We start from the raw sequence: 55874 nt of genomic DNA, 5'->3' as shown, positions 1-55874 counted from the left end.
CGCTGACCCTGGCGTGGCGTACCGGTACGTCATCGAGGCCTCATCCGACGGGCGCCGGTGGACCAAGATCGCCGACAGGTTCCGCAACCGAGCCGCGTCACGGGGAGCGGTGCACCTGTTCACCCGGCCGGGAACACGCTTCGTCCGGCTCACGGTCACCGGCGCGCCAGGCCACCCCAAGGTCGGGGTGAGCGAGATCCAGATCTTCAACTACCTGCGTGACGACCTCATCCTCGGCGCCGACCTGTCCTGGGTGGACGACGTCCAGACCCGGGAATACTGGGTCAACCCCCTGGCCGCCGACCGGGGCGCCGGACCGCACCTACTCGACGTGGCCAAGGACCGCGGCATGGAGTACGCCCGGCTGCGCATCTTCAACGAGCCGAGGGACGAAAGCACCGGCGAACCCACACCGATCCCACGCCAGGGGCCGGAACGCTCACTGCAGTCAGCACGATGGATCAAGGACCGGAGCATGGGCCTCGGCATCGACTTCCACTACGCGGACTCCTGGGCGGACCCGTCCAAGCAACCGAAACCGCGCGCCTGGGCCGAGTTGGAGTTCGACGATCTGACGCAGGCGGTGTACGACTTCACCGGCGACTACCTCCGCCGGCTGATCAAACAGGGCACCACGCCGGACAAAGTCGCCGTCGGAAATGAGATCATCAACGGCTTCATGTACGGCAGCGAGGCGGCCCTCATCGGCACGACCAACCCGCCATACTTCGCCAACCAGGCCGACATCTACCAGTCGAAGCCCGGCGGCGGCCTGCTGTGGCGCTACTGGCAGTCGACCGACCCGGTCGAGCAGCGGCTCTACAACGAGGCGTGGGACCGGTTCACCACGTTGGCCGCGGCCGGGATCAAGGCCGTCCGCGATACGTCGCCGAAGACCAAGGTGGAGATCCATGTGATCGTCGACGCCGGACGGCTCGCCAAGACCATGGAGTTCTGGAGCCAGTTCCTCACCCGGGTCAAGGCCAAAGGCCAGAACCCTGACGTGCTCGCGATCTCGTACTATCCGGAGTGGCACGGTTCGCCTGACGCACTGGATGTCAACCTGCACACAATCGCGACGACCTACCCCGACTATGAAATCGACATCGCCGAGACCGCCTACCCCGCGTCCGGCGGCGACGGCTCGCCATTGCCCAACTCGCCCTTCCCCCGCACCGTCCAGGGGCAGGCAGACGCTATCCAGCGGGTCTTCCAGGCCGCCAACGACGTGGTCGACAACCAGGGCACCGACGTGCTGGTCTGGGAGCCGGCGGGCTACCAGCCGATGTTCCGAGCCGTGCCCGAGTTGCCCAACACCTGGGAGCCGCACGCGTCGATCAACGTGTACAACGCGAGCCAGGCCAAGCACATCCTTGAAGACACCGTCTACGTCACCACCAGGGTAGGTAGGCCTCCGGCCCTCCCCTCCTCCATCCGCAAGCTCACCACCGCAAACAACACCATCACCACAATCCCCGTTCACTGGCAGGCGCTGCCGGACGGAGCAACCAACACGCCCGGTGAGGTCGTCATCCTCGGGACGACGGCGCTGGGCAAGGTCACCGCAGTCATCGACGTCATCTAGACACTCTCAAGAGGCCTGTCGAGGCGAGTCGAGACCCAGGCGACGGCTCGACGAGTCGGGAGGGAGCTACATACGCGTGTCGCATGTGGCCTTCCCGCCGAGGCAAAGCGAGCCAGTGCCTATCCCTACCGGTGAGGGCGCGACGAATAGCGCCGGTGCAACGCCGACGGCAGCGGAGTGCGCGCCTGGCAGCCGCGCCGGACCCGACGTGTCGGCGCGGGACGGGCTGCGTCCCGCATCTGGCCGACATGCCGGGATCGTCGCCCAGAACGCCCGGGAGCTGCTCGGCCGCTACCGTGAGCTGACGGCGCGCATCAACCAGTTGGAGAAGCATCTGAAGCTGCTCGTGCAGTCCATGGCCCCGCAGTTCCCAGCTCGGCCCCGGCATGCCGACCCCTTCACCGTCCCGCTCGCCAGCAGAGACCTTCCGTTCAGCGGACTGCGGCTGCGGGTGGTCGGTTCCACCCACAACGGCCACGACTCGGCGCCCCGCCACCCGCGAGTTGTTCGGTCACGCCCGTGAACGGGCCGTGAGGGTGCTGTCGTGCCAGCTCGTCTGCGGGGTGATGCAGCTCATCGTGGCCACGCTGGTGCTGACGGGGACAGCGTCGGTCTGGTCGCTTGTGGGCCTGGAGATGGCCGCCCTGGCGACCACCTGCCCGTCCACGCCACAGTGGAACAGGCCATCACCACCGTGCTGGCCACGGCTCGCACCAACTGAGCTGCACTTTCGGCACCGACCAGTACCCGCCTTCGCCTACTGATCACCAAGCGAAAGATCAAAAGCTTAGGAACAGGTACTTATCTTTACGCAGCCAGTGAGCTTGATCAGTCCGTGCCTTGGCGTCGGCGCAGCGTCGGCAGGCCCGCGAGGAAGGCGGTGAGGGCGCGCTTCAGTGTCGGGAGGAACGGCGGGCGGGCGGCGGCGATCCACGGCTCCTGCGCGTAGAGCTCGGCCAGTACCGGGGGCGGATGCGCTATCGGGTAGAGGAAAGCAGCCAGCGCGGTGGCCGTCCCGACCAGTTCCAGGCCTTCACCGTTGGTCAACCCGGTGGCCCGAGCGACCTCGGTCCCGATCTCGGCGCCCACGTCGAGGAGCGCCACCTTGAACGCGCGGGCCGCATCGAGCGACACGTTGTGCTCCAGGCTGGCCGCGGCGTAGCCGAGTAGGTCGCACAGGAGCGGCCGTGCCTCCAGCGTCTCGGCGAGCGCGTCGACCACGTCGCCCGGCCCATCGGCGGCGCGCAGCCGCTCGGTCACTGCTTGTTTCCAGTCTTGCCATTCTTCGGCGGCGAGTTCGAGATAGATCTCCTCGCGCGTGCCGAAATAGCGCACCACATTGGACTTCGCCAGCCCCGCGGCCGCCGCCACGGCGCGCAGACTGACCGTGCGCACGCCCGAGCGAAGGGCGAGCTCGCGCGCGGCGGCGAGGATCGCCGCGCGTCGCTGTTGCTTGTGCTCCGGCCGCCTGGCCCGCAGAAACTCCGACTCTCTCATTTTCCCAGACAGCATAACGGCACTCTTAACAGACCACTGTCCGCTTGTTAAGCGGACAGTGGTCTGTTAGCGTCATCGGGCACGCCATCTACGGAGGAACCATGCCGGCTGTACTGCTACGGGTTAACGGCACCACTTACGAACTCGACCTGGAACCGCAGGTCAGCCTGCTCGACGCGCTGCGCGAGCACCTCGGGCTGACCGGCACCAAGAAGGGCTGCGACCAGGGCGCGTGCGGAGCCTGCACCGTCCTGGCCGACGGCGTCCGCGTCAACGCCTGCCTGGCGCTCGCCGTCCAGTACGAGGGCCGCGAGATCACCACGATCGAGGGAGTCGCAAGCCCGCTCCAGGCGGCGTTCGTCGCCCACGACGGGTTCCAGTGCGGCTATTGCACCTCCGGCCAGATCTGCTCGGCGATCGGCATGCTGGCCGAGCACGGGGACGGCGTGCCGAGCGCGGTGACCGAGCACCTCGCCGCCGACGGCGTGGAGTTGACCGACGCCGAGATCAGGGAGCGGATGAGCGGCAACCTGTGCCGCTGCGGGGCCTACAACGGCATCGTCGCCGCGATCCAGGAGGTCGCCCGGGCGGACGCCGCGGCCCGGGTTCCGGCGGAGGCGGCGCGATGAGGTCGTTCGCGTACGTGCGCCCGCCCGACGTGGCCGCAGCCATCCGGGCAGTCGCGGCCGAGCCGGACGCGAAGTTCCTCGGCGGCGGCACCAACCTGGTCGACCTCATGCGCGAGGGGATCGAGCGGCCCGCCACCGTCGTCGACGTCACCGGACTGCCGCTGGACGAGATCGAGGAACTGCCCGGTGGAGGCGTGCGCATCGGCGCGCTGGTCCGCAACAGCCGTCTCGCCGCGCACCGGCTGATCCGCACCCGGTACCCGATGCTGGCCCAGGCGATCTTGTCGGGCGCGTCGGCGCAGCTCAGGAACATGGCGACGGTCGGAGGTAACCTGCTGCAGCGCACCCGCTGCCTGTACTTCTACGATGGCGCGGCCGCCTGCAACAAGCGCGAGCCGGGGGCCGGCTGCGCCGCGCGCGACGGGTTCAACCGGGGCGGCGCCATCCTCGGCGCGAGCCCGGCCTGCGTCGCCACTCATCCGTCCGACATGTGCGTCGCGCTCGCCGCGCTGGACGCCGTGGTCGAGGCGGAAAGCGTGCGCGGCGTCCGCCGTATCCCGCTGGCCGGCTTCCACCGGCTGCCCGGCGACACCCCGCACATCGAGACCGAGCTGGCCGCCGACGAGCTGATCACCGCCGTCGAGCTGCCCGCCCTGCCGGTCGCCGCGCACTCGCGCTACCGCAAGGTGCGCGACCGCGCCTCATACGCGTTCGCCCTGGTCTCGGTCGCCGCCGCGCTGGAGGTCCGGCACGGCGCGGTCACCGGCGTGCGGCTCGCGCTGGGCGGGGTCGCCGCCAAGCCGTGGCGGGCCTCGAAGGCCGAGCAGACCCTCCTCGGCGCGCCCGCCACCGAGGAGTCCTTCCAGCGCGCCGCCGAGATCGAGCTCGCGCCCGCTGAAGGGCTCCCGGGAAACGCATTCAAGATCGAACTCGCCCGGCACACGGTCGTCGCGACCCTGCGCCAGGTGCTCACGGAAGGAGGCGCGGCATGACGGGGCCGCGCGACGCCGCGAACCAGAACCAGCTCATGACCCAGATGGAGAGCCCGCCGAGGCCACAGACCGCGGCGGTGCCAGTGGTGGGCAAGCCGATCGACAGGGTGGACGGCCGGGCCAAGACGAGCGGGCAGGCGCGCTTCGCGGCCGAGTATCCGTACCCCCGTCTCGCCTACGCCGCGCTGGTGCACGCGACGATCGCGCGCGGCCGCGTCACCGGATTCGACGTGGCCGAGGCTGCCGCCGTGCCGGGTGTGCTGGCCGTCCTCACGCACGAGAACGCGCCCCGCATGAAGCCACCGCCCCGGGCGACCCTGACGAACGGAGGCATGATCGTCACCGGGACCACGGTCAACTACCTCAACACCGACGAGGTGCACTGGAACGGCCAGCCCGTCGCGGTCGTCGTCGCCGAGACCCTGGAGGCGGCGCGCGAGGCGGCGGGACTGGTCAGGGTCGCCTACCAGGACTTCCCGGCCACCGTCGACTTCGCCGCCGAGGAGGAGCACGCCGTCCCGCTGAAAGGCAACCCGCTCCAGCGCGGCACCGCGAAGAAGGGCGACGCCGAGGCGGCGTTCAGGGCCGCCCCTGTGTCGGTGGACCTGCGGTTCACCACCCCTCCGCTTAACCACAACGCGATCGAGCCGCACGCCACCACCGCCGTGTGGGACGGCGACCGGCTGACCGTGCATGAAGGGACGCAGGGCATCGCCTGGCTTCGTGCCCATCTCGCGGCCAGGTTCGGCGTGCCCGAGGCGTCCGTGCGGGTGATCTCGCCGTTCGTCGGCGGCGCGTTCGGCGGCAAGGGCCCGGTGTGGGCCGGCACGCTGCTCACCGTGCTGGCGGCCCGCGCGACCGGGCGGCCGGTGCGGATGATGCTCACCCGCGAGGGCGTCTACCGCACGGTCGGCGGGCGCTCGCCGTCCACCCAGCGAGTGGCGCTCGGCGCGACGGCGGACGGCGGGCTTACGGCGCTCATCCACACCGGCGTGACCGGTACCGGGCGGGTCGGCGGCCTGCCCGAAGCGGTCACCTCGCCGTCCGGGCACCTGTACGCCGCGCCGAACATCCTCCTCCGGCACAGCCTCGTCGAGCTCGACCTGCTCCCCAACACCTTCATGCGCGCCCCCGGCGAGGCGCCCGGCACGTTCGCCCTGGAGGCGGCGATGGACGAGCTCGCGTACGGGCTGGGCATGGACCCGATCGCGCTGCGGATGCGCAACGAGCCGGAGACCAACCCGATCGACGGCAAGCGCTTTTCTCACCGGCTGCTGCGCGAGGCGTACGCCTACGGCGCGCAGCGGTTCGGCTGGGCGGACCGCACTCCCGAGCCGGGCTCGATGCGGGACGGCCGGTGGCTGGTCGGCATGGGCGTCGCCACTGCCCACCACGGGACGATGCAGTTCACCGCCAACGTCACGGTGCGGCTGTCGGCGGACGGGAACGTGCTGGTGCGGTGCGGCCTGCAAGAGATGGGCATGGGCGCGGCGACCGCCCAGGCGCAGATCGCGGCCGACGCGCTCGGCGTGCCGTTCGAGGCGGTGCGGGTGGAGTACGGCGACTCCACGCTGCCCACCGGTCCAGGCGCGGGCGCCTCCGCCCAGACCGTGAGCGTCGCCGCGAGCCTGCTGGCCGCCTGCGACAAGCTAAGGCGCAAGGTGCGCGCACTGGGCGAGGGTGGATCGCACGCCGAGATCCTCGCACGGGCGGGACGAGACCACATCGAGGCGGCGGTCGGGTCCCAGACGCGGCTGGGCACGCTGGCAGGGCAGGCGAAGTTCATCGCGAAGTTCCTGCGCGACCACCGGCGCTGGGTGAAGGCGGGGTGCGGGGCGCAGTTCTGCGAGGTGCGGGTCGACCCCGACACCGGCGAGATACGGGTCTCGCGCTGGCTCGGCGTGTTCGATGTCGGCAAAGTGATCAACGCTAAGACCGCAGCCAGCCAGCTCCGCGGCGGCATCGTCATGGGCATCGGCATGGCGCTCTCAGAAGAGACTCTGGTGGATCCGCGCACCGGGCGGATCATGAACCCGAGCCTGGCCGAGTACCACGTCCCCGTGCACGCCGACATCCCGCCGATCGACATCCACTACCTGGATGAGCCCGACCCGACCATGCCGCTCGGGCTGCTGGGCCTGGGCGAGATCGGCGTCACCGGCGTGGCCGCCGCGATCGCCAACGCCGTCCACCACGCCACCGGCAAGCGCGTCTATGACCTGGCGATCACCCTGGACAAGCTGCTTTGACCGCACCATGTCCTCCAGAGGACGGAGCCAGCGACTGAAGGCGCCAGCATCGGCTTGGAGATCCTTACCGGGGGGACCCTCATGCCCGTGATTCTCACTGTCCCGTAGCGCCAAAATCCGGTCCGATCCTCCAGCCTGGGAGGCCAACCTGGTGGCGGGACGCGGCGTGGTGGACGACGTCTCGGGAACCCCGCAAGACTTCGGCCGCGATCGTCGTCCCGCCCGGCCCTGACGCCGAGGCGGGGTCGGTCGAGTCCGCCGTGCCGATCCCGCTGGATGCCTACACGCACATCGCCGCCACCTTCGACGGCAAGATCGCCACCTTGTACGTCAACGGCCGGCAACGCGGCAGCGCTCGGCCGGCCTACACGGGGATGTCGCTGGGCGGGCGCCGCCCGTTGTGACGTCACGCGCAGCGCCTGCGGCCCCGCCTACTTGATCGCGCCCGCGCCGATGCCCTTCACGATGTGACGCTGCGCCATCAGGTAGAAGATCACTACCGGCACGATCGAGATGGTGGTGGCGGCCAGGAGGATCTGCTGCTGTGGCGTCTCGGCAGAGGTGAAGGCGGTCAGACCGCGCTGGACGGGCATGAGCGAGTTGTCCTCGAACAGGACGAGCGCCATGAGGTACTCGTTCCACGCCCCCAGCCCCTGGATGACCGCCACGGCGGCCAGGCCCGGCCGGGCCAGCGGGAGGATCACGTTCCAGAAGATGCGCAGCGGACCGGCGCCGTCCAGCGCGGCCGCCTCCTCCAGAGCGCGGGGCTGGCTGACGAAGAAGCTGCGCATGATGAGCGTCGACATCGGGATGCCCGATGTGATCAGGATCAGCACGTAGCCCACGGGATTGTTCGTCAGGTTCAGCGAGATGAGCAGCTTGTACTGCGCGAGGAACATGGCGGGCGCGGGGATGATCATAACGGCGAGGATGACGAACGTGAACACGCCCTTGCCCGCGAAGTCGAGTCGCGCGAGGGCGTATCCGGCGAGGCTGGACACCAGCAGGATGCCGATGACGGCGGATCCCGTGTAGAGCACGCTGTTGCGCAGGTAGATGCCGAGTTCTCCCTGGACCCATGCGGTCACGTAGTTGTGCCACTGCGGGTCGGCGGGGAGAAATCTCTCGTTCGAGAGCAGCTCTGTGAGGCTTTGCAGAGATCCGGACAGCATCCACAGGAGCGGGAACAGCGCGGTCAGCGCGGCGACGCTCAGCAGTCCGTACAGGCCGACCTTGTCGAGGCGTACCCCCCGTCGAGGTGGCCGAGTCCCGCCTTCGGCCGTGCCGGCCGGTACTGATGTGACGGACATCTCGTCGGCCCTTCCTGTCGTCCGGCTGCTCATACGCGGGACCTCCGCCTGGTGATCGCGAGCTGCATCACGGATAGCAGCACGAGGGCGCCGCCGAAGATGACCGACATGGCTGCGGCACTGCCGTAACGCCAGTTGACGAACGCCTCGTTGTAGATCGCGAGGGTCGGCACCATCGTGTGGTGGCCAGGCCCGCCGTTGGTCAGCACCTGCACGGTCCCGAAGATCTGGAGCGCGGCGAGCAGCGTGAGCAGACTCACGATCGAGGTGACCGGGGCCAGCTGTGGCCAGGTGATGTACCGGAACTTCGACCAGCGGTTCGCACCGTCGAGCTCGGCGGCCTCGTACAGTTCCTTCGGCACGTCTTGCAGCCCCGCGAGGAAGAGCAGGAAGCCGAACCCCCAGTGGAACCACACGAACACCGCAGCCACGGCGGGCAGCGCGACGGCCGGCTCGCCGAGCCAGTTCTGCTGCAGCGTGCCCAGGCCCATCATGCCGAGCAGCCGGTTGAGGATGCCGGATCCAGGGGCCAGGATGAAGGAGAACAGCAGGCCGACGACGACGACCGACAACACGCCCGGCAGGTAGAAGACGGTGCGGAAGAACGTCCTGCCGCGGGTGACGCTGTTGACGGCCAGCGCCATGCCCAGGGCGACTCCGTTGCCGGCGACGAAACCGACGACGCCGAAGAAGACGACGTTGCGCATGGACGCCCAGAAGATCGGGTCGGATGCGACGAAGTCGTAGTTGGCGAGCCCCACCCATGGGGTGTCGGGGCTGACGCCGTCCCAGGACTGGAAGCTCAGCAGGATCGCCTGCGCGAAGGGTGTGATCGTGAAGATCCCGACGAGCGCGATGGCCGGCGCCAGGAACAACCAGCCGATCAGGTTGCGCCGGAGAGCGCGCCTCCCGCGCGGCGGCCGTGGCCGCCGCGCGGGAACCGCGAGGTGCTGCGTCGTCATGACGTGCGGTCCTGCGCCGCCTGGATGGTGGCGAGCACTTCGTCCACCGTCACCTCGCCCAGCACCAGACGCTGAGACTCCGCCTTGATCGCGGTGTTCACGTCAGGCGTGAAGGTTGTTGACATGACTTGCATGGTCTTCACACCGGCGGCGAAGCCCTCAAGCTGGCCGGGGATGTCCGCGCCGGCGAGGAGTTCCGGGTTGCTGGGCAGGATGCGAGCGGTCTTGGCGAACACCGCCTGCTGCTCGGGCTCGGTCAGCCACTTCACGAACGCGAGAGCCTCCTTGGGATGCTTGCCCCTCGGGTTGATCACCGCGCCCTTCCCGGGGATGCCCGGCGAGCGCGGCTCGTGGACGCTTCCGGGAGCCGTGGGAAGCCCGGCGGAGAAGTAGTCCTGGAACTCCGGGTTCGTCCTCAGGCCGACCGAGACGCCGGGGGCGGCGTCGAAGATGGCCCCCATCGACTTGGTGAAGAAGGACGACTCCACGTTCGGGTGGTCGTCCTGGCCGCCGGGAAGAGCGCCGTTTGCGAGGACGCCGGCCTTTTTCAGGTCGACCAGGAACTGGAAGGCGTTGCGCCAGCCGTCCTGTTTCCAGTTCGATTTCCCGTTGAGGGTCGCTTCGATCTCGGCGTCCGTCAGCCAGTTCGAGGCGAGGCCTTGGATGACGTTCGGCGTCTGCGAGGCCGCGATGGAGAATTTTGCTCCCTTCGCGGCGAGCGCGTCGATGAACTCGGCCGTCGTCGCGGGCGGCTTTTCCGCCGAAATTCCGGTCAGCGCCGGGTTGATGAGGAAGCCGTACGTCTGCGTCTCCCAGTGCACCGAGTAGATGCCGGGCTTGACCCCGAGGTTGTTGCCTTCCTGGAACGTCGACATCTTGAGCACCGCGGGGCTGAAATTCTTGCTCCATCCGGCGTTCAACTCGGCAGAAAGGTCCATCGCCCAGCCGGCCTTGTAGAACGGCGCCATCTGAGTCGCGTCGAATGACGAATAGACGTCGGGCATGGATCTGGACTGCGCCTTCGCCTGAAGCTTGGGCAGGTAGTCGGCCGGTCCAGGCGTCTCAATAGTGATCTTGACGCCGGTCTTCTTGGTGTACTGCTCCGCGAGTTTGGTGAGCGCGGCCTCTTGCCCGCGCGACTGGTTCATGAAAGTCAGTCCGACGTCCCCGGTGGCGGGTTCGCCGGACGACGAACAGCCTGCCAGAGCAAGCGCCCCGACGATCGCCAATGACCCTGCCGCGATGATGGTGCGGCGACGAGTGCCGCGTGCTGAAAGATTTGTACCCATGGTCCTCACCTTTGGAAGCCTTGGATGGGGAAGCGGCCACTTGTTCATGCCCGCCCGGCACTTTTCGGTGGACGCCGTACGATGCCATTGATGTGTTTCTTAATTACTTGTCGCCGACCATGTCACTGCTGCCAGTCGGCTGTCGGCTAACTATTTCCCTTCCGTAGCTACTCAGGTGTGGACAGGACGCGAGGGCGGGGAAGCGTGCCCAGCCCTTCTGACGTAATCAGCCAGCCGTCGGGGAGCTCTGCCCCCTGGTTCACCGCTGTGGCGATGTGTGCCATTGCGGCCAGCAGTCCTCCGTTTGCCGGTAGATAAATGGTGAGGAATCCCGGCATTTGCGGATTGTGTCCGTTGGGGAGGAATACGTTTTTGGGCGACGGGAGCAGGAGGGCGTCGATCGCGCGGCCGACGTCGCCGAGGCGGGCGGCGGTCATCGCCATGACGGGGTAATCCCAGCCCCAGCTGGTCTGTAGGTCCCAGTGCTCCCATACGGAATCGAGCGTTGCGGACATCTTGGCGGGGTCCACGAGGTTGGTATCCGGTAGCCACCCCAACGCCATGAGCATGGACGGGTGATCCTTTCGGATGAGCAGTGGGGGCGTCGCGATCGCGGCGTAGGTGCCGTCGGGCAGTACTGCGGGCCGGCGCATGTTCCGCGCTACCCGGTCCCACTCCTCGTTCGGTTCGAGACCGAGCCGGGTTCGCCACTCGTTCGCCACGCTGAGCGCCCATGACCAGTACGCCAGCTCGAAGGTCGGATCGCTGTTCGTCGTCCGGTCGGCGAGGTAGCTCTCCTGCGCGGGGATGAGCGGAGGCGGCAGCCAGAACGATCCGTCGCGTTCCTCGGCGAAGTCGGCCATGAAGTCGGCAGTCGCCTCGACGAGCGGGTAGTGGCGACGCAGGAACGACTCGTCGCGCCCCTCGCCACGCAGCAGCTCCAGCAGGTGGATCACGTGCGGCTGCTGCCACAGGAGGAAGACGCCGATGTTGCTCGGCGACTCGCGCGCGGACGGGTCGGTCTGCTTCGGCCAGCGGGCCCCGCGATACCCCTGCCGGCGGGCGGTCGCCTTCGCCGCCTCCAAGGCGCTGCGATACCAACGCATGCTGCGCTCCAGCAGCTGCCCCCGGCCCCACATCGGGAAATGCGCCGCATGCCACCAGTGCATCTCGAGGTGGAACTTGCCCGACCAGGTGTTGTACGTCAGACCGGACTCCGCGGGAGGCGTGACGCCGGCGCTGTTGACGGCCGTGAGGTACTGCGAGACGACGATGCGACGTTCGAGTTCCGGAGCGCGCGCGTCGGTGCTGCCGGCGAGGCTGATCGCGGCGCCGGTGCTCCAGTGCTCCGCCCACCATGTCTGCGCGGATTGGCTGACGGCGGAGAAGCTGTCCTTGCCCTGCGGCCGGCGATGATCCGGCGTCAGGGTCACCACGACCTCGAGAACGGGGGCGTCTGCGCGGGCGACGGCGGACTCCGCTTCCTCCCGCAGGCTGCCGGTGGTGCGGACGCCGGCGCCGTAGGTCAGCGCTTCCACTGTGCGTCGTGCGTTCCAGTGGCCCGCCGTGTGCTGGTTCCAGACCGTCTGTTGCGCGAGCGGGAGTTCGAAGGCGGCGAGGTCGTCCGGCTGTTCGTCGAACACCCATGCAACGCCCCATCCGCGGAGCAGAAGGCCGGACTCGACGCGCACGGCGAAGCGGTGATCTCGTGGATCGGCGACGGTGGTGACGTGGACGCGCTCGCCGTCGAGCACGTACGCGGCGTGGATCGTTCCCGTCCACAGGTCGAGCTCGGTGCGGACGTCGGTCAGCGCGGCCGGGTCGTCGGGCCCCGTCCCGTCGGGGCGGACCAGGGCGAGGCGGCCGAGGTGAGCGCGGCGGGGGTTGAAGTGGTACCACGCGCCAGGGACGAACTCCTCGGTGATCGGGTCGCCGGGCCGTTGGAGCCCCATGCGGTCGAGGTAGGGCACCGGGCCGCGGGACGTCTCGTACAGGGTGGTCGAGTCCTCGAGCCGGAGCTCCCGGTCGGTGCGTGTCTTGTACCAGCCCCAGGTCGACTGCGTGCGCAGAGGGATCTGGAAGTCGTCGGCGTCGAAGGCGCGCGGACGCTGCTCGGGTAAACCGGACAGCCCGTCGTGAACGACGCGGTGCGGGTCGGGGACAAGCTCGTGGAAGGACGGGAACGTCTGCAGTCCGGAGATGTCGACCGTGAGCGCGATGTCACCGTTGCCGACCGTGAGGACGTCAGCGGGGTGCGCAGACGTCAGCACGGGGTTGTGCCGTCGCACGAGTTGGCGCCGGTCGATTGCTTCGGGCATCTCGCCTTTCCTTAAATCTTGAATCTCGCCTGAAGTGATGCAGGGACCGCCGCAGGTCCGTCGTCTCAGAGCGCGTTGGCCTTGGCGATACCGCCCAGCCACGCGAGGCTCGGTTTGGGCCGGCGCTCGAACGTCTCCCGGTCGACGGCGACGAGGCCGAACGTCGGGTCCCAGTGCCCCCATTCGTAGTTGTCGAGCATGCTCCAGTGGATGTAGCCCCGCACGTCCACGCCGTCGTCCATCGCCTCGGACAGCGCGGACAGCGCGCCGGTGGTGTAGGCGATGCGCCGGGAGTCGTCGTCTGTCGCGATGCCGTTCTCGGTGACGACGATCGGCACGTCGGGCAGCACGTCGGCAGTGTGCCGGACGGCGATGCCGAGGGCGTCGGGGCGGTACGCCGTCCGCACGAGGGTGTTGTCCGGATGCACGGGGTGCGGTTCGATGCCCTCCAGCCCCACCCACTGTGCCGAGTAGGCCTGCACCCCGATGAAGTCGTCGCCGCGCGCCGCCTCCAGGTAGAGGTCCTCCCATACGTATTCCAGCTGCTGGCGTACCTTCTCCGCACCGGGGCGGGTTTCGAACGCGCGGTTCGCGACCGACCATCCCACCCGGGCGTCCGTGCGCTCCCGCAGCACGTCCCGGGCCGCGCGGTGCGCCTCGACGAGACGGCGTCCGATCTCCACCGGCGGAGCCGGCTTCACTGGTCGGGGCGTGTCCGCCTCCAGTGTGGGGCTGAGCCACGCCAGGCCCGTGTCGGGGTCGAGTGTCGCCTCCGCCTCGCGTACCATGATCGCGAGCATGTTGGGCTCGTTGATCGTGCAGACCCACTCGACGCCGTCGAGGATCGAGGTGGCCGTCTCGACGTAGGCGCGGAAGCGGTCCACGGCCCGTTCGCCGCGCCAGCCGCCCTCCTCGGCGAACCACCTCGGCGAGGTGAAGTGGTGGATCGTGACGAGCGGGGTGACGCCCGCGGCGAGACATTCGTCGATCATGCGCCGGTAGTGCGCGAGCACCGCGCGGGACACCCTTCCCGGGGCCGGTTCGATGCGTGCCCACTCGATGCCGAAGCGGTAGGTGTTCAGGCCCGACTCCGCGACGAGCCGGATGTCCTCGGTGTATCGGTGGTAGCTGTCGAGCGCGTCGCCGCTGCGATCCGCTCCTGGCATGCGCTCCTCCTGCGCCCAGAAGTCGCTGTTGACGTTGTTGCCCTCGACCTGGTGTGGTGCGGTCGCCGCGCCCCACAGGAAGCCGTCGGGGAAGGTGTGCATTCGTCTCTCGATCACGTGTCGGTGCCGCAGAAGAGGCTGGTAGAGGGGCCGGGTCGGGCCCGAGTGCGAGTTAACGTAGCCGTTACGCCGCGCGGAGGTCAAGGAAAAATGTGTACCGGTCTACGACGTCACTCGTAGCTAATGCGGCAAGTTTGTGGATCTTTCGTTATGCTTCATGGACCGGTCTACACATGTGACGGTCGCGGCATCGTAGGCTCGGAAGAACTCGGCTGGAGAAAGGGATGCCCATGGTCGCGCCTGAGCGGCGACGAAGAGTGACCATTTCTGACGTGGCGAAACACGCCGGGGTGTCCAAGGCGGCGGTGTCGAAGGTCATCCGGAACGACTACGGGGTCAGCCAGGCCATGCGTGACCGCGTCAAGCGGGCCATCGATGAGCTGGGCTACCGTCCCCAGGCCGCCGCGCGAGCGTTGCGCGGGCGGGCCTTCACCATCGGGGTGCTCATGCAGCACATCGGGATCCCGTTCTACGCCGAAATCGTGACTGGCTTGGTGGACGAGCTTGCCGAGTCGGAGTATCAGGCGATCATGATCCAGGGCGGCACGCGCGACAAGACCGAGAAGCGAGCCATCGACGCCCTCATCGACCGGCAGGTGGACGGCATCCTCATGATCGCCCCGCTCGCCGCTCGCACGCATCTGGAGCAGGTGGCCCGCGAGATCCCGACGCTGGTGCTCGGCAGGCACGACCGGTCCCCGGCCTACGACTCGATCGTCGATGACGACAGGGTCGGCTCGGAGCTCGTCATGGAACACCTGATCGGGCTCGGTCACCGGCGCATCGGGCACATCACCTTCCACAAGGAGCACGGGCAGGCCGCCGACCGCACGCCCCAGATCAGGGCCGAGACCTACGAGCGCGTGATGCGCGAGCACAACCTGGCCGGCGAGATCGCCGTTGCCACGACCTCGTATACCGAGGAGGGGGGCTACGATGGCGCCCGCGAGTTGCTGGGCCGCTCGCCACGCCCCACCGCGATCTTCGCCGGTTCCGACGAGGCGGCCCTCGGCGTCCTGGCCGCGCTGCACGAAGCCGGCCTGTCCGTCCCGGGCGACGTCTCCGTGGCCGGCTACGACAACACCAAGCTGGCCGCTCATCCCAACATCGCGCTGACCACCGTCAACCAGGACGGAGTCGTCATGGGCCGCACGGCCGGACGACTGCTGCTCGAACGCATCGAAGGCCGCACCTCCGCCGCGCACTTCTCGGTCATTCCGAGCCTGGTCGTCCGGCGCTCCACCGCCTCTCCCCGCCCATGCCCTGCCGAGACCGAAACGCAGATGCCGGCGCGGACCGTCCGCGACGTGACCGCAGCCGACGCGGCCAGGCGACGCGGGTGACCGTGAGCTCAAGACCGCCCGCGCCCAGGCGAAGTGATCCGCCGACCGCGACCGCAGCAGGCAGGACCGTCCGCTCACACGCGGTCCTGCCTGCTGATGGTGATCGTGTCTGGGGCGGCACGAGGTCGGCCCGCAGCACCGGCCTGATCGGCTTGGTCCAACGGGCGAAGTGACCAGGGATCGTACGCCGGGTTCGCGAGGTCCAGGAGGCCCAAAGGCAGTAGCGCACCCCCGAGCAACCCACAGGTCCCACTAGCCATTTTGATCTTCAGGAAGCTCTCACCCCCGAGGGAGTCACGTGATCCGCGCATCGTTCAACGACAACTGGCAGTTCCGTCCCAAGGTCAATCCCTTCGCCGAACTGGCCGGCACCGCGGTCCCGTTCCAGCCGGTGACAGTGCCACACGACGCGATGCTCACCCGCGACCGCGAGGCCACCATGGACGGCGCCGCGACCGCCTACTTCCCCGGCGGCGCGTACGAGTACCGCAAGACGTTCTTCGCACCCGAGGAGCACCGGGGTAAGCGGCTCATGCTCGAGTTCGAGGGCGTCTACCGGGACGCCACCGTGTTCATCAACGGAAACTACGCCGGGCAGCGCCCGTACGGATACTCGAGGTTCTTCATCGACGCCGACCGGTTCCTGCGGTTCGGCGAGAACAACCAGATCCGGGTGGAGTGCCGAACCCACCAGGACTCGCGCTGGTACTCCGGCGCGGGCATCTACCGCGACACCTGGCTGCTCATCGGCGACGTGGTCCGCATCAGGCCGGACGGCGTCCAGGTCACCACCCCGGACATCGACACCGAACGCGCGGTCGTGGAGGTCGCGACCACGGTCGAGAACGACTCCATCGACATCCGCACCGTCGAACTGGTCACCGAGATCCGCGATGCCACGGGGACCGTCGTCGCGTCCGATACCGCGCCGGTCACCGTGCAGCCCGGCGAACCGGCCGTCGCTCGCCAGCGTTTCTACGTCCGCGACCCCTCGCTGTGGAGCCCGGACTCGCCCGCCCTGTACACGTGCGCGGTCTCCCTCACGGACATCGACGCCGCGGAGGTCACCTTCGGCATCCGGTCCTTGCGCCTGGACCCCGAGCACGGGTTGCGGATCAACGGCGAGACGGTCAAGCTGCGCGGCGCGTGCGTGCACCATGACAACGGACCGCTGGGCGCCGCGACGTTCGCGAGAGCCGAGGAGCGCCGCGTGCGGCTGCTCAAGGACGCGGGGTTCAACGCGATCCGCATGTCGCACCATCCCATGAGCACGGCGATGCTCGACGCCTGCGACCGTCTCGGCATGCTGGTGGTCGACGAGGCGTTCGATATGTGGACCTGGGGCAAGAACCCGTTCGACTACAGCCTCGACTTCCCGGAATGGTGGGAACGCGATATCGAGGCGATGGTGGCCAAGGACTACAACCATCCCAGCGTCGTCCTCTACTCCCTCGGCAACGAGATCCCCGAAGCCGGCTCAGCCACTGGGGCGATGTGGGGCCGCCGGCTCGCCGAGAAGGTTCGTGCGCTGGATGACACCCGCTTCCTCACCAACGCGGTCAACAACCTGCTGGCCCTGCTGCCCGATCTCACTGACCTGCGAGCCCAGGGAGAGGAGGGCACCGGCATCAACACCCTCATGGCCGACAGCGGCTTCGACGTGAACGCCGTCGCGGGCTCCGAATTGGTCACCACCCGCACCGCCGAGACCTACAGCATGCTCGACGTGGCCGGGATGAACTACTCGGAAATCCGCTACGCGACCGACCGCACGCTGTTCCCGAACCGGATCATCCTGGGCACTGAGACCTTCCCGACCCGCATTGACGACAACTGGCGACTGGTCGAACAGCACAGCCATGTCATCGGCGATTTCACCTGGACCGGCTGGGACTACCTGGGGGAGGTCGGCATCGGTCGGCCGCAATACTCCACACCGGACACTCCGCATCCCACGTTCACCGCGCCGTATCCCTACTTGCTGGCCGGCTGCGGCGACCTCGACATCACCGGCCACCGGCTCCCCGCCTCCTACTACCGGGAGATCGTTTTCGGCCTGCGCGGCCAGCCCTACCTCGCGGTCCAGCGGCCGCAGCACCACGGCAAGACCGTCATGAGCAGCCGTTGGGCCTGGAGTGACACCATCGCCAGCTGGACCTGGCCCGGCCACGAAACCGCCCCGATCATCGTCGAGGTGTACAGCGACGCGGACGAGGTCGAACTGCTGGTCAACGGCCGCTCCCTCGGTCGCAACCCGGTCGGCGAACAGCACCGCTTCCGCACCGAGTTCGAGACCGCCTACGAACCAGGCGAACTGCTCGCGATCGCCTACCGCGACGGCGTCGAATCCGGCCGAGAAATGCTGCGCACCGCGTCCGGCTCCGTTGCACTGCACGCCGAACCAGATCGGCCGGTCATCACGGCCGACGTCGGCGACCTCGCCTACATCACCTTCACCCTGGTCGATTCGGCCGGGACAGTGCACACCACATCCGACCGACCCGTGCGGGTGGACGTCTCAGGCGACGGGACGCTGATCGGCTTCGGCAGCGCCGACCCGTCGACCAAGGACCGGTTCGACGCGACCGAGCGCCACACCTACCAGGGCCGCGCGCTCGCCGTGCTGAAGCCGACCGCGCCCGGCAACATCCGCCTGCTCGCCACCGCCCCAGACTGCGACCCGGTCGAAGTGCTGGTCACGGTCGAAAAGCCGGACCGCTAACCACGATCGATGGCCGTCGCCTCGGCCCAGTCCTGCCAGGTCTTGAGCCGCTCGCGCCGCCTGGACCAGGCGATGGGCGAGCTGAGCGACCTCAGCGAAGAGCAGCGGGATCAGATGGAGGTCGAGTCACCTGCTCACAAAGCGACCGTGGTCTTTTCCAGGATGTCGGCCAGGCGCGTGTAGTCGACGTCCTGCCCTTCTTCGATGTCGACGGCCTTGCGTTCCCCTTTGCCCAGTGCTCGGATGAAGCCCTTGACCACAGGGATGTCCGTGGCGTTGAACACCATGAATGACACCTTGTCCCTGGAGACCGCTATGACGGCCGCGAAGTGGCCGTTCTTGAGGAAGTGCGGCTTGCCGTATTGCAGCCGTTCTTCGACCGTGGGAACGGTCTCGTGGACCATTGCGCGCAGCTTCTCGCAGACGCCGATCTGCCACGGCGCGGTGTTGTTGATGTACTGGGTGACGTCGTCGTTCATGCCGTTCTCCAAATGTCGTTTCCGCAGGTTGCCTTGCGCAGGTCCCTCTTGGGGAGGCATCGCGTTCACGCTCGTTCCAGCCCGCGGGTAAAGGTCTTTGCCTCCCCGGCACCTGTTGTGTCAGTCGACGAGGGCTCCGCAGGAGATGTTCACCTGCGTGGAGGTGATGCTCCTGGCGTGTTCCGACGCCAAGAACGCGGCGACTCGGCCGACATCGTCCAGGGTCGCGGCTCGCTTGAGAAGCGTCGCATCCACCATCTTCTGCTTGTAGGGCGCTGTCTCGGGAAGGTCGGGCAGGGAATCGGGGATCCCACCGGTACGCATCGAGACCACGCGTACGGAGTGCGGGCCGAGCTCGCAGGCCCACTGGCGGCGCATGGCCTCGATCAGGTCGCAGCCGACCTGTACGGTTCCCAGGCCGGGTGAGGAGTTGGCCGGGTCTGAGCCGCCGAAGTGCAAGATGACTCCCGAGCCCTGCTCGACCATGTGCCGTGCGGCGGCCTGGGCGGTCAGCAGAAACGAGCGCGCCACCTTGTCCATCGCGCGGCCGAAGTCGGCGACGGGCATGTCGAGCAGCGGCACGAACAGCGCGTCCTGGGAGATGACGTTGACCGAGACATCGATGCTGCCGGTCTGTGCCGCGATGGAGTCGACCCAGCCGTTGACGGCGCTCTCGTCCAGGGCGTCCACGATCGCCGTTTCGGCCAGGCCGCCCTGGCGGCGGATGTCCGCAGCGACGGTGTCGAGCTTGCCGGGAGTGCGGCCGGCGAGGAAGACTCGCGCTCCCTCGGCGGCGAAGCCTCGCGCCATCGCGCCGCCGATGGCGCCGCCGCCCCCATAGATCACCGCAGTCTTGTTCTCCAGAAGCATGTTCGTCTCCGTTCGTCGGTTCGATGGCTCGAATCTAGGGACGGCACGGCAGGGCGGGCATCGGTCCCACGACTGCTCTGACAGATCCGCTGATCAGGACGGGCGGCGACGGGAACGGCGTACCGCAGGCCGGTCCGCGGCGGGTGCCGGCCATGGTGACGAGTAAGTAGCTCGACTGATACGGCTCACAGCTCGAGCTTGGCGAGCTCCATCCTGCGGGTCACGCCGATCTTCGGATAAGCCCGGTAGAGGTGATGTCCCACGGTGCGCGGGCTGAGGTACAGGCGCGCCGCGATCTCCCTGTTGCTATACCCGGCTGCGGCCAGTCGCACGACCTGCAGTTCCTGTGGGGTCAGCCGCTGGAGCGGGTCGTCGGCCTGGGCATGGGCCACGGGCCTGTCGCCGAGGACCGTCAGTTCGGTGCGGGCACGCTCGGCCCAGCGTGCCGCGCCGAGCCTGGCGAAGGCGTCCTCTGCTTGCGCCAGAGCGGCGCGGGCCTCCGAACGGCGGCGTTGGCGGCGCAGCCATCCGCCGTAGGCGAGCATGGTCCGCGCGAGTTCGTACGGCCGGTCGGGGATGAGCCGCAGCGCGGCGCGATAGTGACGTTCGGCCTGGTCACCGTCGGTGAGCAGGGCCTGGCAGCGCAACTCCAGAGCCTTGCCGACGTCATTGTGCCCGGCCCACGCCGCCAAGGCCGGCAGGTGTCGTCGGGCCAGGTCGGCGCGTCCGGCGCGGATGGCGGCTTCGACGTGATCCGGTACGGCCCTGATGAGCAGATCGTGCCGGGCAGGGCCCCCGCATGCTTCCTCGAACCCGTCGAGCGCCTGCTCGAAACGTCCCTCGGCGAGATCGAGCAGTCCCACGCCCCACGAGGCGAGGGCCGCGTTGGTGGGGTGCAGGGCAGCGTGTTCACGCATCTCGCCGGCCAACGCGCGGCACTCGGCGGCGTCGCCGATGACAGCGGCCAGCCAGGCCGCGATGGCCTTCAGTACGGTCACCTGCATGTCCATGCCGATGTCGGACGCCAGCGAGATGCCTTGAGCGAGGTCGGCCTGAGCGCCGCGGAAGTCGCCCCGCAGCAGCCGGCCGATGGCCAGCGGCTCCAGTACGTACGGAAGCCAGCCGAGCGATCCGTCCGCTCTGACGTCGGCCGCCAGCGACTCCAACACGTCCGTCGCCGCCACGTCGTCGGCGGTCAGCAGCGCCATGAATCCGGCGATCACCCGCTCAACGAAGTCCTGGACGGTTCCGGTCCGGACGGCCTCGACCAGCGCGCGCATGGGCACGACCGCCGCGCCGAAATCGCCGTCGGCGTGCCTGCCGTACCCGATCAGGGCCGCCACCACGGGCGTCAGCGCCGCGCCCGAGGGCAGCCGGACGGTCTCCAACTGGGCGACGGCTTCTTTGACGAGATCGTGGGCGCATGCGTCACGGGCCGCCCACACGGCCTCGGTCAGCATGGACACCGCCCGCTCCGGATGGCTGCCGATGATCAGCATGGCGCCCTCCAATGCCAGGGCTGCGTCGGCGGCCGGTGAGGTGCTTTCGTAGGCCACCTGCGCACGGACGTAGGTGGCCTCGGCGACAACAGCGGCCCTGCCGGTCAGCGCAGCGGCCTCGATCGCCAGCCGGGTCGCCCATTCTGGGCGGCCGGCGTCGTAGGCCGAGCGGGCCGCGCGGACCATGCGCTGTGCCTTGCCCTCCTGACCGGTGCTGAGCCGCGCGGCCCGCTCGTACGCCAAAGCGACCGCCACCGCCCCACCGCGATATCGGGCTCGCTCGGCGGTGTGTTCCAGCTCGCTGGCGACTTCATCGTCGGGGCCGGTGGCCGCGGCGGCCCGATGCCATGTGCGGCGGTCGGAGTCCGCCACGAGCGACAGCGCACCAGCCAGGGCTTCGTGTACGGCGATGCGCTGATGATGAGGGGCGCTCTGATACACGGCCGAGCGGATCAGCGGATGACGGAACTTGATCTCGTCGGCTGACGTGACGACGAGACGGGCCTCCTCAGCCGGACCGAGATCGACGAGTGACACACCGAGGGCGACGCCTGCCCGCAGGACCACATCGAGTTCGCAGGTGCCGTCGGCCGCCGCCAGCAGAAGGAGCAGGCGGGTGGCCGCGGGCAACTCCTCCAGCTGGGCCCGGAAGGCGTCCTGCACGCGTCCGGCGATCCTCAGCGGACCGACCGGCGTAACCAGGCCGTCCCTCGACACGCGGGAGAGCTCTATCAGGGCCAGCGGGTTGCCGCCCGCCTCGTCCAGGAGCCTGTCGCGCACCGGAACAGTCAGCTCGGGCGCGCATTCCGCCAGCAGTTCCACGGCGGAGTCACGGTCCAGCCCGTCCAGCCGCATGACCTCGATCCCCGGCGTGAGGAACGGTTGTGCGGTGTCCCGTACCGCGAATACCATCACGATCGGATCCTCATGAAGCCTGCGCGCTGCGAACAACAACGCGTCCGAGGACGCCCGATCCAGCCATTGAGCATCGTCGATCAGGCACACCAGCGGCCGCCGCGCGGCAAGATCCGACAGCAGCGTCAGCGTCGCGGCGCCAACGAGGAACGGGTCGCGCACCGGAACCTCAGCCAGACCGAACACCGACCGCATGGCGGCCGCCTGCTGGCCCGGCAAAACGTCCAGCCGGTCCACGAACGGATGCAAGAGCAGGTGCAGCCCACTAAACGGCAACTCGGCCTCGGTCTCGATGCCGGCTCCCCGTAACACCCCCATCCCGTCCGCGACCGACGCCAGATCCTCGAGCAGGGCCGACTTGCCGACCCCCGCCTCACCCCGCACGACCAACGCCCCGCTCCGCCCTTCGCGGGCCTCCGCAAGCAGCACCTCCAAACGGCCGCGCTCAAGGCGGCGTCCCATCAGCATGACGGCACAGTAGCGCCCACGTGGCATATAAACGGGCGACCTCATCAACCACTCCCATGAACTCGCCCCCGCCTTCCTTCGCGGCTGGGCCGGGTACTTCAAGTACGGGCATTCGGCCAGGCGTCACAGCAAGATCAGGAGGTATGCGCAACAGCGGCTGGCGCGGTTCGTCAGCAAGAAGCACCGCCGCAGTGGCGCGTTCGGCTGGTGGGTGATGACCTGCTCCCGGCCGATCGATCTGGGCCTGATCAGCAGGTATTCAGCCTCTCCACGATCGCCTCTGGTCACAGCAGCATCCAGCGTCGGGAGGTGATCTCCCGGATCCGGTCGCGGGCGTGCTGCATGGCCTTGTTCGCGGGCCAGCGAGCCAGGAACGTAACCTTCGGCTTGCCCCGATCTCCCCGGGAGCGCACCAGGCGGTGATGAAAGCCCAGAAGATCAAAGCCGTCACCACCGACCTGAAGATGGATGATGCGGGTCTTGGCCGCCTTCGGCTCCAGGCCGAGTTCGGCCAGCAGTTCGACCAGCCGGGCCAGTGCCCGTTCGGCCTGGCTGCGTGACCAGCACATCACGACCACGTCGTCGGCGAACCGCACCATCGCCCCGTCGGATCCTCGAAAGGCACAATGTGAGCGTCGTGTTGAGGTGACTGCCGGCCTTGGTGTGGTGCCCCAACAGATCGACCTTGCCTTCTCCGATATTGACTCGAGTAGAGGCAACCCAGGGCAGCTAACGTCTGCAGCCGTTCGCACCTTTATGTGGCGGCTTGATCTCTGCGCGTACCAATGTGCGGATCCACCGCCGTACCCGTGATGTACATCATCATGTACACTGACGATATGAAGGTGATGACCATGTCCGAATCGCGGGCCAACTACGCCGCCACTCTCGACGCTGTCATCGATGACCAGGAAGAAGTCCTCATCACCCGCCCCGGCGGGGAAGGCGTCGTCATGGTGTCGCAACACGAATACGAATCGATGCGCGAGACGCTTTACCTCATGGCCTCGCCCGCCAACCGCAGACGGCTGTCGGAGGCGGTCGCCCGTCTGGAGGCTGGAGGCGGCACCGTCCGCGAACTGGCCGATGAGGACACTACCTCGTGAAGATTCTCTTCGACGAACTTGCCTGGGAGGACTACTGCTACTGGCAGCGGGAAGATCGACGCATCCTCAAAAGGATCAATCAGCTGATCGCCGACATAGCCCGAAACGAGAACGAAGGCATCGGCAAACCAGAGCCGCTGAAGTACGAATGGTCCGGCTACTGGTCCCGGCGCATTACCTCAGAACACCGTCTTGTCTACCGCGTCAACGACGACACCATCATGATCGCCGCCTGTCGCTATCACTATGAGAAGTAGCGTCCGTCCGGCCGACGAACCCCAGCATCCCGCCTCGGTTCAGAGAGGGAAGCGGGGCTTTGCGCTGCCTGTGGCGCTCCTCTTGCGGGAGATGCCTGCTACTCATCGGCTGTGGCTAGGGCGGTCGACGCCGGGGCCCGACGGAGGGCCCGGCGTCGGGTGGCCTGCGCTGAGGGGACAGCAACCCTGACAGCAACGTGTCCACACGCCAGCACATCTGCGTCACCGTCCACATGTGCCTGACCACGGCCTCGAAATCCCGACACCGCGCCTCATGCCGACTCAACCGCCGCCCGATCGGCGGCGGGCGGCCGGGCGGTCCGGGCGGGCGTGCGGCCTCTCCGGGCCGGTCCCGCCCGGCCACCCCGCCGTACTATCGGACACGGCCCGGACCGTTTATGGTCACAATGGTGCCTTCGCGGAGGCATCAACCTGGAGGGCGCAGCTGGCCGAAAGATGGATGTTTGGCTCCCCAACGGCTTCGCCAAAGGCGCTGACGATGCGGTTTGACCTTGATCGCCAGGAGGTCTCCTACCTTCACCGTGAGGTAGCGGAAGGGGCCGACCGCTTCCACCGCCCAGAACTGGCCTGCGAGGCGATGTACGGGAACGGCTTCTCTGCGCCTGAACCATCGAATGGCGTGAACCTGTGGCTGACTCCGGCTCAGGCCCCACACCACGGCTGATCGTCTCCAGCGGAATAGACCGGTTCTCGTAGCATGATGGCGTTCCCCCATGATTGCCTTGGCAGCGGCGATGTGTTGGTCCTCCTCGCTGAGGGTGGTCACTCTCATGCGATCCGGCATCGACACGGGTCCGTGGCTGATTCGTAGAGCCCCGTTGGACAGCGCCTCAACTACATATCGCTGCTTTGCTAGCACTATTTCATCACGCACAAGGTCCTCGACGAGCTGCTGTTGTTCCTCGTATTTGCCATATTCATATTCGCCGCCTATAGCCGTTTATAACTGATTGTGCTATTAGTCGCTAGGGGGCGGTTCCTGAAAGCCCGGTCGATGTCGTGATCAAAGTGCCTTGGTTTCGACGTGGGCTGAGGCCGTGACGATCGCTCACTTCGGTACTCGTCGTTGGTGGCTGGGGCGATCGCTACCGCGGACCGACTTCGTCGGCCCTTGCCATCGAATAAGCGCGCTGGCCGAGCGCGTCCACGGCCAGGCAACTGGAGCTTAATTCGGCGCCCGCGCTCCGGTATGAAGAGTCTGCTGGAACAATGGCTGCCCCTGATCATCTTTCTGAGGAGGGCAGGCCATGTCCCGGTGGCGCCATCTTCGATGGTGGCTGGCCGCGTTTGTGGTCAGTCTGCTGAGCTTTCTGTCCTTATGGCTGCCGGCGCTCTTCGAGGGCGATGGAGCGGTGGGCTGTGCGAGCTATGGCCCTCTTCCATCGGGCCTGGCGGAGTTGTGGTCCGGCCTGGAAGGGATGTGGCTCGATCTCCGGCAGCAGGTGGAGTCCACGTACGGACGGTATCTGGCCATGAACGGTCTGCCTATGGTGAGTGTCTTGCTGTCTGGTGTGGTCGCCGCCTGGTCGAAGCGGTGGCTCGGGACAGTGGTGGGGCTGCTGGCAGCCCTGGTCGTGGCGGTGGTTGCGCTTCACTGGGCGTTCATGGCGTTCTCGTATTTCCTGTTGCTCAGCTGTGGGGGGTGGGAGGGAAGGCTGCCGTGGATGGTGTGGCGTCTACTCCCGATGGCCGGTTTCGGCAGCGCGGTCGTGTTGTTGATCGGCGGAGTTCGGGTTCGTGGAGCAGCGTTGGCCAGGCTGGGCACGCGATCCTGATGATCCGCACATAGCTGGCAGGGCCTCTCGGTGACCGCCCATCAAGATCGCGAGCAAGCGGACTGGCGAGCGCGGGTCCCGCTGCCGTCGATGTGGATCACCAGGTGAGGCACGTTAGGCGGCCGGTACGACGATGATTGCGGCAGTTTCGCCTTCCGAGATTGCGCGACAAAAGTTGTTGGATTGCCTGGCTGAGGTCAAGCCCATTAACCATCGCAGTGGTGAGTGACCAACTGGGTGACGATCGGTGCGTACGAGCGCGGACGTTTACGGACCTCCGGAGACCGATGGCGCAGGTCAGGGGGCGTAGTGTCGCTGCTAGAGATCAAGGGCAAGTGGCTTCGCATCGAAGGGACCAGGGGTTCGAATTCCCCTCGTCTCCACCCTGGGCCGTTCTCGAAATGGCCTGGTGGCAGTTGACGAGATCCCGTCCGACCACCTCTGCCTTGGACCTCGACACGGCCGGCTCGGCGGCCCTCGCCGATGGCCCTACAACGCGCCGGCTGGCGCCCGCTGCCGCTCGCGGCAGAGGTGTAAGGGCGAGGCTCTTCGCAAGGGATTGTCGATCACCATTCGTCGGTGATGAGGTGCTTGGGCGGGGCCGTAATTTTGACGGGTTTTCCCCATCCTCGATAGATGATGTTCATCGTCATGGTGTCGGCCTCACCGTCCTCCGTAGTGAACCTCATGATGGTGTGGAAGCGTCGCGGCAGGTTGTCCGGGCCCACCCAGAGTTTCCAGGTGATCGGTCCATGCCACGAGCCGCCCTCCTCCTCGGTCCCGAAGAACATCCCGGCCTGCCTCATACCGAGCTCGGGAACCGTCACCGTGCCGCTGTGGAGGGTCGTCTTCACTCCCTCGAAGGTTCCGCCGTCGGCGCTGGTCGCACCGTGAGAGGCGCCCAGCTTGAGGAAGCCCGGGTTGATCCCGTTGATCAGGTCCTCTCCCCAGATGACCCCGGCAAAGTTCCGCCCGTAGCTCCATTTCCCCACCGTCGACGGCGACTTCCAGATGTACTTGCCGTCCTCGGCGCGCACGTAGGCCTGTGAGTAGAACTCCCGACCGATGCTGATTTCCCGGGACCGGCCTGTCCCCCCTACCTCCTGGGAGATCGTCGTGGTGTCGGCGGCGTACACGCCTGAAGCCCTGAAACGGTACACACCGGACGCCTTGATGTCCCAGACGGCCGGGGGCCCGCCGCGTCGCTTGACGGAGAAGCGCACGCTGCTCTTCTTCGCGAACTGCTTCTTGATCGCTTTGACGACGGAGTCGAGAGACTTCGATTCGGGAGCCGCGTGCACGGCGCCGCTGGGAATGGCGACGCTCAGCAGGCCGGCCACCACCAGCGCGACGCTCATGCGTTTCATGCGCCGATCATCACGGACGATGATCTCGATCTCGTCACAGCAGGTTCCCTGCCTAGCCTGATCGGCCGGATCGGGGAGAAGCCGGGGTCTACCCAACTCCGGGGAGACCTGGGACGCGGAGAACCGGCGCTGGACGGGCAGGGCCTTGGCGCGGAGAGCGCAGATCCCAGCCATGATCTTGAAGTGTCACCGGAGTGCAGCGGGTGGCGGCGATCATCCAGGAACAGCATCGGAGCAGGTTGCTCCCGCCGTAATGGATTCCAATGGGTGGGCCTGGACGTCCTGGCCAAAGCCCGAATCCACGTGATCCCCGGCGACACACCCGCACAGAACCCAGTCCCGCAGACACTTACCGCTTAACCTGCAGAAACAGGATCACGCGAAGATCGATTCATACACCACGTCCGTGGACGTGACCCTCCCCAAGCTGGGGTGTTGCGACGACCGCTAGAACGGAAGCATGGACGACCGGGGACTTACATTTTTGGTCGACCTCTGCCCATGCAGGTCGGTATCAGCGGGCCTTCCTCAGCGTGCTTCTGCCGAGCAGTTGGATGAGCCGGCGTTTGGTCGAGCAGCCTGTGCAGCGCGTCGGCCGTAGCCTGGCCGACCGGCACTCCAGCGCCGCACGCTCAAGAGCATGACGGCACGAAATGGCGCCCTAAGTTCCTGCCGCCGCGGAGCTCATTCCCATAGGGGGAGTGGGCGGCCGGCGCCGTTCTTCATGGCGGCGGTGTAGAGCGCCTGCGCGGCGGCGACATCCTGGACGGCGGTGCCGGTGGAGTCGAAGACCACGGTGTCGTCGGGGTGTTCGCGGCCGGTCTTCGTGCTCAGTACGATCTCGCCGAGCTCGGCCTTGACCGGTGTCTGCGGGCGGTGGTGCAACTCGCCGACCTCCGCGCACTGGTGGGTGACGTCGGTGATCAGGATGGCGGCGGCGAGCAGGTCGTCGTGGAGCTCGCGCTTGGCGGGCGCGTCGGAGCCCACCGCCGCCACCAGCGTGCCCGGCCGCACATCGCGCAAACCCAAGTAGGGGTCGGTGGAGGGGGTCAGGGTGACGACGACGGCGGCCTGCCGGGCGGCCTCGGCGGGAGTGCTGGTGGCCTCGGCGCCGTGTTGGGCGGCGAAGCGCGCGGTCTTGGCCGGGTCGCGGCCCCATACGAGGATTCGCTCGATCGGGCGGACCTCGCGGACGGCCGCGATGTGGGCAGCGGCCTGGGCGCCGGTGCCGAGTACGGCCAGCGTGGCGGCGTCCGGCACTGCCAGGTGGCGTACGGCCACGGCGGTGGCTGCGGCCGTGCGCAGCCGAGTGACCGTCGCCGATTCCAGGAACAGCAAGGGCTGGCCGTTGGCGGCGTCGAACAGGGCGATGACGCCGACGATGCTCGGCAGACCGAGCGTGGCGGGCCGGTCGTAGAAGCAGGCTCCGATCTTGACGGCGACAACGCCGCCGATCCCGGCGGCCTTGATGTGGAACTCGCCGGGCGGGCTGTCGAGGTGGGACAGGCGGCTGGGTGAGGTCTCGCCGTGGGCGTGGGCGGCGAAGGCGTCCTCGATGAGGTCGATGTAGTCGGAAGGGGTGAGCAGCCGCTCGATCTCCGACTGCGTGATCATGAGCATGCCGCGAAGCCCTTCTGGTTGCCGGTACGTCTCGGATGGTTCGTTCACCCAGAATACATGTATATCCAGTAGGAAATGTTGACTATGTCTTGATGTGCTCGTAGCTTCGTGGTCATGAGCCAGGCTGCGAACCTGACCCGGCGCCCGCACGTGGACCACGGCCACGTCGCCAGCGCGCAATGTCACTGATCACGAATCTCATCATCAACCCCCTTCCTCCCGCCGAGGAGTGATTCCGTGATCAAAATTGGAGGCGGCTCATGACGCTGCCCGAAGTGCAGGCGCCCTCCTTGCAGGACGTGGAGCGGCCGTTAGAGGTGGTGACGGCCCGTCGTCCGCTGCGGTGGCTGGCCGCCGCCTGCGTGCTCGTCGTGCTGGCGATGGTCGCCAGCGCCCTGGTGACCAACCCGGCCTGGGAATGGGACGTCGTCGGGCAGTACCTGTTCGCACCGTCGGTGGTGCGCTCGGTCCTGTTGACGCTGGAGCTGACCGCGCTGGGCATCGCGCTCGGGTTCGCCCTGGGCACGGTGCTGGCGCTGATGCGGCTCTCGCCGAACCGGCTGCTGTCGTCGGTGGCCTGGGGATATGTGTGGCTGTTCCGGTCGGTGCCGCTCATCCTGCAGCTGCTGTTCTGGTACAACCTGGCGCTGCTCTACCCGCGGCTGTCGGTGGGTGTGCCGTTCGGGCCCGAGTTCTTCGACTTCGGCACCATGGACCTGATCGGGCCGCTGACCGCGGCGGTGCTCGGGCTGGCGCTGCACCAAGCCGCGTACGCCGCCGAGATCGTCCGCGGCGGCCTGCTGTCGGTCGACCACGGGCAGCGGGAGGCGGCGGCCGCTTTGGGGCTGCCACCGGCGCGGCGGTTGTTCCGGATCATCCTGCCGCAGGCCATGCGGACCATCGTGCCCAACGCCGGCAACGAGATCATCGGCCTGGTCAAGGGCACCTCGGTGGTGTACATCATGGCGCTGCCCGAGCTGTTCTACCAGGTGCAGGTGATCTACAACCGCAATGGCAGGGTCATGGCGCTGCTGCTGGTCGCGGCCGTCTGGTACCTCATCCTGACCACCGCCCTGTCGATCGTCCAGCACTACGTGGAACGCCACTACGGCAAGGGGCGCGCATGAGCAGCCCCATGGTCGAGCTGCGCGGCGTGCACAAGAGCTTCGGCCCCCTGCACGTGTTGCGCGGTGTGGACCTGGACGTGCGCAAGGGGCAGGTCGTGGTGATCCTGGGCCCGTCGGGATCAGGGAAGTCCACGCTGCTGCGCACCATCAACCACCTGGAGAAGGTGGACCGCGGCTCGGTCCGCGTCGACGGCAGGCTGCTCGGCTACCGGCAGGTCGGCGACCGTCTGCACGAGCTGCCCGAACGGGAAGTGCTGCGGCAACGCACCGAGATCGGGTTCGTCTTCCAGGCGTTCAACCTGTTCCCGCACCTCACGGTCAGGCAGAACCTCGCGGAGGCGCCGCTGTCGGCCCAGCGCCGGCCGCGCGCCGAGGTCGAGCCGCTGGCCGAGCGACTGCTGGAGCGGGTGGGCCTGGCGGACAAGGCCGACGACTATCCCCGCACGCTCTCCGGCGGCCAGCAGCAGCGCGTCGCCATCGCCAGGGCGCTCGCGCTGGAGCCCAAGGTGCTGCTGTTCGACGAGCCGACCTCCGCGCTGGACCCCGAGCTGGTGGGCGAGGTGCTGGACGTCATCAAAGACCTCGCCCGCGGTGGGACCACGATGATCGTGGTCACCCACGAGATCGGATTCGCCCGCGAGGTGGCCGACACCGTGGTCTTCATGGACGCCGGCCGCATCGTCGAGCTTGGACCGCCCGCCCAGATCCTGGACGCCCCCGCCCACGAACGCACCCGCGCCTTCCTCAGCAAGGTTCTCTGACTCCTAAGGACACCAAGACATGCGCGCTTCGCTCGCGCGGGCCTTCGCTGTGCCCGCGCTCCTCCTCCTGACCGCCGCCTGTGGCGCCGAGCCCAACGTCACCGCCCCGTCAGCCACCACCGCCCCTGTGGTGGCGGGCAAGAAGATCAACCTCGGCCCGGACCAGCATCGGGTGCGGGCCGAGAAGGTGGACGCCATCGCGGCCCAGGTGCCGAAGGAGATCGCGGCCGACGGCAAGCTCACCGTCGGCTACAGCGGGACCAGCTCGCCGCCGCTGGTGTTCCCCGCCACCGACGACACCACCCTGATCGGCGTCGAGACCGACATCGCCCAGCTCGTGGCCGACGTGCTCGGCCTGGAGATCTCCCCGCAGACCAGCTCGTGGGAGAACCTCTTCCTGGCCAGCAAGTCCGGCAAGTACGAGGTCGTCTTCAACAACGTCACGGTCACCGAGGAGCGCAAGGACACCTACGACTTCGCGACGTACCGGATCGACCAGCTCGGCTGGCAGGTCCCCGAGAACAGCCCGATCAAGCAGATTGCCAAGCCCGCCGACATCGCCGGGCTGCGCGTCTCGGTCGGCTCCGGCACCAACCAGGAGAAGATCCTGCTCGACTGGGACAAGCAGAACAAGGACGCCGGGCTGAAACCTGTCGAGATCCTCTACTACGAGAAGTACGGCGACGTGCTGCTGGGGCTCAAGTCCGGCCGTATCCAGGCATACTTCGGACCGAACCCGGCCATCGCCTACAACATCGCCGTCAGCGGCGGGTCCAGGATCGTCGGCACGTTCTCCGGCGCCGGGCCTGACCTGCAGGGGCTCATCGCGGTCATGACCAAGAAGGACAACGGCCTGGTCAAGCCGCTCAACGAGGCGCTCAACACGGTGATCAAGAACGGCAAGTACAAGGAGGTACTCGAACGCTGGGGTCTGGCCAACGAGGCGATCCGCGAGTCGCAGATCAACCCGCCCGGCCTGCCGAGGCAGGAGTCGTGAGCGAGCTCACCGCGCACGTGAGGCTCGTCGGCATGGCGGACCCGGCCGCCGCGCCGCTGCTGGCCGGGCTGCACCAGGAGTACACCTCGCGGTACGGGCCCAACGACGAGCTGGTGAGGTATCCGGAGGCCGAGTTCGCGCCGCCGCACGGCGCGTTCCTGATCGTGGTGTCCGGCGGTGAGACGGTGGCCGGAGGCGCGTTCCGCCGCTACGACCCGGCGACCGCCGAGCTCAAGCGTGTCTGGACGCACCCGCGTCACCGCCGCGAAGGGCTCGGCCGCCTGGTCGTGCGCGAGCTCGAGCGGGAGGCGATGCGCCGCGGCTACCTCCGGGTCTTCCTGACCACGGGGCCGCGCCAGCCCGAAGCCGTGCGCCTCTATCTGGCCAGTGAGTACGAACCGCAGTTCGACGTGGCCGACCGCCCGACCACGGGCCCGCTCGCCTTCGTCAAAAATCTACAACTTCGCACGTGAAAGGGCCATATCGTATGCCTGCCTCCGCCCTCCTGCGACCCACGCTCGCCGTGCTTCTGCTGGCCGCCCTGACCGGATGTGCCGGAGGCGGCGGGCAACAGAAAGCCGCGGCGGCGCTCGCGGCCGACGCGCCCCCTGCCGACCTCCGTACCCAAGGGCACCAAGCTGATCATCGGAGACCCGCCTACCAAGGTGGCACTGCAGCTCTCCGGTGAGATCGACAAGTTCTCGTTCGACGTCGAGTGGGCCAACATCAGCGGCGGCCCGCAGACCAGCGAGGCGTTCCGGGCAGACGCGCTGGACGTCGGCGCGGTCGCCGAGATCCCTGCCATCCACGCGACCTGGACCGGCCTGCCCGTGAAGATCGTCGCCTCCAAGTTCCGCAAGGACCCGCTGCAGCACCCGACCTACGAGCTCGGCATCGCGCCGGGCGTGTCCGTGAAGACCCTCGCCGACCTGCGCGGCAAGAAGATCGCCTACAGCCCTGGCCAGGCGCAGGGCGCGCTCGTGCTCAAGGTGCTCACGCAGGCCGGGCTGACAAAGGACGACGTCAGCCTGGTGGAGCTGCCGAGCACCGGCGACGTCTATCCCAACGCGCTGGCCTCCAAGCAGGTGGACGTGGCGCCGATCGGCGGCGTCAACATCCGGCGGTACACCGCCAAGTTCGGCAAGGACGGCGGCACGACCATCCGCCACGGGCTCCGCGACGACCCGGGCCACCTGTACGTGCGCACGGCCACGCTCCAGGACCCGGCCAAGGCCGCCGCTATCCGCGAGTACGTCGCCGCCTGGGCCCGCGCCTCGCGCTGGGTCTACGAGCACCCCGAGGAGTGGATCGCGGGCTACTACGTCAAGGACCAGGGCCTTAGCGTCGCCGACGGCCGGTACCTGGTCGAGCTGGCGGGCGAGCCCGACATCCCCGCTGACTGTGAGTCGTCGCGAACCGGAATCTCAGGCTCATCAGCCCTAGAAACGAACAGCCGGACGGCATCCCCTAAAGCGGCCGCCGCCCAGCTGTATTTTCAGTCAGTCGCCCGCCGCCGGTTCGATGTCCAAGACCGCCTTGCCAGCGATGCGCCGGTTCAGCAATGCCTGGGCGGCCTCGGTGACGTGCTCCCACGATCCACGCCAGTCCACCTCCGGGGAAAGCCTCCCTGCGGCCACGAATTCCAGCAGGGTGGCCAGGTCGGGGCCGATCTCATGGATATCTCCGAACGTGCTCATCGTCTTGGGCGAGCCGATGAAGAACAGCGAGTACGGCGCAAACACCGCCGGCTCGTTGGACGCCCACCCGATGTTCTGCACGCCACCGCCCGGAGCGAGGAGTTCCCAGGCTGCGGCCAGCTGTGGTCCGCCGACGTTGTCGAGGATGAGGTCGACCGGCCGGTCGATGCCCTCCAGGCCGACCACCACTTCATGGGCGCCCAGTTCGGTCAGGCCGCTGGTGCGGTCCGCCGATCCCACCGAGGCGATGACATGGGCACCGCCCATGGCCGCCAATTGGACGGCGTATCGGCCGACGCCGCCGGCCGCGCCGGTGATCAGTACCCGTCGTCCCAGGATGGGCCGGGAGCGCAACGTGCGTAGTGCAGTGATGCCGGCCATCGGCAGCGCAGCAGCGTCGGCGAGGTCGACCTGGGCGGGGACTTCGGCCACCGCGGTGGTGTCCACAGCCATCCGCTGGGCCCACGCGCCGGTGCCGAATGCCGCGACTTTGGCGCCTACGGCCGGTCCGGTGCCGTCCGCCGCGGCACGTATGACGACACCCGCGGCGTCATAGCCGTGGACGGTTCCGGCCGGACGCCGGCCAGCGAACGCCACTTCGCCACGGTTGAGTGAGATGTGCCGCACCTCGAGCACCGCTTGATTGGGGGCGGGGTGGGGTTCGGCGACCGTCCCAAGACGCAGGGAACCGGGGACGCCGGGATCGACGACGAGCGCGCGCATGTTCACAGAGAACTCCTCCATAGGCAATCAATCGGACTCTCAGTCCGGTTAGCCCGTACGGTAGCATATGCGGACTGGCAGTCCGTATCAGCGGGGAGAACTAATGGCTCAACAGCGCACGGAACGTGCCGACGCGGTACGCAACCGCCGTGCGGTACTCCACGCGACTGAGCAGCTTCTGGCCGAAGGCGGCGGGGAGCATGTGTCGCTCGATCGCGTTGCCGCCCTTGCCGGAGTCGGGAAGGGCACCGTGTTCCGTCGTTTCGGCAGTCGCGCCGGACTGCTGCAGGCGCTGCTAGAGGAAAGGTCGCGCGGCCTGCGCGACGCGATCACGAACGGTCCTCCCCCTTTGGGGCCCGGAGGGCCTGTCCGAGAGCGACTGCTCGCCTTCCTGGACGGGCTGGGCGCGATCGCCGAAGGCAACGCAGTGCTGCTGTCTGCGCACGAGCAAGCCTGCGCCGAGGACAAGTACGGCGACCCCAGCTACCAATTTTGGCACCGCCACCTCTGCGCCCTGTTCGCCGAGGGAAGCCCCGATTTCGACGCCGGCTTCCTGGCCCACGCCGTGCTCGCCGTCTTCGACGGCGACCTGATCCGCCACATGACGTTGCCCGACGACCCTCGCCGATTCACCCGTTCAATCCAGCAGATCGCCACGGCACTTCTCGACCGTGACTGAACGTCGAGGTGTCCATCAATCGACTCTTTGATCTTGGGCAGATAGAGCTCCGGATACTGCTGCGGTGCGCTGTGCAAGGCGGTCGTCCCTGTTTTGGGCACACCGGCGAAACCGGCACCGTCGTCGCGCTCATCGAGGCCGGGTGGACGCTCGGCGACAGCCGCTTCGAGGAGGAGGCCGTGGCCGCGGCCGACCGGGTCGTCCGCGCGGCCCGCCCCTTGGACGGCGGACCCGGCTGGACGGGGGACCTCGCTCAGCGTGGTGACGGCGGGATCGTGCTCGGGCTGCTGCGCGCCGCCACCGCGCTGGGCGTGCCTGCGTATGAGGAGGTCGCGGTGGCGGCAGGGGAGCGCATCGCCGCCCTGGCCGTCCCCGGCTACATGGTTGGCGCAGCCGGCATCGGCGCGGCCCTGCAGTCGCGTCACGCGCGCCGGGTCATCCTCCTGCCCGACAGCCCGTTCCCCGCCATCTCCGTGCCGCCCGACCGGCTACGTGACGAGGATTACCCTCTAAACCAGTAGGAAATATTGACTTATTCGAGGCCGCGGCTTAGCGTCGTGGGTATGAGCCAGGGCTTCCTCCTGACCAGGCGCTCCCACGTGGACTTCGGCCACGTCGCCAGCGCGCAGTGTCGTTGATCACGGACCCGTAGTCGCCGAATACCACCCTCGTGCTCTCGGCGTGGCCGACGCCGTCCACGCCCTCGCCGACGACTTCCCTCTTCTCAGCGTCCCCCGGCAGCCGCCGAGGCGTCGCGTGAGCATGCCTTCTCCCGTGAGGAGCTCTCGTGATCGTGCCATCAGTGACACCCGGCCACCCTGTCCGCCTTCCGTATCGGACGGGGGTGCCCGCATGACCGACACGCTGCCCGACCGCGCCATCGCGGCCGACCAGTTCAGGCAAGCGCTCGCCGTGCACGCCAGCGGGGTCGTGGTCATCACCGCGCAGAGTGACGGCATCCCCGTCGGGCTCACGGCCACCTCCTTCTCCTCGGTCAGCCTCGAACCGCCCCTGGTCTCCTTCTACGTGGACCGTTCCTCCACCACCTGGCCGCAGCTTGGCGCCGCCGACCACTTCGCGGTCAACATCCTGGCCAGCGACCAGGCTGAGCTGGCGGCCCGCTTCGCCCGCAAGAGCATCGACCGGTTCGCCGCCCCCACCCGCTGGCGGGCAGGGCCGCTGGGCGCCCCGCTGCTGCAGGACGTCTCGGCGCACCTGATCTGCCTGCCCTACGAGCGGGCCGAGGTCGGCGACCACCTGCTGGTGGTCGGTCTGGTGGCGGAGGCGGACGTGCTCAGCCCCGGCCCCCCGCTCCTCTACCACCAGGGCCGCTTCGGCCGCTTCCTGGCTCATCCCGACTCCTGAACCCCGGAGGACCCGTGTCCATCTCCACGCAGACGCCGGCCTACGCGAGCTCCGTCGACCACACCGCGTACGGTTACTACGGCCCGGGCCGCCTGCACCTCTCACCGGACTGGAACCGCCCGATTTATCCCTTCCAGGGGCGCGTCACCGCCGACGGCTCCAGCGGCTTCCGCGCCGAGCCCGGCCGCTACCACCTGTACGTCGCCTGGGTCTGCCCCTACGCGCACCGCGCCGCGATCGTCCGCAAGCTCAAAGGTCTGGAAGACGTCGTCTCGCTGTCCTACGTGGACGACGAGCGCGACGGCCGGGGCTGGGCGTTCAGAGAACGCCGGGGCCCCGATCCGGTCAACGGCTTCACCCTGCTGGAGCAGGCGTACGAGACGACCGAGCAGGGCTACCTCGGCCACATCTCGGTCCCCGTGCTCTGGGACCGGGAGACCGGGAAGATCGTCAGCAACAACTTCCCCGACATCACGATCGACCTGGCCACCCAGTTCGAGCCGTGGGGTGACCCGTCCGTCGACCTCTACCCGGACGCGCTGCGCCCGGAGATCAACAAGCTGAACGGGTGGATCTACTACGACGTCAACACCGGCGTCTCCCGCGTGGCCCGGGCCACCACCGAGGCCGATCGCGAGCAGGAGCGTCACCGGGTCGTCGCGGCGCTGGAACGGCTGGACGAACGACTGGCCGAGCAGCGCTTCCTGACCGGCGACACGATCACCGAGGCCGATGTGCGGCTGTGGGTGACGCTGGCCAGGTTCGACGCCGAGAACAACCGCGGCCATCTCATCAGCGAGCGGGAGCTGAGCGACTTCGAGCACCTGTGGCCCTACGCCCGCGATCTCTATCAGCGGCCCGCCTTCCGGGAGACGACCGAGATCTTGCCCGCCGCCTGGGACGCGCCGCACGGGCGGGGCCGATGACGCGCAAGCAGGTCCACCTGGCTGCCCACTTCCCCGGCGTGAACAACACCACGGTCTGGACCGACCCCCGCTCCGGCAGTCAGATCGACTTCGCCTCGTTCGTCCAACTGGCCAGGACGGCCGAGCGCGGCAAGCTCGACTTCTTCTTCCTCGCCGAAGGGCTGCGGCTGCGCGAGCTCAAGGGCCGCATCCACGACCTCGACGTGGTCGGCCGCCCCGAGGCGCTCACCGTGCTCAGCGCCCTGGCAGCGGTGACGGACCGGCTCGGGCTCGCCGGCACCGTCAACGCCACCTTCAACGAGCCGTACGAACTGGCCAGGCGCCTGTCCACGCTCGACCACTTGAGCGAGGGCCGGGCCGCGTGGAACGTGGTGACCACCTCCGACGCCTTCACCGGCGAGAACTTCCGTCGCGGCGGATTCCTCGACCGCGCTTACAGGTACAAGAGGGCCACCGAGTTCCTTCGCCTCGCGCGCGAGCTGTGGGACTCCTGGCGGCCGGACGCGATCGCCGTCGACCCGGAGACCGGCACGTTCGTCCGGCCGGGTGCGATCGGAGCGGTGGAGCACTCCGGCGAGCACTTCACGGTCCAGGGCCAGTTCACCCTGCCGCGCAGCCCGCAGGGACGCCCCGTGATCATCCAGGCGGGCGACTCCGACGAGGGCCGCGAGTTCGCCGCCGCCAACGCCGACGTGATCTTCACCCCGCATGGCAGCCTGGAGGACGGCAAGCGGTTCTACGCCGACGTCAAACGCCGCCTGGCCAAGTACGGCCGCGGGCCCCACCAGCTCAAGATCATGCCCGGCGTGACGTTCGCGCTCGGCGACACCGAGGAGGACGCCGCCGAGAACGCCGCCCACATCCGGCGCCAGCAGGTCGGGCCGCAGACCGCGATCGCGTTCCTGGAGCAGGTGTGGGGTCGTGACATGTCGGCTTACGACCCAGAAGGACCGCTGCCCGACATCGAGCCGGACCTGTCGGAAGGCGTCTCCCAGGGCCGGGTGCCGATCAAGGACAGGGCGGGCGTAGCGGCCAAATGGCGGGCGCTGGCCGAGGAGAAGGGGCTGTCGATCCGTGAGCTGGTCATCGAGGTGACCGGGCGGCAGACGTTCATCGGCACCCCCGAGAGCGTGGCCCGGCTGATCGACGAGCACGTGCAGGCCGACGCCGCCGACGGCTTCATCCTCGTGCCGCACCTGACGCCCGGCGGGCTGGACGAGTTCGTAGACCGGGTGGTGCCGCTGCTGCAGGAACGCGGCGCCTTCCGTGCCGACTACACCGGCGCCACCCTCCGTGACCATTTGGAGCTCGCATGACGTTGCACCTGGCCGTGGCGCTGGACGCTGCGGGCTGGCACCCCGCCGCCTGGCGCGAGTCCCCGGCGGACGTCTTCTCGGCCCGCCACTGGGCGGGACTCGTGGCCGAGGCCGAGCGAGGGCTGCTCGACTTCGTCACCATCGAGGACGCCCTCGGAGTGCAGTCCACCCTGCCCGACGGCCCCGACGACCGCACCGACCAGGTGCGAGGCCGGTTCGACGCCGTGCTGCTCGCGGCCCGGCTGGCCCCGCTCACCAGCCGGATCGGGCTCGTGCCGACGGCCACCACCACCCACACCGAGCCCTTCCACGTGGCCATCGGCATCGCCACGCTCGACCACGTCAGCAATGGCCGGGCCGGGTGGCGGGCGCAGATCTCGCCGCGCAGTTCGGAGGCACGCCACTTCGGCCGCAGGGAGTTCCCGCCGATCGACCGCATCCTGAACCGCCCCGGCGGCGTGGACCTGTCCGCCGATCCGCGCATGCGCGACCTGTTCGCCGAGGCCGGCGACGTTGTGGAGGTGGCGCGGCGGCTCTGGGACAGCTGGGAGGACGACGCCGAGATCCGCGACGTGCCCACCGGGCGGTTCATCGACCGGGACAAGCTCCACTACATCGACTTCGCCGGCCGGTTCTTCTCGGTCAAAGGACCGTCGATCACCCCGCGCTCGCCGCAGGGCCAGCCGGTCGTGACCGCGCTCGCCCACGCGCGGCTGCCGTACGAGTTCGCTGCGAGCAGCGCCGACATCGTGTACGTCACGCCGCACTCGGCCGAGCAGGCCCGCGCCGTCGTCGAGGAGCTCAGAGAGCTGTCCGCCGAGCTGAAGATCTTCGCCGACCTGCTGGTCTTCCTGGGTGATGACGCGGCCTCACGCAAGGCGCGGCTCGACGAACTGGACGGGGCCGAGCTCGTCTCCGACGCCGCCGTCTTCACCGGCACCGCGCGGGAGCTGGCCGAGGTGCTGCTGGAGTGGCGGCGGACCGGGATCCAGGGCTTCCGGCTGCGGCCCGGCGCGCTGCCGCACGACCTGGAGCAGATCACCCGCGGGCTCACGGCGGAGCTGCGGGGACGCGGGGCCTTCCGGCACGCGTACGAGGCCGCCACCCTGCGCGGGCTGCTCGGCCTGCCGCGCCCCGCCAGCCGCTACGCGGAGGTGTCATGAAATTTCTGGCTATCACGTTGATCGTGCACAACGACGACAGATCGCCCACCGAGCGCTTCCGCGAGGTCGTCGAGAACGCGGTGCTGGCCGAGGAGCTCGGCTTCGACGGGTTCGGCGTGGGGGAGCGGCACGAGCGGCCGTTCATCTCCTCCTCGCCGCCGGTGGTGCTCAGCCACATCGCGGCCAGGACGTCCAGGATCCGGCTGTTCACCGCGGTCACCACGCTGAGCCTGCTGGACCCGGTGCGGGCGTTCGAGGACTACGCCACGCTCGACCACCTGTCGGAGGGCCGGCTGGAGCTGATCATCGGCAAGGGCAACGGCGCGGCGCAGGCCAAGCTGTTCCACGTCACGGCCGAGGACCAGTGGGAGCGCAACCGGGAGTCGTACGAGCTGTTCCGCCGCCTGTGGCGGGAGGACAAAGTCACCTGGGAGGGCCGCTTCCGGCCGTCGCTCACCGAGGCCGAGACCTGGCCGCGGCCGCTGCAGCGGCCGATCCGGGTCTGGCACGGCAGCGCCACCAGCAAGGAGTCGGTGGACCTGGCCGCCCGCTACGGCGATCCGCTGTTCTCCGCCAACGTCACCAATCCGATCGACCCCTACGCCGAGCTGATCGACCACTACCGGGAACGCTGGGCGCACTACGGGCACGACCCGGCCGACGCGCTGGTGGGGGCCGGGACGGCGGGTTACTACGCGGCCCGCACCTCGCAGAAGGCCATCGCGACGTACCGTCCGCTCTATGACGCCCGCGTGGCGTTCCAGCGCAGGCTTGGCCTGCCGATCGTCTTCCCCACGCTGGAGGACGCCATCGAGCGCAGCTCGATCCTGGTCGGCAGCCCGCAGCAGATCATCGACAAGGTGCTGCGCTACCACAAGCGGTTCGGGCACGAGGTCATGCACCTGCACGCCGACGCCGACGGGCTCACCCCCGAGCAGCACCGGAACGCGCTGGAGCTGTTCCAGACCGAGATCGCGCCCGCGCTGAGGGCGGAGATCCCCAGCAGGCCGTTCCCCGGAGGTGCCGCGTGACGCTGTCCATTCTCGACCTCGCCCCAATCGTGTCGGGAGGCACGGCGGGCGACGCACTGCGCAACACCATCGACCTCGCCCGCCGGGCCGAGGAGCAGGGATACCGCCGCTACTGGCTGGCCGAGCACCACTTCGCGCCCGGCGTGGCCAGCTCGGCCCCGGCCGTTCTGATCGCCCTGGTGGCGGCAGCCACGTCCACGATCCGGGTGGGGTCGGGGGCTGTGCAACTCGGGCACCAGACGCCGCTGTCGGTGGTCGAGCAGTTCGGACTCATCGACGCGCTGTACCCGGGCCGGATCGACCTCGGCATCGGGCGCTCGGGGCAGCGCCGCGCGGAACTGGCCAAGGGCGCGACCGTAGAGAAGAAGGACGCCAGGATCGTGGACGGGCTGCTCATCCCGCCGCCGTTCGACTGGTCGCGACTCGCCAAGCACCCCCAACTGGCTCACTATGCGACGCTGCTCCAGCAGCCGGGCGCCCAGACGCCGGACTTTGCCGACCAGATCGACGACGTGCTGGCCTTCCTCCACGGCACACACCAGGCGCACGCCATACCCGGTGATGGGGCCAACGTGCAGGTGTGGATCCTGGGCAGCAGCGGCGGGCAGAGCGCCCAGGTCGCCGGCGAGCGCGGGTTGCCGTTCGCGGCCAATTACCACGTCAGCCCGTCCAGCGTGCTGGAGGCGGTGGAGGCCTACCGGGAGGCGTTCAAGCCGTCGGACGCGCTGGCCGAACCGTACGTGATCGTCTCGGCGGACGCGGTCGTCGCCGAGAGCGAGGCCAGGGCCCACGAGCTGGCCAAGGGGTACGGCCTGTGGGTCCGCAGCATCAGGACCGGGGCCGGCGCGATGCCGTACCCGACGCCGGAGCAGGCCGACGCCCACGTCTGGACGGACGCCGACCGGGAACTGGTCAAGGACCGCCTCGACACGCAGTTCGTCGGCTCGCCGGAGCAGGTGGCCGGGCGGCTGCGCGTGCTGCGCCGGGTGACCGGGGCCGACGAACTGCTCGTCACCACCATCACCCACGACCACGAAGACCGTGTGCGCTCGTATGAGCTGCTCGCCGACGCCTGGGACCGCCCGTGAAGCGCCTGATCCCCGCCCTCCTGCTGGCCGTCGCCGCGTGCGGCGCGCAGCCCGCCCAAACCGCCCAGGCCACCACGCTCACCTGGGCCATCGAGACGCAACCCATCACGTTCAACCCCCAGCTGTGGGCACAGAACAAGGCCAGGCTGTTGGTGTTCAACCAGTTCGACGCGCTGCTGTCGAAGGCCGAGGACGGCACGTTCCGGCCCTGGCTGGCCAAGGCGTGGAAGGTGTCGGACGACGGGCTGACCTACAACCTCAACCTGCGCGACGACGTGACCTTCCACGACGGCACGAAGTTCGACGCCGCCGCAGTCAAGGCAAACCTCGAGCAGTTCGGGGTGCCCGGCTACAACCCGGCGGTGGCCGCGATCCAGCTCAAGGCCTTCGACAAGGCGGAGGTCGTGTCGCCGTACCAGCTGAAGATCACACTCAAGGAGCCGGACGCGTTGTTCCTCGACTTCCTCGCCTCGCCCTACGCCGGGCAGGTCTCGCCGAAGTCGCTCAAGAGCGCCAAGGACCTCAAGTTCGGCGGGCCCGACCTGGTCGGCACCGGGCCGTTCATCCTGGACCGGTACGTCCAGGGCCAGGAGATCCACTACCGCCGCAACCCCGCCTACAACTGGCCCCCCGCCGGGGCAGCACACCAGGGCCCCGCCCACCTGTCCGAGATCACCTACCGATTCCTGCCCGAGGCCGCGGTCCGCGTCGGCGCGCTCACCTCCGGCCAGGTGCAGGTCATCGAGGGCGTCCCCGCCACCGAGGTCGGCCTCATCAAGAAGGACCCGACCCTGACCCTGCAGACCGCCCTGAACTCCGGCACCGCCTACTCCTACTACTTCAACACCTCCCACGCCCCCTTCGACGACCAGCGTGTGCGGGAGGCGTTCCGCGAGGCCGTGGACGTGGACGCCGTGCTGAAGTCCGTCTACCAGGGCACCGCCACCAGGGCGTGGAGCATCGTCGGCAAGCGGAGCACCTTCTACGACGCCACCCTGGAGAACACCTTCGGCGGCGACGTGGCCAAGGCCAACGCCCTGCTCGACGCGGCCGGCTGGAAGGAGCGCGACGCGGAGGGCTACCGGGTCAAGGACGGCAAGCGACTCACGGTACGCGAGGTCGCCTCCGCGCCCTTCGTCCGGGACCGCAGGGACGTCCTCGCGCAGGCCATCCAGGCCCAGGTCAAGCAGAACGCCGGCATCGATTTCCAGGTCAAGATCGTGGATCAGGGCAGCGCCCAGAAGGCTCTGGACGAGAACGCGTACGAGCTCTTCGGCAACTCCCGCGGCGATTCCGACGCGGGCGCCGCACTCAACCTCATCCTGCCGGCCAAGGGCGCCATCAACCGCACCCGCTTCGCCGACCCTCAGGTGGACAAGTGGCTCGCCACCGCCTCCGCCACCTCCGACCAGGCCGAGCGCAAGCAGCTCTACGCCAAGGCCCAGCGCGCGGCCGTGGTGGACAACGCCATCGTGTTCCCGCTCTACATCCCCGCCGACCAGATCGCCGCGCACAAGAGCGTGCAGGGCCTCGGCTTCGACCCCGCGTCCGGCACCCCCGCGAGCGCGTACAACGTGCGGATCGGCACATGATCAAGCGACTGGCGACCGGGCTGGCGGTGCTGTGGGCCGCCGCCACCACTTCGTACGTCGCACTGCTGCTCGCCCCCGGCGACACCGTCGACATCCTGGTCGGCGACGGCCCCGACACCCCGGAGATCAGAGCGAAGATCATCACCGAGTGGGGGCTCGACCGGCCCGAGATCGTGCAGTACCTGTCCTACCTGTGGCGGCTGCTCCACGGCGACCTCGGGCGCTCCTACCAGCTGCAGCGCGGCGTCGGCGAGATCCTCGCCACCCAGGTGGGCCCGACCGCGCAGCTCACGCTCGCCGCGGCGGCCACGGGCGTGGCGCTCGCGGGGGTCATCGCGATCGTCACAGCGGGGAGAGGGCGGTGGCTGCGCGGCGCCGCCTCCGCGGCCGAGCTCGTGTCGGTGTCGGTGCCGCCCTTCCTCATCGGGATCGTGCTGCTGTCGGTGTTCTCGTTCACGCTCGGCTGGTTCCCCGTCTCCGGGGCGCAGGGAGCGCGGGCGCTGGTGCTGCCCGCGCTCGCGCTCGGCCTGCCCATCGCCGGCGTGCTCGGCCAAGTGCTGCGCGGCGGGCTCGAACGGGCCCTTGAACAGCCGTTCGCGGTGACGGCCAGGGCGCGCGGGCTCACCGAACGCTCCCTCGTCGCCCGGCACGCCCTGCGGCACGCGCTGATCCCCGCGGTGACATTGGCCGGGTGGTTAACCGGGACGCTGCTGGGCGGCGCGGTGATCACCGAGGTGCTGTTCGGGCGGCCCGGGCTCGGCCAGGTGGCCATGCAGGCGGTGACCGGCCGGGACATGCCCGTGGTGATGGCCGTCGTGCTGCTGTCGGCGGTCGTGTACGTCACCATCAGCACGCTGCTCGACCTGGCCTACCGCGTCATCGACCCCCGGATACGGGCTGACCGGTGATGCGCGTGCTCACCCCCGGGGAATCCAGCCCCGCCCCCACGTCCTTGCGCCGCCCTGCCCGCCGCCACCTCGTCCTGAGCGCGTCCACCGACCTGCGCCTGCTCGTGCCGATGGCCCTTCTCGTCCTCCTCGCCGCGGCGGTGGCCGCACCCGGACTGCTCACGAACGCCGATCCGCTGGCCGCCGACCCGCTGAACGCGCTCGCCCCGCCCGGCGGCGCCCACTGGTTCGGCAGCGACCACCTCGGCCGCGACGTGCTGGCCAGGGTCGTCTATGGAGCCCGCCACTCCATCAGCATCGGCGTCGCCGCCACCGCCCTGGCAGTCACCGCCGGCGTGCTGCTCGGCCTGGCCGCCGGGCTGTCGCCGAAATGGCTCGACGAGGCGCTGGCCCGCTCGTTCGACGTGCTGTCCACCCTCCCCGAGCTGCTGCTCGCCCTGCTCGTCGTGGCCATCACCGGCCCGGGCACCGGCAACGTCATCTTCGCCATCGCCGTCGCCCAGATTCCCAACTACGCCCGCGTGATCCGCGCCCAGACCTTCGTCGTCCGCCACTCCGGCTACGTCGAGCAGGCGCTCACCTTCGGCCGCTCTCGCCTGGCGATCATCGCCGGGCACGTGCTGCCCAACGTGCTCGGTCCGATCTCCGTGCTGGCCACCATCGGCCTCGGCCAGGCCGTGATCGCCAGCTCCGGGCTCAGCTTCCTCGGCATGGGACCTCAGCCGCCGGCCGCCGAGTGGGGCGCGATGCTCTCCGAGGCCCGCAACTACCTGCGGGTCGCCTGGTGGGAGGCACTCTTCCCGGGCCTGGCGATCACGCTCACCGTCGTCTGCCTGACCGTCATCGGCCGCCGCCTGCAACGCCGCTTCGAGGGGAGAACACCATGACCTCGCTGGTTACCGTGGAGGACCTGCGCGTGAGCTTCGGCCACGCCGAGGTCGTACGCGGCGTCTCCCTGGCGGTCGAGTCCGGCGAGTGCGTGGCCATCGTCGGCGAGTCCGGCTCCGGCAAGAGCGTCACGGCACGGACCCTGCTCGGCCTGACCGGACCCGGCTCGACCGTGCGGGCCTCGGCCTTCCGCGTCTCCGGCCGGGACGCCCTCGCCTTCACCCCCGGCGACTGGCGGCGGCTGCGCGGCGGGTTCGCCGGTCTCGTCCTGCAGGACGCACTGGTTTCGCTCGACCCGCTGCGCACCGTGGGCGCCGAGATCGCCGAGGTGCTCACCGTGCACGACGTCGTGCCCCGGGCCCGCCGCGCGGAGCGGGTGCTGGAGTTGCTCGACGCGGTGGGCATACCGGATCCGGCGACCCGGGTCGGGCAGTACCCGCACCAGCTCTCCGGTGGGCTGCGGCAGCGGGCGCTGATCGCCTCCGCCATCGCCGCCGACCCCGAGCTGATCATCGCCGACGAGCCCACCACCGCGCTTGACGTCACCGTCCAGGCCCAGATCCTGCGGCTGCTCGCCGAACGCAAGGCCGCCGGGACCGCGATACTGCTGATCAGCCACGACCTGGCCGTCGTCGGCTCGATCGCCGACCGCATCCTGGTCATGAAGGACGGGCAGGTCGTGGAGGAGGGGCCCGCCCGGGAGGTGCTGGCCGCGCCCGCGCACGACTACACCTGCGCGCTGCTGGCCGCCGTCCCGTCCGCCGCCTCCCGCGGCACCCGCCTCACCACCGGTACCCCGCGCACCCGCCCCGCCCCCGGCTCCTCGGTCCAAGTCCTCGCCGGAGCCGGGCTCACCCGCTCCTACGGCCCGCGCCGCGTCGTGGACGACGTCTCCTTCGCCCTCGACCAGGGCGAGACCTTGGGCGTCGTCGGCGAGTCCGGCTCGGGCAAGACCACGCTGGCCCGCCTCGCCCTCGGCCTGCTCGAACCCGACACCGGCCAGGTCACCCTGCACCAGCGGCCATGGAGCCACCAGCTCGAACGCGCCCGCCGCCCGCTCCGCCCCAGGATCCAGCTCATCTCCCAGAACCCGCTCGACTCCTTCGACCCCCGCCACACCGTCGGCCGTCTGATCGCCGAGCCGCTGCGCCTGCCTCGGGCGGAACGCCGCGAACGCGTACACGACCTGCTTGCCCGCGTCGGCCTACAGCCCGAGACGGCCGCCCGGCATCCCCGTGAGCTGTCCGGCGGCCAGCGCCAGCGCGTCGCCATCGCCCGCGCCCTCGGCCCCCGCCCCGACGTGCTCGTCTGCGACGAACCCGTCTCCGCGCTCGACGTCTCCATCCAGGCCCAGGTCCTCGACCTGCTCGCCGACATCCAGGCCGAGTACGGCACCGCGATGGTGTTCATCTCCCACGACCTGGGCGTCGTCCACCACGTCGCCGACCGCGTGCTGGTCATGAAGGATGGCCGCGTCGTGGAGGAAGGCGACGTCGACGACGTGTTCACCCAGCCCCGCCACCCCTACACGCAGGCGTTGGTCGCCGCCGTGCCCCGCGTCGAGTTCTCCACTATTTAGGTAGATATACTGCTTTAGCCAAAAGCGTTCATGAAAGGGCGGGCGCCGTACACGAGCTTGCTGTCGCCCTGCGCCGTTCCGGCAGTGCCCCCGCCGCCACAGGCGTCGAGGAGGCCCACGACGGTGAGCATGACGGCGGCGAACAGCGGTCTGGATGGAGACATCGAAGGCAGCCATCCCGGGGGCACCGCCAAGACCTCGTCCGCTTGGACGTCACCCGGATTCGGACTGGGTAACGGCTGCGGCGAGGGCGGCTTCGTAGATGGTGCGGCGTGCCATTTCGCTGCCGCGAGGTGGCAGATCTTGTGGCGTCCGGAGATTAGCCGCTGCTCGCAGACGGTGTGTGCGTAACGCAAGGTGGCGCAATCTTACCGTTATCCCACTTTACCTACTCAATTGCTAGGTTATTGCTTGTGTCCAGGTAGGGAGGTGGAGATGGGACAGATCGGGGCCGCGCGGCACCGCGCCGACCGTGCCAGGCAGGTGGCCGATCTGCTCAGGCGCCAGATCGTGCACGGGATCTTCCCCCACGGCAGGCTGCCGCCGGAGGCGGCGCTGGCGCGTGAGTTCGGCGCCTCCCGCAACACGGTGCGCGACGCCCTGCGCCTGCTGCACGAGGAAGGGCTGGTCGAGCGCTGCCCCGGAGTGGGGACCACGGTCGCGGGCGAGAAGTACCCGCACGGCCTGCATCAGCTGCTCGGCCTCGCCGAGACGCTGCACGAGCACGGACAGGTGACCAACCAGGTCAGGACCATGACCCTGATCCAGCCGCCCGCCGCCGTGAGCACCCGGCTCGGCCTGTCCTCGGGCGAGTCGGTCGTCTATCTCGAACGGCTCCGCCGTCTCAACGGCCTGCCGCTCTCGCTGGACCTGACCTACCTGGCCCGCGACGTCGGTGAACCGCTGTTCGACGCGGACCTGGCACACAACGACATCTTCGTGCTGCTGGAGAAGATCGCCGGCCAGCAGCTCGGCACGGCCGACCTCACGCTGGAGGCGGTCAACGCCGACCCACATACGGCAACCGTGCTCGAAGCGCCGCGCGGCGCCGCGCTGCTCATGGTCGAGCGGCTCACCCACCTGGCCGACGGCCGGCCGGTCGACCTGGAGTTCATCCGCTTCAGAGGCGACCGGCTGACCATGCGCGGACATCTCGACCGCGCCACTGACCAGGAGGAGCGATGGCCCTGATCAACCAGCGGGTCGAGGTGCCCGTGACCATCGACGAGGCGCTGTGCATCGACGGCTGCACGCTCTGCGTCGAGGCCTGCCCGCTGGACTCCCTGGCGATCCACGAGGAGACCGGCAAGGCCTACATGTACGTCGACGAGTGCTGGTACTGCGGTCCCTGCGCGGCCAGGTGCCCTGTGGACGCGGTCACCATCAACATCCCCTACCTGCTGCGATGAGGAAAGCGACCATGCGCATCGTTCTGGCGGCCCTCGCCCTGGTCGCCGCCGCCGGCTGCTCGGTGGCCGGGGCGGCGGGCGGCACGGGCAAGACGAAGCTGGTCATCGGCTACCAGTCGAAGACCATCAACACGGTCACGGCGGGCACGCTGCTGCGCTCGCTCGGCTACCTGGAGAAGCGGCTCGGCGACAAGTACGCCGTCGAGTGGCAGGACTACGACACCGGCGCGCCCATCACCGCCAAGATGGTCGCAGGAAAGATCGACATCGGCTCGATGGGCGACTATCCGCTGCTGATCAATGCCTCCCGTACCCAGAACGTTCCCGCCGCGCGTACGGAGCTGATCTCCATCACCGGCTACAACCTGCGTGGCGGTCTCAACATGGTCGTCGTCCCGCCCGCGTCCAACGCGAGGACGCTGGCCGACCTGAAGGGGACCAAGGTCTCGGCCAGCGTCGGCTCCGCTGGGCACGGCACCCTGGTGCAGGCCCTGGAGAAGGCCAAGGTCACTGGGGTCGAGGTGGTCAACCACCAGCCCGCCGTCGGCGCCTCGCAGCTCGAGTCGGGCGGCGTCCAGGCGTACGCGCAGTTCGTCGCCTGGCCCGGCCTGCTCGTCTTCCAGGACAAGGGCCGCCTGCTCTACGACGGCTCCGCGCTGGACGTGCCGACCTTCCACGGCGTGGTGGTGCGCCAGGCGTACGCGAAGGAGCATCCCGACGTGGTGGACGCCTTCCTCAAGGCGCAGATCGACGCCACCCGCTATCTGCACGAGCACCCGCTGGCGGCGGCGGAGTCCGTGGCGAAGGTCACCGGCCTGCCTCCCGAGGTCGTCTACCTCTACAACGGGCCCGGCGGCATCTCCACCTTCGACGTCATGCTCAAGCCGCAGCTCAAGGCGGCGCACGAGCACGACGTGCCGTACCTGAAGCGCATCGGCACCGACTTCGGCGGCGTCGACGTCTCCGCCTTCGTCAACGACTCCTACCTGCGCAAGGCCTACGGTCCGGCGTACGACAAGGACGTGGCCTCCACGGCGAACCCCGCCCGGATCACCGGCACCGACCCCGTGTGCGGCGGCGCGGCCGGGGACCCGAGGACCGCGTCGGAGCTGTGGCTCGAAGGCGCCGCCACGACGCAGCCCGCGGCCAGCCCCACCTGCCTGCTCCGCCAGATCGCCGCCGCCAAGTCCAAGGTGCGCGCCGCCTACGTCCCCGACACGGTCACCGGCACCCGCTGGTTCGCCGACCACGCGGTGTGGCTGAAGGAGGGGGCGAACTTCCTCCCCTTCACCACGCAGGACGGCGCCGACGCCTACCGGGCCGGCCATCCGAAGGCCGAGCCCATCACGTACGACGCCGCGCTCAAGGAGGCCGGCGCATGAGCAGGAGATGGGTCATCAGGGTGGCCTCCGTTCTGGCGGCGGCCGGGCTGTGGCAGGCGCTCACCGCCGCGGACGCCCGGCTGTGGCTCAGGTTCGATCGGCTGCCCACCCTCGACGAGATCGCGGGTGAGGCCGTCCGGCAGCTCGTCACTCCGGTCTTCGCGCTGGACCTGCTGCAGAGCCTGATTCGCATCCTCACCGGGTTCGGCCTGGCCACGATCGCGGGCATCGCCGCCGGTGTGGCGCTCGGGAGGTCGCCGCGCACCCGGGATGTGCTGTTGCCGCTGCTGGAGGCGGTCCGCCCCATCCCGGCGATCGCGCTCGTCCCGGTGGCGATCCTGCTGTTCCCGACCGACGAGCAGGGCATCGTGTTCATCACCTTCGTGGCCGCCTTCTTCCCGATCCTGGTCAGCACCCGGCACGCCGTCCGGGCGCTGCCCACGCTCTGGGAGGACGCCGTCAGGACGCTCGGCGGCCGGCGCCTGCACGTGCTGTGGCACGTTGTGCTGCCGGGGATCCTGCCGGGGGTGTTCGGCGGGTTGTCGGTCGGCATGGGTGTGTCGTGGATCTGCGTGATCTCGGCCGAGATGATCTCCGGCGAGTTCGGGGTCGGGTACCGGACGTGGCAGGCGTACACGCTGGTGGACTATCCCGGAGTGATCGTCGGGATGGTCACCATCGGCCTGCTCGGCTGGCTGACCTCGGCCGCCGTGGAGCTGGCCGGGCGGCGGGTCACCCGCTGGCTGCCGAGAGCTCAGGAAGGCACGTCATGACCGCGGTGGTGCCCAGGGTCCGCACGGCACCGGCGGCCGGGCTCGGCTTCGCCCTGGAGGGGCTGTCCCTCGGCTACGGTCGCGACCTGGTCGTGCGCGAGGTCGATCTGCGGATCGTGCCGGGCGAGGTGCTGGTCGTGGTGGGCGCGTCGGGCTCGGGCAAGTCCACGCTGCTGCGGGCACTGGCGGGGCTGCTGCCGCCGGTCGGCGGGGTCGTCCGCGCCGACGGCGCCGAGGTCACCGGCACCTCGGCCGAACGCGCCATGGTCTTCCAGGATGACGGGCTGCTGCCGTGGCGGACCGTCCTGCGGAACGTCGAGCTGCCCCTGCGCATCCGCAAGGTGGGCAGGCGGGAGCGCGCCGCCGCGGCGCGGGACTGGATCGAGCGCGTGGGCCTGACCGGGGCCGCGGACAGACTGCCGCGCGAGCTGTCCGGCGGCATGCGTCAGCGCGTGCAGCTCGCCCGCGCTCTCGTGGCTGCGCCGCGCGCGGTGCTGATGGACGAGCCGTTCGGCGCGCTCGACGCCCAGACCCGGGCCCAGATGCAGCGCCTGCTGCTCGACGTGCTGCGTGACACCCAGGCGACGGTCGTCTTCGTGACCCATGACGTGGACGAGGCGCTGCTGCTCGCCGACCGCGTCGCGGTACTCGGCGGCCACGGCGTCCGCGCGGTGTTCGGCGTGCGCGGGGTGGACGAGCACGCACACGCCGGGTTGCGCGACAGGATCGTGAAGGAGCTGTAGATGGAGATCCCCTCGATCGAGGACCGCCTCCACTTGGAGTGCGAGGTTCTCGTCGTCGGCGGAGGCACCGCGGGCACGATGGCCGCCATCACCGCGGCGGAGCGAGGCGCGCGCGTGCTGCTGCTGGAGAAGGCGCACGTGCGCCACAGCGGCGCCCTGGCCATGGGCATGGACGGCGTCAACAACGCGGTCATTCCCGGCAAGGCCACGCCCGAGGACTACGTAGCCGAGATCACCAGGGCCAACGACGGGGTCGTCAACCAGAAGACGATCTACCAGACCGCCACCAGGGGCCACGACATGGTCCGGCGGCTGGAGCGCTACGGCGTCAAGTTCGAGAAGGACGAGTACGGTGAGTACGCCGTGCGCCGCGTTCACCGCTCGGGCAGCTACGTGTTGCCCATGCCGGAGGGCAAGGACGTCAAGAAGGTTCTGTATCGGGTGCTGCGCCGTCGGGACATCCGGGAGAAGGTCCGCATCGAGAACCGGGTGATGCCGGTCAGGGTGCTCACCTCCGGCGGCCGGGCGGTCGGCGTGGCGGGGTTCGACACCAGGTCCGGGCGGTTCGTCACGGTGAGCGCCGGCGCGGTCATCATCGCCACCGGCGCGTGCGGCCGCCTCGGCCTGCCCGCCAGCGGCTACCTGTACGGGACCTACGAGAACCCGGCCAACGCGGGTGACGGCTACGCCATGGCCTACCACGCCGGCGCCGAGCTCAGCGGCATCGAATGCTTCCAGATCAACCCGCTGATCAAGGACTACAACGGCCCGGCCTGCGCGTACGTGGCCAACCCCTTTGGCGGCTATCAGGTCAACAACGAGGGGGAGCGGTTCGTCGACTCCGACTACTGGTCGGGCCAGATGATGGCCGAGGTCGCCGCCGAGATCGCCTCGGCCCGCGGCCCGATCTACCTCAAGCTCACCCATCTGCCGGAGGAGTCCGTCTCGGCGCTGGAGAACATCCTGCACACCACCGAGCGACCCACCCGCGGCACCTTCCACGCCGGGCGTGGCCACGACTACCGCACCCACGACGTGGAGATGCACATCTCGGAGATCGGCCTGTGCGGCGGCCACTCGGCCTCCGGGGTGTGGGTGGACGAGAACGGGGCGACGACCGTGCCCGGCCTGTACGCGGCCGGCGACCTGGCCTGCGTGCCGCACAACTACATGATCGGCGCGTTCGTCTTCGGCGACCTGGCCGGCGCCCACGCCGCCGCCCACGCCACCGTGCCGGACATGCTGCCGGAGGACCAGATCGCCGACGCCCATGCGCTGGCCTACCGGCCGCTGCGTCATCCGGACGGGCCGCCTCAGCAGCAGGTCGAGTACAAGCTGCGCCGCTTCGTCAACGACTACGTGACGCCGCCCAAGACGGCCGCCAAGCTGGAGATCGCCCTGGAATCCTTCGAGCGGATGCGCGAGGAGATCGCCGGGATGGGCGCGCGTACCCCGCACGAGCTCATGCGCTGCGTGGAGGTCGACTTCATCCGGGACTGCGCCGAGATGGCCGCGCGCGCCTCGCTCACCCGTACCGAGAGCCGCTGGGGCCTGTACCACGAGCGGGCCGACCTGCCCGCCCGCGACGACGCCGCCTGGCTGTTCCACCTGAACCTGCGCAAGCGCGGCGACGGCGCGATGGAGTTCGTCAAGCGCCCGGTGGAGCCCTACCTGGTGCCCGTCCCCGAGTTCGCCCCGGCCGCCGCCGAACCGGTGACTCTGGGCGCGCACACCGCCACCACCATGCGGCGGGTCGCCGCCACACGCGCCGACCGGACTGCTGTCGGCCGCTCACCCCGCATCCTGGAACTGCACCGGCTGGCCGAGGAGCAGCCCACCGCGGCACAGCTCACTCCCTACCTGTCCGACCCCGACCCCAAGGTCAGGCGGGCCGCCATCGCCACACTCACCGAGATCGTCCCCGAGGGCGCCGGCGCGGCGCTGGCCGCCGCGCTCGGAGACGCCCACGGCACGGTGCGGCGGGCCGCGGCCACCGCGCTGAAGGAACTGGTCGAGGTCCTGCCCGCCACGTCGGAACTCGGTGCGGCCCTGGCCGGTCGGCTCGGCGGAGAGGACGCCGTGGTCCGGGCGTGCGCGCTCGACGTCCTGCGCGCCCTTCGGCTCGGCGACCGGCAGACCTTCGCTGCCGGCCTGGCCGACACCGACCGGCGGGTACGCATCGAGGCGATCCGCGGGCTGGTGTCCCTGGACGAGGCCGACCTCGTGGCCGCGGCCGCCACGGACCCGTCGCGGGAGGTCCGGGTGTGGACGGCCAAAGGGCTGGGCCTCATCGGCAAGCCGTCCGCCGCGCTGGCGGCCCTGGCCGCCGACCCTGACCCGCTCGTGCGCGCCGCCGCGCTGGAGGCCTCCGGCGCGACAGGCTCCCCGCTGGAGACCCAGGCCGCGCAGGCGATCCACGACCCCGACTGGCAGGTACGTGTCGGAGCGGTCCGCTGCCTGGCCGTCGCGGATGCAGACGTCGCGTCGGGGCCGCTCGTCGGCGCGCTCGCGGACGCCAACCTCGACGTACGCAAGGCGGCCGTGCTCGCACTGTCGCACTGGGCGGGCAGGCCCGAGGTGGCCGCCGCGCTGAGTGCCGCCCTGTCGGACCCGGACGCCGACGTCCGCGCCCACGCCCGCAGTGCGACCGCCGGCGGGAGCGGGTCCCGAGCTGCGGGAGCGCGTTCGGAAGGCCGACGTTGACGAAATGATCGTCGATGGCGCTCGCAGAGCCCGGCGGCCCGCGTGCCGGGAGCCGTCTCCGGGGAATCTGAGGTCTTAGCCGATATGCGTGCATGAAGGCGCTGGTCATCGGGGCGGCCGGCGGTCTCAGCGCCGGGTCACTTCGATCAGAGCTCCGGCATCGCACTCACCAGCGTTCCCAGTGCAGAACCTCCTCCCGTGGGATGCGGCGTGCGGGCTTGAAGTCGGTGCCGATCGTGTAGGCCAGCGGAATGAACGCCGCCAGCATCACGTCGTCGTAGGGCACGCCCAGCACCTGGGCCAATTCGCGTTCGAGTGGTCCCTGCGCGGTCGTCCAGACGGTGCCCAAGCCACGCGCCCGGGCGGCCAACATGAAGCTCCAGACGGCGGGCAAGATGGATCCCCAGGCGCCGGCTTGCACGGTCACTGGGGCGCGGTCGGTGCGCCCTTCCACGCCGGGGATGACGAAGGCGGGCACCCGGTGAATGTTCTCGGCCAGATGGCGCAGGCCGTCGAAGACCCGCTCGGTGGAACCGGGATGGTAGCCCATCCGCCAACGATCCCGCTCACTCAGCGGCTGCCCGTTGGCCAGGGACAGAGCACGCAGGAAGATGTCGGCCACGGCCCGCCGCCGCTCGGGCTCGGTGACGACGAGGAAGTGCCAGCGCTGCCGATTGCGCCCGGTCGGTGCCTGTACCGCCAGGTCCACGCACTCCTCGATCAGCTCGCGCGGCACCGGACGGGTGAGATCGAGACGCTTACGCACCGCACGGGTGGTACTCAGCAGCTCGTCGGGGGTGAGATTCAGCGTCATGATGTGGCTCCTCCGGCAACGGTCATGACCATGAACCGTATGGTCGCAAATCATCTGCTGTCAAACAATCTATGGAGAGAAGGTTTGCGATAGGCTAGTCATCCGGGAAAGGAGAGCGATGGCGACCACGAGGGCGACCGGCCGTGCCCGGCCGGCGTACTTTTCACGGCTTGCGGCCGAGCGGCTGGACATCGCGCTGTGCCGGGCCTCGGCCGCCGTGGCGCGCGCCGCCGACGCGCACGCGGCCGAGGAAGGGCTGGGGGTCGGGCAACACCTCGTGCTCCAGATGCTGGACGCCGTCGGCCCTTGCTCGCAGCAAACGCTCAGCGAGGAATTGCGCATCGACCGGAGCGTCATGGTCGGCGTCTGTGACGACCTGGAACAGGCGGGTCACGTACGCAGGGAGCGCAATCCCAGCGACCGGCGCTCCTACGCCGTCACCATCACGGATTCGGGCCGTCGACGGCTCGCCGCGGCCCAGGAGTCGCTCCCGGCATTTCTCGACGACACCTTCCGGGCCCTCACCGCCGACGAGCGCCGCCGCCTGGGCGCGCTCCTTGCCAAGCTGCTGTAGGTCGGCGCCTGCTCAACTCCTCGGCGAGAACGCCATCAGCGGGCATCGAGCCCTCATGGGCAGGCACGCGGAAGCGAGTGACGGCAAGGTCGGAGCCTGTCGTGAATCAGGGGGACGGGCCACGGCCGTGCAGTAAAGGCGCACGCTGCCGTTTCCTTGCCAAGACCACGGCGACCGGACCGGGACAACCGGCGCGCGAAACTCGGCCGGACGAGCCGTGGGACACGGCCGGGGGTCAGCGGGCGGGCGGGTCCGGGGATGGTGCGTGGCCGGTCGACGGTGTGAGGTCGGCGCGGAGGATAGTGTCCAGGAGGCCGGGGAAGCGGGCGTCGAGGTCGGCGCGGCGCAGCGAGACCAGGCGGCGGGTGCCGTCGCGGCGGGTGCTCGTCACGCCCGCCTCGCGCAGCACCTTGAAGTGGTGTGAGGCCGTCGAGGCGGCCATCTCGTCGCCGGCACACTGTGCCGTGCCGCACTCTCCGCCCTTGTCCAGGCGGGCGACGAGCACGCGCCGGACCGGGTCGGCCAGTGCGAACAGCACGTCGCTCAGGTCGATGTCCTCGACGGCCGGCTGGCGCAACTCCCGCATGGCCGCCACCTTATCGCATTCTTCGAGAAGTATTGAAATAAGCTCCGGGACATGCTTGGCTCCTATTTCGAATCTGCTAGAAATATCCAAGAAGGAGTCCCATGCCTCCTAGGCTTCTCATCCTGGCCGTGGCCGCGTTCGCCATCGGGGTGGACGGGTTCGTGGTCGCGCCGATCCTGCCCGAGCTCTCCCGCGAACTCGGCGTCTCCGAGGCCGCCGCAGGCCAGTTGATCACGATCTTCACCCTCGTCTACGCGATCGCCGCCCCCGTCCTGACCTCGCTGACCGGCAAGGCGAACAGGAAACGGCTGCTGGCGATCACCTTGCTGGTGTTCACCGCGGGCAACGCGCTCTCGGCGGTGGCACCGTCGTACCCGGTGATGATGGCCTCACGGGTGATCGCCGCCCTGGGTGCGGCGCTCTACCTGCCGAACGCCTCCGGCACGGCGGTCGTGCTAAGCCCGCCGGAGCGGTCGGGCCGGGCGCTGGCG

General features: G+C 69.1%; 52 protein-coding genes and 1 pseudogene (2 of these 53 cut by a window edge). 37 read left to right on the top strand and 16 right to left on the bottom strand.

Annotated features, from left to right (window positions below; translation table 11 throughout):
* Positions 1 to 1585: the 3' portion of a glycosyl hydrolase 53 family protein gene (locus ACTWPT_RS41200; RefSeq protein WP_443182965.1), read on the top strand. It extends 314 nt beyond the left edge of the window; 1585 of the gene's 1899 nt are visible here — the last part of the coding sequence; its start codon lies beyond the left edge, outside the window; its stop codon occupies positions 1583 to 1585.
* Between the two features lie 208 nt (positions 1586 to 1793).
* Positions 1794 to 2108 (top strand): hypothetical protein, encoded by a 315-nt coding sequence (locus tag ACTWPT_RS41195; protein WP_443182964.1) that lies wholly within the window; start codon positions 1794 to 1796, stop codon positions 2106 to 2108.
* Positions 2109 to 2413: 305 nt separating this feature from the next.
* Here the strand turns inward: ACTWPT_RS41195 and ACTWPT_RS41190 are convergent, their stop codons facing one another.
* Positions 2414 to 3082, bottom strand: coding sequence for a TetR family transcriptional regulator (locus tag ACTWPT_RS41190; protein ID WP_443182963.1), 669 nt, complete (start codon positions 3080 to 3082; stop codon positions 2414 to 2416).
* Positions 3083 to 3183: 101 nt separating this feature from the next.
* Between ACTWPT_RS41190 and ACTWPT_RS41185 the strand changes: the two genes are divergently transcribed.
* From ACTWPT_RS41185 to ACTWPT_RS41170, 4 genes are all read left to right on the top strand, one after another.
* Positions 3184 to 3711, top strand: a complete 528-nt coding sequence (locus ACTWPT_RS41185; RefSeq protein ID WP_443182962.1) for a 2Fe-2S iron-sulfur cluster-binding protein — start codon at positions 3184 to 3186, stop codon at positions 3709 to 3711.
* Positions 3708 to 4703: an FAD binding domain-containing protein gene (locus tag ACTWPT_RS41180; RefSeq protein ID WP_443182961.1), complete on the top strand. Its 996-nt coding sequence runs from the start codon at positions 3708 to 3710 to the stop codon at positions 4701 to 4703. The genes ACTWPT_RS41185 and ACTWPT_RS41180 overlap by 4 nt, the downstream gene beginning before the upstream one ends.
* The gene (locus tag ACTWPT_RS41175) at positions 4700 to 6952 is read left to right on the top strand and encodes a xanthine dehydrogenase family protein molybdopterin-binding subunit (RefSeq protein WP_443182960.1); all 2253 of its coding nucleotides are present in this window, start codon (positions 4700 to 4702) and stop codon (positions 6950 to 6952) included. The genes ACTWPT_RS41180 and ACTWPT_RS41175 overlap by 4 nt, the downstream gene beginning before the upstream one ends.
* Positions 6953 to 7077: 125 nt before the next feature.
* Positions 7078 to 7356 carry a LamG-like jellyroll fold domain-containing protein gene (locus ACTWPT_RS41170; RefSeq protein ID WP_443182992.1) on the top strand — a complete coding sequence of 93 codons (279 nt, stop codon included), beginning with the start codon at positions 7078 to 7080 and terminating at the stop codon, positions 7354 to 7356.
* Between the two features lie 27 nt (positions 7357 to 7383).
* Here ACTWPT_RS41170 and ACTWPT_RS41165 read toward each other — a convergent pair whose 3' ends face one another.
* From ACTWPT_RS41165 to ACTWPT_RS41145, 5 genes are all read right to left on the bottom strand, one after another.
* Positions 7384 to 8295: a carbohydrate ABC transporter permease gene (locus ACTWPT_RS41165; RefSeq protein WP_443182959.1), complete on the bottom strand. Its 912-nt coding sequence runs from the start codon at positions 8293 to 8295 to the stop codon at positions 7384 to 7386.
* A complete protein-coding gene (locus tag ACTWPT_RS41160; RefSeq protein WP_443182958.1) occupies positions 8292 to 9224 on the bottom strand; it encodes a carbohydrate ABC transporter permease in 933 nt (310 codons plus the stop codon). Before ACTWPT_RS41160 ends, ACTWPT_RS41165 begins: the two co-directional genes overlap by 4 nt.
* Positions 9221 to 10561, bottom strand: coding sequence for an ABC transporter substrate-binding protein (locus ACTWPT_RS41155; RefSeq protein ID WP_443182957.1), 1341 nt, complete (start codon positions 10559 to 10561; stop codon positions 9221 to 9223). Before ACTWPT_RS41155 ends, ACTWPT_RS41160 begins: the two co-directional genes overlap by 4 nt.
* Positions 10562 to 10680: 119 nt before the next feature.
* Entirely contained in the window at positions 10681 to 12831 is a 2151-nt protein-coding gene (locus tag ACTWPT_RS41150) for a hypothetical protein (protein ID WP_443182956.1), read from the bottom strand.
* A gap of 65 nt (positions 12832 to 12896) precedes the next feature.
* Complete coding sequence (locus ACTWPT_RS41145) at positions 12897 to 14114, bottom strand: glycoside hydrolase family 1 protein (protein ID WP_443182955.1); 1218 nt, start codon at positions 14112 to 14114, stop codon at positions 12897 to 12899.
* A 275-nt stretch (positions 14115 to 14389) separates the two neighbouring features.
* On the opposite strand from ACTWPT_RS41145, the gene ACTWPT_RS41140 reads away from it, so the two are divergent.
* Together ACTWPT_RS41140 and ACTWPT_RS41135 are read left to right on the top strand one after the other, a co-directional pair.
* Positions 14390 to 15460, top strand: a complete 1071-nt coding sequence (locus tag ACTWPT_RS41140) for a LacI family DNA-binding transcriptional regulator (protein ID WP_443182954.1) — start codon at positions 14390 to 14392, stop codon at positions 15458 to 15460.
* A gap of 298 nt (positions 15461 to 15758) precedes the next feature.
* Positions 15759 to 18182: a glycoside hydrolase family 2 TIM barrel-domain containing protein gene (locus ACTWPT_RS41135; protein ID WP_443182953.1), complete on the top strand. Its 2424-nt coding sequence runs from the start codon at positions 15759 to 15761 to the stop codon at positions 18180 to 18182.
* A gap of 134 nt (positions 18183 to 18316) precedes the next feature.
* Here ACTWPT_RS41135 and ACTWPT_RS41130 read toward each other — a convergent pair whose 3' ends face one another.
* From ACTWPT_RS41130 to ACTWPT_RS41120, 3 genes are all read right to left on the bottom strand, one after another.
* Complete coding sequence (locus tag ACTWPT_RS41130; protein WP_443182952.1) at positions 18317 to 18661, bottom strand: DUF1801 domain-containing protein; 345 nt, start codon at positions 18659 to 18661, stop codon at positions 18317 to 18319.
* Positions 18662 to 18781: 120 nt separating this feature from the next.
* On the bottom strand, positions 18782 to 19531 hold the full coding sequence (locus ACTWPT_RS41125; protein ID WP_443182951.1) for an SDR family NAD(P)-dependent oxidoreductase: 750 nt from the start codon (positions 19529 to 19531) through the stop codon (positions 18782 to 18784).
* Positions 19532 to 19716: 185 nt separating this feature from the next.
* Entirely contained in the window at positions 19717 to 22413 is a 2697-nt protein-coding gene (locus ACTWPT_RS41120) for an ATP-binding protein (RefSeq protein WP_443182950.1), read from the bottom strand.
* Between the two features lie 43 nt (positions 22414 to 22456).
* Here ACTWPT_RS41120 and ACTWPT_RS41115 point away from each other — a divergent pair, with 43 nt between their 5' ends.
* Positions 22457 to 22726 (top strand): group II intron maturase-specific domain-containing protein, encoded by a 270-nt coding sequence (locus tag ACTWPT_RS41115; protein WP_443182991.1) that lies wholly within the window; start codon positions 22457 to 22459, stop codon positions 22724 to 22726.
* Here the strand turns inward: ACTWPT_RS41115 and ACTWPT_RS41110 are convergent.
* Positions 22698 to 23012: a reverse transcriptase domain-containing protein gene (locus ACTWPT_RS41110; RefSeq protein ID WP_443182949.1), complete on the bottom strand. Its 315-nt coding sequence runs from the start codon at positions 23010 to 23012 to the stop codon at positions 22698 to 22700. The genes ACTWPT_RS41115 and ACTWPT_RS41110 overlap by 29 nt on opposite strands.
* Before the next feature lie 213 nt (positions 23013 to 23225).
* On the opposite strand from ACTWPT_RS41110, the gene ACTWPT_RS41105 reads away from it, so the two are divergent.
* From ACTWPT_RS41105 to ACTWPT_RS41095, 3 genes are all read left to right on the top strand, one after another.
* On the top strand, positions 23226 to 23519 hold the full coding sequence (locus ACTWPT_RS41105; protein WP_443182990.1) for a type II toxin-antitoxin system Phd/YefM family antitoxin: 294 nt from the start codon (positions 23226 to 23228) through the stop codon (positions 23517 to 23519).
* Positions 23516 to 23776, top strand: coding sequence for a Txe/YoeB family addiction module toxin (locus ACTWPT_RS41100; RefSeq protein ID WP_305923223.1), 261 nt, complete (start codon positions 23516 to 23518; stop codon positions 23774 to 23776). The genes ACTWPT_RS41105 and ACTWPT_RS41100 overlap by 4 nt, the downstream gene beginning before the upstream one ends.
* 1268 nt (positions 23777 to 25044) lie before the next feature.
* The gene (locus tag ACTWPT_RS41095) at positions 25045 to 25572 is read left to right on the top strand and encodes a hypothetical protein (RefSeq protein ID WP_443182948.1); all 528 of its coding nucleotides are present in this window, start codon (positions 25045 to 25047) and stop codon (positions 25570 to 25572) included.
* A gap of 566 nt (positions 25573 to 26138) precedes the next feature.
* On the opposite strand, the gene ACTWPT_RS41090 is transcribed toward ACTWPT_RS41095, so the two are convergent.
* Both ACTWPT_RS41090 and ACTWPT_RS41085 read right to left on the bottom strand, forming a co-directional pair.
* Positions 26139 to 26939, bottom strand: coding sequence for a hypothetical protein (locus ACTWPT_RS41090; RefSeq protein ID WP_443182947.1), 801 nt, complete (start codon positions 26937 to 26939; stop codon positions 26139 to 26141).
* A 684-nt stretch (positions 26940 to 27623) separates the two neighbouring features.
* Complete coding sequence (locus ACTWPT_RS41085; protein ID WP_443182946.1) at positions 27624 to 28607, bottom strand: ornithine cyclodeaminase family protein; 984 nt, start codon at positions 28605 to 28607, stop codon at positions 27624 to 27626.
* A 212-nt stretch (positions 28608 to 28819) separates the two neighbouring features.
* Here ACTWPT_RS41085 and ACTWPT_RS41080 point away from each other — a divergent pair, with 212 nt between their 5' ends.
* The 5 genes and pseudogenes from ACTWPT_RS41080 to ACTWPT_RS41060 form a co-directional block, all read left to right on the top strand.
* Positions 28820 to 29686: an amino acid ABC transporter permease gene (locus ACTWPT_RS41080; RefSeq protein WP_443182945.1), complete on the top strand. Its 867-nt coding sequence runs from the start codon at positions 28820 to 28822 to the stop codon at positions 29684 to 29686.
* The gene (locus ACTWPT_RS41075) at positions 29683 to 30447 is read left to right on the top strand and encodes an amino acid ABC transporter ATP-binding protein (protein ID WP_443182944.1); all 765 of its coding nucleotides are present in this window, start codon (positions 29683 to 29685) and stop codon (positions 30445 to 30447) included. Before ACTWPT_RS41080 ends, ACTWPT_RS41075 begins: the two co-directional genes overlap by 4 nt.
* A 19-nt stretch (positions 30448 to 30466) precedes the next feature.
* Positions 30467 to 31444 carry an ABC transporter substrate-binding protein gene (locus tag ACTWPT_RS41070; RefSeq protein ID WP_443182943.1) on the top strand — a complete coding sequence of 326 codons (978 nt, stop codon included), beginning with the start codon at positions 30467 to 30469 and terminating at the stop codon, positions 31442 to 31444.
* Entirely contained in the window at positions 31441 to 31917 is a 477-nt protein-coding gene (locus tag ACTWPT_RS41065) for a GNAT family N-acetyltransferase (RefSeq protein ID WP_443182942.1), read from the top strand. The genes ACTWPT_RS41070 and ACTWPT_RS41065 overlap by 4 nt, the downstream gene beginning before the upstream one ends.
* A gap of 78 nt (positions 31918 to 31995) precedes the next feature.
* Positions 31996 to 32688: pseudogene (locus ACTWPT_RS41060) on the top strand (ABC transporter substrate-binding protein); the annotation flags it as partial.
* 255 nt (positions 32689 to 32943) lie between these two features.
* Here the strand turns inward: ACTWPT_RS41060 and ACTWPT_RS41055 are convergent.
* Positions 32944 to 33408 (bottom strand): zinc-binding dehydrogenase, encoded by a 465-nt coding sequence (locus ACTWPT_RS41055; RefSeq protein WP_443182989.1) that lies wholly within the window; start codon positions 33406 to 33408, stop codon positions 32944 to 32946.
* A gap of 559 nt (positions 33409 to 33967) precedes the next feature.
* Here ACTWPT_RS41055 and ACTWPT_RS41050 point away from each other — a divergent pair.
* The 12 genes from ACTWPT_RS41050 to ACTWPT_RS40995 all read left to right on the top strand — a co-directional run bounded on the left by ACTWPT_RS41050 (position 33968) and on the right by ACTWPT_RS40995 (position 46399).
* Positions 33968 to 34543 carry a TetR/AcrR family transcriptional regulator gene (locus ACTWPT_RS41050; protein WP_443182941.1) on the top strand — a complete coding sequence of 192 codons (576 nt, stop codon included), beginning with the start codon at positions 33968 to 33970 and terminating at the stop codon, positions 34541 to 34543.
* Positions 34544 to 34614: 71 nt separating this feature from the next.
* Positions 34615 to 35064, top strand: a complete 450-nt coding sequence (locus ACTWPT_RS41045) for a hypothetical protein (RefSeq protein WP_443182940.1) — start codon at positions 34615 to 34617, stop codon at positions 35062 to 35064.
* A gap of 331 nt (positions 35065 to 35395) precedes the next feature.
* The gene (locus tag ACTWPT_RS41040; RefSeq protein ID WP_443182939.1) at positions 35396 to 35908 is read left to right on the top strand and encodes a flavin reductase family protein; all 513 of its coding nucleotides are present in this window, start codon (positions 35396 to 35398) and stop codon (positions 35906 to 35908) included.
* Positions 35909 to 35922: 14 nt separating this feature from the next.
* Complete coding sequence (locus ACTWPT_RS41035) at positions 35923 to 36834, top strand: glutathione S-transferase C-terminal domain-containing protein (RefSeq protein WP_443182938.1); 912 nt, start codon at positions 35923 to 35925, stop codon at positions 36832 to 36834.
* The gene (locus ACTWPT_RS41030) at positions 36831 to 38150 is read left to right on the top strand and encodes an NtaA/DmoA family FMN-dependent monooxygenase (protein WP_443182937.1); all 1320 of its coding nucleotides are present in this window, start codon (positions 36831 to 36833) and stop codon (positions 38148 to 38150) included. The genes ACTWPT_RS41035 and ACTWPT_RS41030 overlap by 4 nt, the downstream gene beginning before the upstream one ends.
* Complete coding sequence (locus ACTWPT_RS41025) at positions 38147 to 39313, top strand: LLM class flavin-dependent oxidoreductase (RefSeq protein WP_443182936.1); 1167 nt, start codon at positions 38147 to 38149, stop codon at positions 39311 to 39313. The genes ACTWPT_RS41030 and ACTWPT_RS41025 overlap by 4 nt, the downstream gene beginning before the upstream one ends.
* Entirely contained in the window at positions 39310 to 40344 is a 1035-nt protein-coding gene (locus ACTWPT_RS41020; RefSeq protein ID WP_443182935.1) for an LLM class flavin-dependent oxidoreductase, read from the top strand. Before ACTWPT_RS41025 ends, ACTWPT_RS41020 begins: the two co-directional genes overlap by 4 nt.
* Positions 40341 to 41432 (top strand): LLM class flavin-dependent oxidoreductase, encoded by a 1092-nt coding sequence (locus ACTWPT_RS41015; RefSeq protein WP_443182934.1) that lies wholly within the window; start codon positions 40341 to 40343, stop codon positions 41430 to 41432. Before ACTWPT_RS41020 ends, ACTWPT_RS41015 begins: the two co-directional genes overlap by 4 nt.
* The gene (locus ACTWPT_RS41010; RefSeq protein ID WP_443182933.1) at positions 41429 to 43024 is read left to right on the top strand and encodes an ABC transporter substrate-binding protein; all 1596 of its coding nucleotides are present in this window, start codon (positions 41429 to 41431) and stop codon (positions 43022 to 43024) included. Before ACTWPT_RS41015 ends, ACTWPT_RS41010 begins: the two co-directional genes overlap by 4 nt.
* Positions 43021 to 43932, top strand: coding sequence for an ABC transporter permease (locus tag ACTWPT_RS41005; RefSeq protein ID WP_443182932.1), 912 nt, complete (start codon positions 43021 to 43023; stop codon positions 43930 to 43932). The genes ACTWPT_RS41010 and ACTWPT_RS41005 overlap by 4 nt, the downstream gene beginning before the upstream one ends.
* Positions 43932 to 44819: an ABC transporter permease gene (locus ACTWPT_RS41000; protein WP_443182931.1), complete on the top strand. Its 888-nt coding sequence runs from the start codon at positions 43932 to 43934 to the stop codon at positions 44817 to 44819. The genes ACTWPT_RS41005 and ACTWPT_RS41000 overlap by 1 nt, the downstream gene beginning before the upstream one ends.
* On the top strand, positions 44816 to 46399 hold the full coding sequence (locus tag ACTWPT_RS40995) for a dipeptide ABC transporter ATP-binding protein (RefSeq protein ID WP_443182930.1): 1584 nt from the start codon (positions 44816 to 44818) through the stop codon (positions 46397 to 46399). The genes ACTWPT_RS41000 and ACTWPT_RS40995 overlap by 4 nt, the downstream gene beginning before the upstream one ends.
* Positions 46400 to 46413: 14 nt before the next feature.
* Here ACTWPT_RS40995 and ACTWPT_RS40990 read toward each other — a convergent pair whose 3' ends face one another.
* Complete coding sequence (locus ACTWPT_RS40990; RefSeq protein ID WP_443182929.1) at positions 46414 to 46563, bottom strand: hypothetical protein; 150 nt, start codon at positions 46561 to 46563, stop codon at positions 46414 to 46416.
* A 271-nt stretch (positions 46564 to 46834) separates the two neighbouring features.
* Here ACTWPT_RS40990 and ACTWPT_RS40985 point away from each other — a divergent pair, with 271 nt between their 5' ends.
* The 6 genes from ACTWPT_RS40985 to ACTWPT_RS40960 are packed head-to-tail and all read left to right on the top strand — an operon-like array spanning position 46835 to position 53409.
* Positions 46835 to 47590, top strand: coding sequence for a GntR family transcriptional regulator (locus ACTWPT_RS40985; RefSeq protein WP_443182928.1), 756 nt, complete (start codon positions 46835 to 46837; stop codon positions 47588 to 47590).
* On the top strand, positions 47581 to 47808 hold the full coding sequence (locus ACTWPT_RS40980) for a 4Fe-4S dicluster domain-containing protein (RefSeq protein ID WP_443182927.1): 228 nt from the start codon (positions 47581 to 47583) through the stop codon (positions 47806 to 47808). The genes ACTWPT_RS40985 and ACTWPT_RS40980 overlap by 10 nt, the downstream gene beginning before the upstream one ends.
* Positions 47809 to 47819: 11 nt before the next feature.
* Complete coding sequence (locus ACTWPT_RS40975) at positions 47820 to 49190, top strand: ABC transporter substrate-binding protein (RefSeq protein ID WP_443182926.1); 1371 nt, start codon at positions 47820 to 47822, stop codon at positions 49188 to 49190.
* Complete coding sequence (locus ACTWPT_RS40970; protein ID WP_443182925.1) at positions 49187 to 49963, top strand: ABC transporter permease; 777 nt, start codon at positions 49187 to 49189, stop codon at positions 49961 to 49963. The genes ACTWPT_RS40975 and ACTWPT_RS40970 overlap by 4 nt, the downstream gene beginning before the upstream one ends.
* Positions 49960 to 50706 carry an ABC transporter ATP-binding protein gene (locus tag ACTWPT_RS40965; RefSeq protein ID WP_443182924.1) on the top strand — a complete coding sequence of 249 codons (747 nt, stop codon included), beginning with the start codon at positions 49960 to 49962 and terminating at the stop codon, positions 50704 to 50706. Before ACTWPT_RS40970 ends, ACTWPT_RS40965 begins: the two co-directional genes overlap by 4 nt.
* Positions 50707 to 53409, top strand: a complete 2703-nt coding sequence (locus ACTWPT_RS40960) for a fumarate reductase/succinate dehydrogenase flavoprotein subunit (RefSeq protein WP_443182923.1) — start codon at positions 50707 to 50709, stop codon at positions 53407 to 53409. It abuts the gene before it with no gap.
* A 166-nt stretch (positions 53410 to 53575) separates the two neighbouring features.
* Here the strand turns inward: ACTWPT_RS40960 and ACTWPT_RS40955 are convergent, their stop codons facing one another.
* Positions 53576 to 54223: a nitroreductase family protein gene (locus tag ACTWPT_RS40955; RefSeq protein WP_443182922.1), complete on the bottom strand. Its 648-nt coding sequence runs from the start codon at positions 54221 to 54223 to the stop codon at positions 53576 to 53578.
* A gap of 118 nt (positions 54224 to 54341) precedes the next feature.
* On the opposite strand from ACTWPT_RS40955, the gene ACTWPT_RS40950 reads away from it, so the two are divergent.
* A complete protein-coding gene (locus ACTWPT_RS40950; protein ID WP_443182921.1) occupies positions 54342 to 54797 on the top strand; it encodes a MarR family winged helix-turn-helix transcriptional regulator in 456 nt (151 codons plus the stop codon).
* A gap of 235 nt (positions 54798 to 55032) precedes the next feature.
* Here the strand turns inward: ACTWPT_RS40950 and ACTWPT_RS40945 are convergent, their stop codons facing one another.
* Positions 55033 to 55383 (bottom strand): ArsR/SmtB family transcription factor, encoded by a 351-nt coding sequence (locus ACTWPT_RS40945; RefSeq protein ID WP_443182920.1) that lies wholly within the window; start codon positions 55381 to 55383, stop codon positions 55033 to 55035.
* Between the two features lie 101 nt (positions 55384 to 55484).
* Between ACTWPT_RS40945 and ACTWPT_RS40940 the strand changes: the two genes are divergently transcribed.
* On the top strand, positions 55485 to 55874 hold the start of the coding sequence (locus ACTWPT_RS40940) for an MFS transporter (RefSeq protein ID WP_443182919.1). Its footprint extends 783 nt past the window's final position; only the first 390 of its 1173 coding nucleotides appear in the window; it begins with the start codon at positions 55485 to 55487; the stop codon falls past the right edge of the window.

Source organism: Nonomuraea sp. 3N208 (assembly GCF_052245935.1).
GTDB lineage: Bacteria > Actinomycetota > Actinomycetes > Streptosporangiales > Streptosporangiaceae > Nonomuraea.
The sequence above is the reverse complement of the archived record's forward strand: the minus strand, read 5'-3'. Positions and strand labels throughout refer to the sequence as shown.

Coding starts and splice junctions, on each gene's coding strand:
- ACTWPT_RS41190 (WP_443182963.1), bottom strand. CDS start 3,082: ATGAGAGAGTCGGAGTTTCTGCGGGCCAGGCGGCCGGAGCACAAGCAA.
- ACTWPT_RS41185 (WP_443182962.1), top strand. CDS start 3,184: ATGCCGGCTGTACTGCTACGGGTTAACGGCACCACTTACGAACTCGAC.
- ACTWPT_RS41180 (WP_443182961.1), top strand. CDS start 3,708: ATGAGGTCGTTCGCGTACGTGCGCCCGCCCGACGTGGCCGCAGCCATC.
- ACTWPT_RS41175 (WP_443182960.1), top strand. CDS start 4,700: ATGACGGGGCCGCGCGACGCCGCGAACCAGAACCAGCTCATGACCCAG.
- ACTWPT_RS41165 (WP_443182959.1), bottom strand. CDS start 8,295: ATGAGCAGCCGGACGACAGGAAGGGCCGACGAGATGTCCGTCACATCA.
- ACTWPT_RS41160 (WP_443182958.1), bottom strand. CDS start 9,224: ATGACGACGCAGCACCTCGCGGTTCCCGCGCGGCGGCCACGGCCGCCG.
- ACTWPT_RS41155 (WP_443182957.1), bottom strand. CDS start 10,561: ATGAACAAGTGGCCGCTTCCCCATCCAAGGCTTCCAAAGGTGAGGACC.
- ACTWPT_RS41150 (WP_443182956.1), bottom strand. CDS start 12,831: ATGCCCGAAGCAATCGACCGGCGCCAACTCGTGCGACGGCACAACCCC.
- ACTWPT_RS41130 (WP_443182952.1), bottom strand. CDS start 18,661: ATGAACGACGACGTCACCCAGTACATCAACAACACCGCGCCGTGGCAG.
- ACTWPT_RS41125 (WP_443182951.1), bottom strand. CDS start 19,531: ATGCTTCTGGAGAACAAGACTGCGGTGATCTATGGGGGCGGCGGCGCC.
- ACTWPT_RS41120 (WP_443182950.1), bottom strand. CDS start 22,413: ATGCTGATGGGACGCCGCCTTGAGCGCGGCCGTTTGGAGGTGCTGCTT.
- ACTWPT_RS41110 (WP_443182949.1), bottom strand. CDS start 23,012: ATGGTGCGGTTCGCCGACGACGTGGTCGTGATGTGCTGGTCACGCAGC.
- ACTWPT_RS41105 (WP_443182990.1), top strand. CDS start 23,226: ATGTACATCATCATGTACACTGACGATATGAAGGTGATGACCATGTCC.
- ACTWPT_RS41095 (WP_443182948.1), top strand. CDS start 25,045: ATGTCCCGGTGGCGCCATCTTCGATGGTGGCTGGCCGCGTTTGTGGTC.
- ACTWPT_RS41090 (WP_443182947.1), bottom strand. CDS start 26,939: ATGAAACGCATGAGCGTCGCGCTGGTGGTGGCCGGCCTGCTGAGCGTC.
- ACTWPT_RS41080 (WP_443182945.1), top strand. CDS start 28,820: ATGACGCTGCCCGAAGTGCAGGCGCCCTCCTTGCAGGACGTGGAGCGG.
- ACTWPT_RS41075 (WP_443182944.1), top strand. CDS start 29,683: ATGAGCAGCCCCATGGTCGAGCTGCGCGGCGTGCACAAGAGCTTCGGC.
- ACTWPT_RS41070 (WP_443182943.1), top strand. CDS start 30,467: ATGCGCGCTTCGCTCGCGCGGGCCTTCGCTGTGCCCGCGCTCCTCCTC.
- ACTWPT_RS41055 (WP_443182989.1), bottom strand. CDS start 33,408: ATGGGCGGTGCCCATGTCATCGCCTCGGTGGGATCGGCGGACCGCACC.
- ACTWPT_RS41050 (WP_443182941.1), top strand. CDS start 33,968: ATGGCTCAACAGCGCACGGAACGTGCCGACGCGGTACGCAACCGCCGT.
- ACTWPT_RS41040 (WP_443182939.1), top strand. CDS start 35,396: ATGACCGACACGCTGCCCGACCGCGCCATCGCGGCCGACCAGTTCAGG.
- ACTWPT_RS41030 (WP_443182937.1), top strand. CDS start 36,831: ATGACGCGCAAGCAGGTCCACCTGGCTGCCCACTTCCCCGGCGTGAAC.
- ACTWPT_RS41025 (WP_443182936.1), top strand. CDS start 38,147: ATGACGTTGCACCTGGCCGTGGCGCTGGACGCTGCGGGCTGGCACCCC.
- ACTWPT_RS41020 (WP_443182935.1), top strand. CDS start 39,310: ATGAAATTTCTGGCTATCACGTTGATCGTGCACAACGACGACAGATCG.
- ACTWPT_RS41005 (WP_443182932.1), top strand. CDS start 43,021: ATGATCAAGCGACTGGCGACCGGGCTGGCGGTGCTGTGGGCCGCCGCC.
- ACTWPT_RS41000 (WP_443182931.1), top strand. CDS start 43,932: ATGCGCGTGCTCACCCCCGGGGAATCCAGCCCCGCCCCCACGTCCTTG.
- ACTWPT_RS40995 (WP_443182930.1), top strand. CDS start 44,816: ATGACCTCGCTGGTTACCGTGGAGGACCTGCGCGTGAGCTTCGGCCAC.
- ACTWPT_RS40990 (WP_443182929.1), bottom strand. CDS start 46,563: ATGTCTCCATCCAGACCGCTGTTCGCCGCCGTCATGCTCACCGTCGTG.
- ACTWPT_RS40985 (WP_443182928.1), top strand. CDS start 46,835: ATGGGACAGATCGGGGCCGCGCGGCACCGCGCCGACCGTGCCAGGCAG.
- ACTWPT_RS40980 (WP_443182927.1), top strand. CDS start 47,581: ATGGCCCTGATCAACCAGCGGGTCGAGGTGCCCGTGACCATCGACGAG.
- ACTWPT_RS40975 (WP_443182926.1), top strand. CDS start 47,820: ATGCGCATCGTTCTGGCGGCCCTCGCCCTGGTCGCCGCCGCCGGCTGC.
- ACTWPT_RS40970 (WP_443182925.1), top strand. CDS start 49,187: ATGAGCAGGAGATGGGTCATCAGGGTGGCCTCCGTTCTGGCGGCGGCC.
- ACTWPT_RS40965 (WP_443182924.1), top strand. CDS start 49,960: ATGACCGCGGTGGTGCCCAGGGTCCGCACGGCACCGGCGGCCGGGCTC.
- ACTWPT_RS40960 (WP_443182923.1), top strand. CDS start 50,707: ATGGAGATCCCCTCGATCGAGGACCGCCTCCACTTGGAGTGCGAGGTT.
- ACTWPT_RS40955 (WP_443182922.1), bottom strand. CDS start 54,223: ATGACGCTGAATCTCACCCCCGACGAGCTGCTGAGTACCACCCGTGCG.
- ACTWPT_RS40950 (WP_443182921.1), top strand. CDS start 54,342: ATGGCGACCACGAGGGCGACCGGCCGTGCCCGGCCGGCGTACTTTTCA.
- ACTWPT_RS40945 (WP_443182920.1), bottom strand. CDS start 55,383: ATGCGGGAGTTGCGCCAGCCGGCCGTCGAGGACATCGACCTGAGCGAC.